This is a genomic window from Pseudomonas sp. S3_B11 (genome assembly GCF_054667715.1).
Genome location: NZ_CP162749.1, coordinates 5,903,243 through 5,960,359, shown reverse-complemented (window position 1 = coordinate 5,960,359; position 57,117 = coordinate 5,903,243). Strand labels below are relative to the sequence as shown.

Below are 57,117 nucleotides of genomic sequence, written 5' to 3'. Positions count from 1 at the left end.
GTCGAGGCCATGCAGGGCGGCACGATGGTGGGCGAAACGTCCGCCGTACAGCCCATTCAGGGCGGCGCCGCGCAGTAGCTCGACGCGGTAGCCCTGCTCACGAGCGCGGCCCGCGCAGAAGGCTTCGAGCAAGGCTTCTTCGGCTTCGCTGCGTGCAAACAGCAGTGAGCCCTGTTGCTTGAGCTGCAGGCCTGCGGCCTGGCCCAGTTCGGCCCACAGGCCGCGGGACTGGCGGGCCAGGTCGAGCATCACGCCGGGTGCCTGGCCAGTGACCAGGGCCTGGCCGAAGTTGCGGATGGAGGCGCCGAGCGGCGTGTGGCTGCGCTCGAACACACGTACCTTGAGGCCGCGCTTGGCGCCGGCCCAGGCATGGGCGAGGCCGAGCATGCCGGCACCGACGATTAACAGATCGCAGTCGTGCTGACTCATGGGGAAACTCCTGGAACGAAAAAGGCGGCCGCCAACGCAGCCGGATGAATCAACGTGCAGCACCGATTGGCAGAACCCCTCTGGGAAGGCTGGCGGGCGAGCCGTACAGCAGACCCGCGTCACACCGCCAACAGGATTCTGCCGGCCACGTCACTGGGCGACAGGTTCGGACTTGCCGTCGTAGCGCTTGCGCCATTCGGCGAGGATCTTGTCGCGGTTTTCCGAGGCCCAGGCGAAGTCGTTCTTGATCAGGCGCTGCTCGTAGTCGGCGGGCAGTTCCTGGAAGCGCTCGGCGATGCCCGGCTGGGCCAGCACGGCGAAATTCGCCTTGTACAGGTCCATGGCCTCGCGGCTGGCGGAGAAGTCGGCGAGCTTCTTCGCCGCTTCCAGTTGCTCGGTGCCCTTGATGATGCCGGTGGCCTCGATCTCCCAACCCAGGCCTTCCTTCGGCAGGACGATGTCCAGCGGCGCACCCTTGCGCTTGAGTTGCACAGCCGGGTACTCGAAAGAAATGCCGATGGGAAACTCACCGGCGGCGGCCAGCTTGCACGGCTTGGAGCCGGAGTGGGTGTACTGGCCGATGTTCTGGTGCAGCTTGTCCATGTAGGCCCAGCCCTGGGGCTCGCCGAAGGTCTGCAACCAGGCGCTGACGTCGAGGTAGCCGGTGCCGGACGAAGCCGGGTTGGGCATGACGATCTTGCCCTTGTACACCGGGTTGGTCAGGTCTTCCCATTTGGTCGGCTTGGGCAGGCCCTGCTTCTCGGCCTCGATGGTGTTGAAGCAGATGGTCGCAGCCCACACGTCCATGCCGACCCAGGCCGGTGGGTTGGCGGTGTCGCGGTAGTTGGCGCCGATCTTGTCCAGGTTGGCCGGGGCGTAGGCTTCGAGCATGCCTTGTTGCTTGAGCACAGCCAGGCTCGAGCCAGCCAGGCCCCAGACAACGTCTGCCTGCGGACGATCCTTCTCGGCCAGCAGCTTGGCGGTGACAATACCGGTGGAGTCGCGTACCCACTTGATCTCGATATCCGGGTGCAGCTTTTCGAAGGCGCTCTTGTAGGCGGCCAGCTGTTCCACTTCGAGGGCGGTGTACACGGTCAGCTCGGTGTTGGCCTGGGCCTGCATGGCGCAAGCGGCGAGCAGGCCGGCGGCCAGAGCGGTGCGTTTGAACATGAAGAGCTCCTTGGTTGGCATTGCGTGGCGTTGGTTATTCGAATTCAGCTGGCTTGCGGACTCTCGCCCCGGGCCAGGCGAGCGTTGATCGCGTCGATCACCGGCGGCAGTTCGGCGAGGGTGTCGATCAGGTAATGCGGCCGGCTCGGCGCGAACAGCGCGTCGATGCGCGTGCGCTCGGCTTCGCGCTGCGCGGGCGTCAGGGCCTGGTACTGCGCCCAGTCAAGGCCCAGAAAGTTGCCGGAGAAGCGCAGCGCCACGGTCCACATGCCGGCGCTGCGGCCTTCGAGGATGCCCGGCTCGGTGTCGTCGACCTTGACGCAGGCAGCCACGTCGTCGAGGCCGAGGGCGATGACGTTGGCCAGCGCCTGGGCCGGGCTCGGCCGACCCTTGGGCACCTCGTCGGTGGCGACCACATGGTCCGGGCTATAGCCATTGGCGGCGGCCAGCTCGACCACCTTGTCCATCACCTGTTTGGGATAGCCGGAGCAGCTGCCGAGCTTGAGGCCGCGCTCGCGCAGCGCGGCGATACACGCCAGCGCGCCGGGGATCAGCGCCGAGTGCTCGCCGACCTTGGCGATCTGCAAGGGCATGAAGCGCTCATAAATTGCCGTCACATCTTCATCGCTCGGCAGACGGCCGAAGCGACGCTGGTAGCGCTCGGCAATCGCCGGCAGGTTGCACAGGGCGCGGATATGGTCCCATTTGCCCATGCCCATCGGCCCGCGCGCCTCCTCCAGGCTGATCTCGACGTCGAAACTGGCGAAGGCCTCGACGAAGATGCGGGTTGGCGCGAAGGAGCCGAAATCGACCACGGTACCGGCCCAGTCGAGAATGGCGGCGTGCAGGCGGTCGGGGTGTTGGTAGTGCATGGCAGTCTCCAGGGTAATCAATGGCCGGCGGCCGTGCGCCAGGCTTGGGCCCGACGCAGCACACCGCGTGAGGCCCCCGCCAGCAGCAGCGAAACCGCGGCCGAGGTGAGCAGAATCAGGGTGGACATGGCGGCGGCGCCGCCGACGTTGCCGGCGTCGTCCATGTTCAGCACGGCGATGGCGGCGAGCAGGCTGTCCGGGCTGTAGAGGAAGATCACCGCCGACACCGTGGTCATCGCCGAGACGAACAGGTAGCGCAGGATGTCGAGCAACGCCGGCAGGCAAATTGGCAGGGTGACGCGCAAAAAGTGGCGCAGCAGCGGCACCTTCAGCGACAGCGCCGCGGCCTCGAACTCGCCATCGAGCTGGCGCAGCGCGGCGCTGGCAGTCAACTGCGCGGTGGTCAAGAAGTGCGCGATGGTGCACGCCACCAGCAGGGTCAGGCTGCCGTACAGACCGTGCAGCGGATTGCCCGGCAAGTTGAAGAAAAACACGTAGCCCAGGCCCAGCACCAACCCCGGCACCGCCATCGGCACGAAGCTGAGCAGACGCAGGGCCTGGGTCAGCGGGCTCTGCCGGGTCTTCTCCAGCAGGTAGGCGCCGGTGAAGGTCAGCAGGCTGCCGAACACGGCTGTGCAGCCGGCCAGCAGCAGGCTGTTGCGGTACACCTGCCAGCCGCCGGGGAGTTCGGAAAAGGTGTAGTGGTGCAGCGACAGCGACAGGTCGTAGGGCCAGAACTTGACCAACGACGAGTACATCGCCATGCCGAACACACCGAGCAGCGCCGCGCAGATCAGCAGCACCACGGCAAGGAAGGCCAGGTCGCGGCGGCGCGACGGTTGCGGCTGGTAAACCTGGGCGCGACCGCTCATTGCCTCGCGCTGACGCCGGCGTAGCCACAGGTCGACGGCGAAGCTCAACAGCGCCGGCAGCAGCAGGACCATGCCGATCAGCGCCCCGCGGCCGAACTGCTGCTGCCCGACCACTGCTTTGTAGGCCTCCAGCGCCAGCACCTGATAATCGCCGCCGACCACCACCGGCACGCCGAAATCGGTGATGCACAGGGTGAACACCAGGCAGAAGGCGGCGAATACGCCCTGTCGGCTGCCCGGCCAGGTGATGCTGCGAAATGCCCGCCACGGTGAAGCGCCCATGCTCGAGGCGGCGTCGAACAGGCGCGCATCGGCCAGGGCCAGGGCTGAAAGCAGCACCATCAGCGCATGGGGGAAGGTGTAGATGGCTTCGCCGATAACGATGCCCCAGAAGCCATAGATATTGTCCGTGAGCAGGTGCCGGAGCGCGCCCTGGTTGCCAAACAGGTAGATCAGCGCGATGCCCGGCAATATCGACGGTGCCAGCAGCGGCAGCAGGGAAATGCCGCGCCACAGGCCCTTGGCCGGCACGCAGGTACGCTGCAGCGCATAGGCGAAGGCGTAGGCTAGCGGCACGACGATGGCGGCCACGGTCAGCGAGACCGCCAGACTGTTGCCTAGCAGCCAGCGGAAGTTGGCACTGGTGAACAGTTCGGCCGCCGCCGTCAGCCCACCGCCCTGCCCGGGCTCGCTGGCAAAGCCGCGCCAAAGCATGGCCAGTAGCGGCAGCAGCACGGCGAGAACCAGCAGCACCAGCAGCAACCACTGGCCACCGTGGACGAATATCCGGTCGGCCAGGTCGGCAGGCAGGCGCCGCGCGCCGGCTTGGGGCTTGCTCAGCAATACCTGTTCCATCAGACGAACACTTGCAGGCTGCGCGGCGGCAGGGCCACCCAGATATGCGGGGCGCCCAGGCGCGGCATGGCGTCCGGCGCCAGCTCGGCAAGCAGGGCATGACCCGGCAGGGCGTCCAGCTCGAAACTCAGGCGGCAGCGATTGCCGAGGAAGGTGATCTCGCGCATCTGTGCGCTGAACAGGTTGTCTTCGTGCACCGGCGGGTTGACCACCACCGCCTCGGGCCGGCAGAACAGGCGACCGCGTTCGGCCGGCCGGACGCCGTGCAGACGCAGGCTAAGCTCGCCAACCCGGGCGTGCTCGCCGTCGCGCTCGTAGGGCAGCCAGTTGCCCTGGCCGACGAACTCGGCGACGAAGGGCGTGGCGGGCGCGCGATAGATCTCCTGGGGCGTGGCGTATTGCTCGACCCGACCGTGGTTGATCACTGCGATACGGTCGGCCATGAGCATGGCCTCGTCCTGGTTGTGGGTGACCATCACGGTGGTGATGCCCAGGCTCTTCTGCAACTGACGCAACTCGCCGCACAGGTGTTCGCGCACGCGAGCGTCGAGGGCCGACATCGGTTCGTCCAGCAGCAGCAGCTTGGGTGCCGGCGCGAGGGCGCGGGCCAGGGCCACACGCTGTTGCTGACCGCCGGAGAGCTGGCCGGGGTATTTCTGCTCGCTGCCCTTGAGGCCGACCAGCTCAAGCATCTCGGCGACCCGTGCACGGAGGCTCTCGCGGCTGTTGCCGGCCAGGCCGTAACCGATATTTTGCGCCACCGTGAGATTGGGAAACAGCGCATAGGATTGGAACAGGATGCCGTAGTCGCGCGCCTGCGGTGGCAGCGTGGAGACATCACGATTGCCGAAGACAATATTGCCGCCGTCCTGGCGCTCCAGCCCGGCGATGCAGCGCAGCAGGGTGGTCTTGCCGCAGCCCGAGGGGCCGAGCAGGCACACCAGCTCGCCGGCAGAGACGTCCAGCGACACCCCGTCCAGCGCCTGAAAGGCGCCGAAGGCCTTGTGGATATCGCGCAGTTGCAAGCTGACCGTAGCCATGGCGGAACCTCGTCGGTGGAATACGAGGTCCATCCTGGACACAGGGTGCTAAGGCTTTATGGCAGTTGGGCAAAAACTGCCGATAGTGGCATCGGTGGATTTGTGTAGGGATGTGTTTGCGCCCCGGCGGGAGGGCAGCGAGGCGCCTTACGAGGTGCTCACGGCTTCCCGCGCCAGCGCAAGAAAGGCCGCCGGCAGGCGCGCACTGCGGCGCTCCTTGAGACAGTAGAGGTACTCGGCAATCAGCGGCGCGCCTTCCAGTTCGATCACCCGCAGCTCGGCGCTGGCCGGCACTTCGTGGCGAGCGGTGATGCTGATGCCGATATTGCGCAGCACCGCTTCGTGGATCGACTCGCGGCTGCCAATCTCCAACAACGAGCCCAGCGCCACGCCAGCGTCGCGCAGCAACTGTTCGGTGAGCACGCGAGTGGTCGAACCTTTCTCGCGCATCAGCAGGCAGTGCCCGGCCAGGGCTGCGAGCGGCACGCGTTCCCGCGCGGCCAGCGGGTGACTACGGTGTACGGCCAACACCAGTGGATCGTGGCCCAACAGCAGGCGGGTCAGTCGCGGGTCTTCGACCAACAGCGAGGAGGCGGCAAGGTCGACGCGGTAGTCTTCCAGCGCTTCGATCACCTGCTGCGAGTTGCCGATCTCCAGGGTCACCTCGCATTGCGGCAGTTGCTCGCGAAAGCGCCGAACCAGGTCGAGCATGTAGTAAGGCGCAGTGGCGCCGATGCGCAGGGCACCTTGTACCTGGCCGCAGTTGCGCAAGAAGAACTCAATGTCGGCCTCCTGTTGCAGCAACTGCTGCACCATGGGCAGCAGGCGTACGCCTTCATCGCTCAGGGTCAGACGCCGACCACCCCGGTAGAACAGCTCGACGCCGTACTGCCCTTCGAGGCTGCGGATTTGCGTGGTGACCGTGGGCTGGCTGAGGCCGAGCTTTTTCGCCGCCTGGGTGATGCTGCCCAGGCGGGCGACCATGTGGAAGGATTTCAGCTCAGCGAAGGACATTATGTATACGGCTCTCAGTACGGATCACCCTTGAAGGCGCGTGAGCATACGTTACAGCTTGGAAGTGACAGAACGTCAGTAAAGCATGACGGGCAGATCGACTTGCAGCGTTTTGTGATGCGTTACGACAACGTCAGGTTCCATAGCTAAAACCTGCCCTCTGGCTCCGAATTTCAAGGCAAAACGAAGCTTTGTTTATTCCGCAACAGGCACCCTTCCATCAAGCTACGAATCCTTGCGCCATTGCCTACAACTACGCCAGAATCCGCCCGCTTGTGCGCCTTGCCCATGGGTTCTATTGTTTTCCTGCCACTGCCCATCAGTGGTCGGGTTTAGTAGCCCGAGGTTTTCCGCAAGATGCATGAGCTCTCCACTCAGGCAGGTGTTCCAATTCCTGTCCTTGATGGTGGCTGTGCGCAGGGCGCTTCGGCGCGCCGGCAATGCTGGAATCCCCGGTCTACTAACCTGCGTACAGCCGCCACCCTTCTTTTAGTAGGGAAGAGGTCGCGGCCTAACTCGAGGATTCCAGCTTATGTTCAAAATAACTCCAAACCCTCCGGAAACGGACAACACTTCCGCGCAATCCAAAGCCAAAAAGCACGACGAAACCACCAAACGCGTCTTGGATCACTACCTGCTACCCAAACCGGAAAAGTCCGAAGATGCGTCCCAACCGGGCCAACTCTTCACCGTCGCAAAAAACGCCGACAACGAATCCCTCCTCGCCAACCTCAGCGAAACCCTGGCGGCAGCTGATGCGATGGTCAGCAACCTGGCTTTCGACCTGGAAGGTCCGCGCCGTCACATCCTCCTCGGCATTCAACAGTTGATTGAATTGAGTTCATTGCTGGCGAATCGGGTGTTGGATAACGTTGATCCGCGATAGCGTAACCCCCAACAACAAATCCGATGCCTCGCGTCGGATTTGTTTTATTCATTTATCTGTTGCCTCTGTGGCAAGTGGGCTTCGTAGCATCACCTGCGGCACGATGTTGGCTGGCTTGAGCGTCGTGAATTTTTCTTCTAAAGGCTCTGTCGGTGTCGCAGATGTCTTTCCTAAGGGCCGGGAATGCTCCATCCGTCGATTGGCGAGTCGTGAGCATGGGCGAGGGCCTGAAAATACTGGACAAAATGCCAGCCTTGTCGATACTCTAAGTACGCTTACGGTTGTTAATTTTTTAAATGAAAGTTTGATAACTTATTAAGTTTGGAATGGAGTTCCATAATATGTTAGCTCTGAATAATTTATCCTGTTAGTTCTTTCTGCTTAGGGCAAGGATCGGTTTCACGAGTTAGCAACTCTGAAACAAATAGCTAAATGCAGGGCAAAAAAATGGCTAACGGAAAAATACTAAGGCAACTCTTCAAAGCGGGGACTCTCGGCGATCCGGCCGCGTTCCGTCGTGCTTCTGAAGCTATCATTGAAGAAGAGCGCCAAAAACAGCATCACTTGTTGGCTAACGATTTAGAGCAAATTCTTTACGGCGGCGACATGCATACTCAGTCGTCAGGTCGAAAACCTCAGTTTGAATTTGAGATTCCGGTCGATAAGGAACGTGGGCTTCCGTTGCTCGATATCAGACCACCCAAGCGCTCCTTGGAGGAAATTATCCTGCCGGAAACTAGTTCCGACATGATTGAGGAAATGTTGGAAGAGCACCGCAGGGCTGATGTACTCCGCAGTTATGGAATGAAGCCCTCAGGCAAGATCATTTTCTTCGGCCCACCAGGTTGCGGTAAGACACTTGCTGCTGAGGTAATTGCTTTCGAACTGGATCGTCCTTTGGCAATTGTTCGTCTCGATGCTTTGGTCTCTTCCTTCCTAGGCGAGACTGCGGCGAACCTACGAAAAGTCTTCGATTTCATTGCACGGCACGATCTAGTAGTGCTCTTCGATGAGTTTGATGCCATTGGTAAGGAGCGCGGAGACAGCGGTGAACACGGCGAGCTTCGTCGTGTGGTTAACGCGGTGCTTCAGATGATGGACGCCTACGACGGCAGAAGCCTCATTTTGGCAGCAACCAACCATGAAAACATTCTCGACTCTGCCATTTGGCGTCGTTTCGATGATGCAATTGAATTCCCGCTCCCAAATCAGAAGCAGTTGATCTCGTTGCTGCAACTCAAGCTACGTGGCACTCGCCGCCAGTTTGAACTTGATGACAGGAATCTGCTGAGCGAATTTGAAGGCAAGAGCGGTGCTGATGTTGAGCGCGTTGTTCGCCGCGCAGTCAAACGCATGATCTTGAGAGGCCAAGAGTTTCTTACGATCAAGGAACTACGCAGCGCTCTTGTTCGAGAAGGCCTACGAAAACACTAACGATCTTCAATCAAGGATGATGAATTGGCAACGTACAAACACCTAACCATTGATCGTGAAAACCTCAATAACCGCCGGCGAACAAAGAACCCACCAAGGTTCCAAAAACGAGGTGATCTTCGAGGTCATGGTCAGAAGCTCAATGCGTATTTTGCCACTGCTGCAGCGGAAGCGCGAAAGCAGCTGAAGTCTTCTGAGAACTCTCCGTTCGTGCTCAAGATTAGATACGAAGGCGCGATGACTTTTGAAAATCTTCAAAAGCATGGTCTTGAGTTCATAAGTCAGGAAGATAAGCAGCTTTGTGTGGTATTCGCGACTGAGGCTGGCTTGGCCATGTTTCAGGAACACCTGAACAAACTCGGTGTGGCGGGACAAACAATTACATATCGTCAGATTCTTGAGGCTATCGAAGGCATTGACAGCTGGTCAGCCGAAGATCGTAAGAGTTGGGCCTTGCACCATATCGGACTTCCTGACACTGATACCTTCAAGCTGGATGTCGAGCTCTGGCCGCACCATGTTGCCAACCACCCCGTTCGTGTTCGCCTGTGTGCTGCTTTCGAAGCGTGGCTTACGGAGGTTGGGGTTGCAACTATCCACCGGCTAAATTTTGATAGCTTGGTTATGTACCGCGTCGAGGTCAATATGATCCAGGCCGAGCTGCTGTTGAACCATGGCGACGTTCGCCTAATAGACCTAATTCCTCAGACCGGTATCTCCTATCCCCAGTTGAACCGCGATATTGCTGAACTTCCGCGAAATATTCCAAGTCCGGCGCAGGATGCTGCCCGCGTTTGCATACTCGACAGCGGAATCAATACAAACCACCCTCTGCTTAGAATGGCGATAGGGGAAAGCCAATCATTCGTGCGGGACCAAGACGAGTTCGACGAAGCCGGCCACGGGACTGCCGTAGCGGGTATTGCCTTGTATGGGGACGTTGAGGCATGCGAGCGAAGCAATTTCTGGCGCCCAGAATTTTGGCTTTATAACGGCAAGGTCATGCGCAAATGTCTGCAAACCAACAACGCCGTCTACGATGAACACACAGTAGAAGCCACATTGACCGAAGCGGTGGAGCACTTCGTTGAGCTGGGCTGCAGGATATTCAACCTATCATTGGGCAATTCCAACGCACCTTATGATGGTACTCACATCAGAGGCTTGGCATATATACTCGATGTCCTCGCGCGTAAGCATAATGTTCTATTTGTGGTTTCAACTGGCAACTTCAGAGGATCCGAAGACCCGCTTATTCCCATAAACAGCTGGCGTGAGGAATACCCAGAATATCTTCTGCACGAGCAGAGTGTCATCATTGATCCGGCCCCTGCGTTGAACGTTCTGACGATAGGAAGCGTTGCCCGTCATAATGCAACGTACGACAGTCAACGATACCCTGAGATTCATCAGCTCTCGCCGGCTTCTGAAGGCCAGCCATCTCCGTTTACTCGCCATGGACCGTCTGTCAAAGGCGCTCTGAAACCTGAACTGGTCGCCGCTGGTGGAAACTTGGCTTGCCCAATGCATCAAGCGGGTGATCAATGGAAGGTGGATATGCGTGGATTGGGCGTCCTTACGCTTAATCATCAATTTCAAGGCAATACGATCTTCAAGGAGATCAGTGGTACAAGTTTCTCGGCCCCTTATGTCACCCACCTGGCCGGTCGGTTGCTCAACGAATACCCGGAGGCGTCCGCGAGTCTTTTGAGGGCGATGTTGGTCAATCATGCTTCTTTGCCTGACGAAATTGAAACGACGTTTTCGGAAGATTTGAAAGACGCTTACAAGGAAAACAAAGCCACCCGACAGCGAGATATGTCGCGTGACGTTGGGGGGTATGGCCAAGTTAACGAGAGTGACCTTTTCAGATCCTCTGATAACTGTGTGGTTTTGATGTGCGAGGAAGCGATCGAGAAAGACTCGTGTCAGTTTTATGAACTGCCGCTACCTGCTTCCTATTTACGCAAGGCTAAGGGCATAAGAGAACTCAGCGTGACCCTTGCCTACTCACCAGCAGTTCGAACCACTCGGCTAGACTATTTGGCGACTCAAATTAGTTACCGTCTGGTCAAAGGCGAATCCCTTGAGGCTGTCCAGAAATCTTTCAACCACGAAAAACAGGACCAAGAGAAAACTCGTAATGATGATGCTATCCCGAACCGGGATATTTCGGCGCAGCTCAGAAGTCGAGGAACTGTCCAGTCGTCCAGATGGATCTTCAAGCAGCGTAATCCTGCTGAAAAATGGTTTGTTGTGGTTATACGTCAGGATAGAGAATGGAACCATCCCGATGTTTTGGATAAGGAGCCTTACGCATTGGTAGTGACCGTAGCTGATCGTGATAACGAACGTGCTCAGCTCTACACGGAGATCCAGGCCACTATCGCTCAACAAGTCCAAGCTCGCGAACAAGTGCGTCAGGAGGCTCGGCAACAGGTAAAAGTCTGAGTGATTTTTAGCACAATGTTTGTGATTCGGAACGAGAGTTTCCTTAATGACCGGAGCGGGCGTTGACGACTCGGAGCAAGCTCCCTCGCCACGTCATTGATATTTCGAACATAAAAACGGGGCCACACTCACGTGCAGCTCCGTTTGTAGTTGAGCGTCAGCTCAAAACGCCGGCAACACCGCGCCTTTGTACTTCTCAAGAATAAAAGCCTTCACTTCCGGCGTATGCAGCGCCGCAACCAGCTTCTTCATCGCCTCACTGTCCTTATCATCCTCACGAGCCACCAGGATGTTCACATAAGGCGAGTCGTTACCTTCGATAACCAACGCATCTTTGGAAGGATCAAGCTTGGCTTCCAGCGCATAGTTGGTATTGATCAACGCCAGGTCCACCTGGGTCAGCACTCGCGGAATAGTCGCCGCTTCCAGCTCGCGGAATTTCAGATCCTTCGGGTTCTCAACAATGTCCTTGGTGGTGGACAGGATGTTGCCCGAATCCTTCAACTTGATCACCCCAGCCTTCGCCAGCAGCAACAGCGCACGACCGCCGTTGGTGGCGTCGTTCGGGATCACCACGTTGCCACCACCTGGCAATTCGGCGAGTGTCTTGTACTTACTGGAATACGCGCCCAGTGGTTCCAGGTGCACACCGGCCACGCTCACCAGGTGCGTGCCCTTGGCCTTATTGAACTCATCCAGGTAAGGCTGGTGTTGGAAGAAGTTGGCGTCCAGGCGTTTTTCGGCGACTTGTACGTTCGGCTGGATGTAGTCGGTGAAGACTTTGACCTTGAGGTCCACGCCTTCTTTGGCCAGGGCCGGTTTGACGAATTCGAGGATTTCCGCGTGCGGGACCGGGGTGGCCGCGACGGTCAGGGTGTCGGCGGCGTGGGCGGAAAACGCTGCGGCGGCAGCGAAGGCAACCAGTAGTTTTTTCATTCAGCTAACTCCTTGTGGGGCGCCTGCTCTTGGCGCCTGCCAGCGAATGGCCGGCTCATGGTTTATTGGCCGCGAGGCCTTATTTTCTAGAGAAATGCACAACCAGTTTGTCGCCCACGGTCTGCAGGACCTGCACCAGCACCAGCAGCAATACCACCGTGACTACCATCACATCGGTCTGGAAACGTTGGTAACCGAACCGGATTGCCAGGTCGCCCAAACCACCGGCGCCGACCACACCGGCCATGGCCGTGTAGGACACAAGCGTAATCGCTGTCACCGTAATCGCTGCAAAAATGCCTGGGCGGGCTTCCGGCAGCAAGGCGTTGACGATGATCTGTCGGGTGGTCGCGCCCATGGCCTGGGTCGCTTCGATGATGCCGCGGTCGACTTCGCGCAGGGCGGTTTCCACCAGGCGGGCGAAGAATGGTGTGGCGCCGACCACCAGCGGTGGGATCGCGCCGGCCACGCCCAGGGAGGTGCCGGTGATCAATACCGTGAACGGGATCATCACGATCAACAGGATGATGAACGGCAGCGAACGCAGGATGTTCACGATCAGCGACAGCAGCGCATAAACGCCACGGGCTTCGAGCAGCTGGCGCGGGCTGCACAGGAACAACAGCACCCCCAGCGGCAGGCCGAGCAGGACGGTGAACAGCAGCGAACCGAACAGCATCAGGAAGGTGTCGCCCGTCGCCAGCCAGATTTCCAGCCAGTCGATGTTGGAGAAGAACGAACTCAACAGTTCCATTAGCGCAGCACCTCCATGTGGACATCGGCCGCGGTGAAGCGGGCAAACGCCGCCTCCATGTCACCGCCGGTGATGGCGAGGGTCAGTTGCCCGTAGGGGGTGTCTTTGATGCGGTCGATACGACCGGCCAGGATGCTGTAGTCCACGCCGGTTTCCCGGGCAATGGTGCCGAGCAATGGCGCGTAGGTCGCTTCGCCCTGGAACGTCAGACGCACGATGCGCCCTGGGACGTGAGCGAAATCGTCGCGCTGTTCGCTTTCGTCGATCTGCTCGTCTTCCTGGACGAAACGCTTGGTTGTCGGGTGCTTGGGGTGCAGGAACACCTGGGCCACCGGGCCTTGCTCGACGATCACGCCGGCGTCCATCACGGCCACTTGATCGCAAACGCGGCGGATCACGTCCATTTCATGGGTGATCAGCACGATGGTCAGCTTCAGCTCGCGGTTGATTTCCGCCAGCAGTTGCAGCACCGAGGCAGTGGTCTGTGGGTCGAGGGCGCTGGTGGCCTCGTCGCACAGCAAAATCTTGGGTTTGGTCGCCAGGGCGCGGGCGATGCCAACGCGCTGCTTCTGGCCGCCGGACAGTTGCGCCGGGTATTTGCGAGCGTGGTCGGACAGGCCCACCCGCGCCAGCAACTCGGCAACGCGCTGGTCGATTGCGCTGCGGGACAATTCGCCCGCCAGCGTCAGTGGCAGCGCCACGTTGTCGGCCACGGTCTTGGACGCCAGCAAGTTGAAGTGCTGGAAGATCATCCCGACTTGCTGGCGGAAGCGGCGCAGGCCGCTGGCGTCCAGGGCGGTGACTTCTTCGCCGTCGACGATGATCTTGCCGCCCGTGGAATCTTCCAGGCGATTGATCAGGCGCAGCAAGGTGCTTTTTCCCGCACCGGAATGGCCAATCAGGCCGAAGACCTGACCGTTCTCAATCGTCAGACTGGTCGGATGCAGGGCGGGGATATCCCTACCGGCGACTCGGTAGGTTTTATGGACGTCTTGAAACTCGATCACGTAGCGAACCTTGTGGGGCGCGTTGGAAAAGGGTCAGCGGTTAGCCGGGCGCGCATTTTAGCCTGTCCGTATAGAGGTTCTTAGCATTTATTTGCGATCAGACCTGTCATTTGGCAATAACGCGATCAAAGGCCATAAAAAAGGAACACGGCCAAACGGCGTCGGTCACTCATTAAGCCACTCGAAATGCCGGGGTCATGCACCTGCGGTATCGAACTCAGATTCCTGGCCACGGCGAGGAACGCAAAGAGGAGTCATGCCTGATGAGTACCAAGAAGCCCACGGTCAACAAGAGCCAACTGGCCGGGACCGACACGCTGGATCGCGGTAACACCAACGCCAAGCTCGAGAGCCTGGAACAGTTTCGCTCCGACGCCACCGAACAGGCGTTGCGCACCAACCAGGGCGTGAAGATCGCCGATAACCAGAACACCCTGCGCGCCGGCCCCCGCGGCCCTTCGTTGCTGGAAGACTTCATCATGCGTGAAAAAATCACGCACTTTGACCATGAGCGTATCCCGGAGCGCATCGTCCACGCTCGCGGGACCGGCGCCCATGGGTATTTTCAGAGCTACGATGCGCATTCGGCATTGACCAAGGCCGGTTTCCTACAAGATCCGAGCAAGAAAACCCCGGTGTTCGTGCGTTTTTCCACTGTGCAAGGCCCACGCGGCTCCGGCGACACCGTGCGCGACGTGCGTGGTTTTGCGGTGAAGTTCTTCACCGACGAAGGCAACTTCGATCTGGTGGGCAACAACATGCCGGTGTTTTTCATTCAGGATGCGGTGAAATTTCCGGACTTCGTCCACGCGGTAAAACCCGAGCCCCATAACGAAATTCCTACAGGTGGCTCGGCCCACGACACGTTCTGGGATTTTGTCTCGCTGGTGCCGGAATCGGCTCACATGGTGATCTGGGCGATGTCTGACCGGGCCATTCCAAAAAGCTTACGTGCAATGCAGGGTTTTGGTGTGCACACCTTCCGCATGATCAACGCTGAAGGCAAAAGCAGCTTCGTCAAATTCCACTGGCGCCCTACCGTCGGCACCTGCTCGTTGGTATGGGACGAAGCCCAGAAGCTGGCGGGTAAAGATACGGACTACCACCGTCGCGATCTCTGGGAGTCGATCGAGATGGGCGACTACCCGGAATGGGAGTTCGGCGTGCAGATTGTCGCCGAGGAAGACGAGCACAAGTTTGACTTCGACCTGCTCGACCCGACCAAGATCATCCCTGAAGAACTCGTGCCCATCACCCCCCTGGGCAAGATGGTGCTGAACCGCAACCCGGACAATTTCTTCGCCGAAGTCGAGCAAGTTGCGTTCTGCCCAGGGCACATCGTGCCGGGCATCGACTTTTCCAATGACCCGTTGCTGCAAGGGCGGCTGTTTTCCTACACCGATACGCAGATCAGCCGACTCGGTGGGCCGAATTTTCATGAGCTGCCGATCAACCGGGCGATCACCCCGGTACACAACGGTCAGCGTGATGCGATGCACCGCACCACCATCGACAAGGGCCGTGCGTCCTACGAGCCGAACTCCATCGACGGCGGCTGGCCGAAGGAAACCCCGCCTGGACCGGAAGACGGCGGCTTCGAAAGTTATCCAGAGCGCATCGACGCCTACAAGATCCGCCAACGCAGCGATTCGTTCGGTGATCATTTCTCCCAGGCTCGGTTGTTCTACAAGAGCATGAGCCCTCATGAGCAGGAGCACATCATCGCTGCCTACAGCTTCGAGCTGGGCAAGGTGGAGCGTGAGTTCATCCGGGCGCGGCAGGTCAATGAGATCCTCGCCAATATCGACCTGGAACTGGCCGGGCGAGTGGCGAAAAACCTCGGGTTGCCGGCGCCCACCGCTGGCACCGTCGATGTACCAACGCCATCGCTGGAGCAGTCTCCGGCCTTGAGCCAGGCGAACCTGCTGTCCGGCGACATCAAAACGCGAAAAGTGGCGGTGTTGGTGGCTAACGGTGTCGACGGGGCGATCATCGATGCGCTCAAGAAGGCCCTGAAGGCCGAGGGCGCCCACGCCAAAGTGTTGGGGCCGACCTCCGCGCCGGTAACCACGGCCGATGGGAAAACGCTGGCGGTGGATGCGTCCATGGAAGGCTTGCCGTCGATTGCCTTTGACGCGGTGTTCGTGCCCGGTGGCGCGGAGTCGATCAAGGCCTTGAGTCGCGACGGCGTGGCTTTGCATTACGTGCTGGAGGCCTACAAGCATCTGAAGGCCATTGGGCTTCATAGTGAGGCCCGGCAGTTGTTGGTGGAGTTGAAGCTGGAGGTGGATGCGGGGTTGATCGAAGATGCGGATGCGAGCGGTTTTTCGCGGTTTTTCGCGGCGATTGCTCAGCATCGGGTTTGGGCGCGGGAGCCGAAGGCCAAGGCGGTTCCAGCCTAAAGAGATTTGTTGTCTGGTAGGGCGCTATCGCGAGCAAGCTCGCTCCCACATGGGGTGTTGTAATCGACACAAAACCCCTGTGGGAGCGAGCTTGCTCGCGATGCTTTTAGGGCTTACGCGGTGTCAGCACCATCTGCGCCGGCACACTGCGCAAAATCTGCTTCTGCAGCTTCAAATCAAACCCCGGGTCCAGTTTCTTGACCCGTTTGGTCAGCAACGTCGCCAGCCACGGATAATCATCGGTGCGCGGCGCCTGGATGCTGACGTCACACTGATAATTCACCACGTCGGCGGCGATGGCGTCCAGTTGTCGACGCATTTGCTGGATATCGGCGAGGTTGAGCGCAACCGTGGTGCTGGGTGCGCTCGGGTCGATCACTTTGGCGACCGGTTTGGCTTCGGCGGCCTTGAGGTCGGCCTCGGCTTTATCCAGGTCGGCCTTGCGGGCTTCGGCAATGGCGCTGTTGACCTCGCCGGTGAGCGCCGGGGCCTTGGGCATCAAGGCTCGGGCACGGCTCAGGGCGGTGGCAGCGGCGTTGACGTCGCCTTTTTGCAGATCGATCTGGCTGCGGCGCAAATACGCCTCGGCCAGTTGCCGCTGGTAGGGTTCCAGCGAGCGGTCTTCGGGCGATTGGGCTTGCAAGGCGGCCAACTGGTCTTCGGCGGTGGCCAGCTCATTGCTGGCAAGGCTTTGCTCGAGCTGCGCGATGGCCGGGCCCCGCGTATCGGGGGCCTGGGTGACCGGCGGTGTACTCTGGCAGGCGCCCAGCAGCAGGGAAAATGCGACAAGGAGCAGATAACGGGAGGCGAACGGCTTCATTCCTGCGACTCTCTATTTGCGCAAAAAGCGAGCAAGTCTACACCCCTCGACGAGGCAGGACAAAACTCAGCAGAAACAGCGCGGCGGCGCTGACCACGATCGATGGGCCGGCCGGGGTGTCCTTGAACCAGGAAAGTGCCAGGCCGCCACACACCGCGAGCATGCCCAGCAGGCTCGCGCCCAGGGCCATCTGCTCGGGTGAGCGAGCGTGACGCTGTGCCGCAGCCGCCGGAATGATCAGCAATGAAGTGATCAGCAACACCCCGACGATTTTCATCGCCACCGCGATGACCACTGCAATCAGCAGCATCAGCGCCAGGCGCAAGCCCAGCACGGGCAGGCCTTCGACCCGGGCCAGTTCCTCGTGCACGGTGACGGCCAGCAAGGGCCGCCAGAGCGCCACCAGCAACAGCAGCACCGCCGCGCTACCGCCGAGGATCCACGACAGGTCCGTCGGACTGATCGCCAACAGGTCGCCGAACAGATAGGCCATCAGGTCAATCCGCACGTCATGCATGAAGCTTAGTACCACCAGCCCGAGGGATAGGGTGCTCGGCGCCAAAATACCCAGCAGTGTGTCGGACGCCAGCGGCTGGCGGTGTTGCAAGGTCACCAGCACCACTGCCAGCAACAGGCAGCCAACGGTCACCGCCACCGCCGGGCTGACGTCCAGCAGAAATCCCAAGGCCACGCCGAGCAACGCTGCGTGGGACAAGGTGTCGCCGAAATAGGCCATGCGCCGCCAGACCACGAACGAACCCAGGGGGCCGGCTACCAGGGCGAGTGCCAAGCCTGCGAGCAGGGCGTACAACAGAAAATCAGCCATGCTTGCAGCCATCTCCATGAACATGATTGGAAGCAGAAGGGGCGCTGACCACCGAACCATGCAGGTCATGGGCATGGTCATGGTGATGGTGATAAATCGCCAGGCTTTGTGCGTTTTTTCCGAACAATTCGACGAAGGCCGGATCGCCACTGACCTGCTCGGGATGCCCGGAACAGCAGACATGGCGATTGAGGCAGACCACCTGATCGGTGGTGCTCATCACCAGGTGCAAATCGTGGGAGACCATCAGCACGCCGCAACCGTGGCGGTCGCGCAGGCGCGTGATCAGGCTGTACAGCTCGGCCTGCCCCGCCACATCGACCCCTTGCACCGGCTCGTCGAGCACCAGCAGCTCAGGCTCGCGCAGCAGGGCGCGAGCCAGCAATACGCGCTGCATCTCGCCACCGGAGACACTTTGCACCGGGCTGTCGATCACCTGTTCGGCGCCGACTTCTTTGAGCGCGGCCAAGGCGCGGGTGCGGTCCACGCCAGGCACCAGGCGCAGGAAGCGCAGCACCGACAGTGGCAGCGTCGGGTCTACGTGGAGTTTTTGCGGCATGTAGCCGACCCGCAGCTTCGGCTTGCGCCAGACGCTGCCGCTGTCGGGCTTGAGCAAACCCAGCACGGCGCGCACCAGGGTGGTCTTGCCGGCGCCGTTGGGTCCGATCAAGGTCACGATCTGCCCCGGCTCGACGCTCAGCTGGATGTTGTCCAGCACGCTCTGCCCGGCGAACGTCACGGCCACCTGTTCGAGGCGGATCAACGCATTGCTCATCAGGCCCCCCTGGCAGCCGGAGCAGAGACCGACCACTTCGACGGTCTGGGTGTCGACCACGAAACCGACCTCTTTGGCGCTGGCGATGATGGCATCGCTGATGGACTTCTGTTCCAGCTCGATGGCGGCGTGGCATTCGCGGCAGATCAGGAACTGGCCTTGGTGGGCGTGCTCCGGATGGTTGCAACCGACGAAGGCGTTCAGTGACGAAATGCGATGCACCAGGCCGTTTTCCAAGAGGAAATCCAGTGCCCGGTAGACCGTTGGCGGCGCGGCGCGGCGGCCGTCCTGCTCGCTGAGCACCGCGAGGATGTCGTAGGCACCCAGTGGTTTGTGGCTTTGCCAGACCAATTCCAGCACACGCCGACGCAGGGCGGTCAGGCGCACCCCTTGGCGCGCGCAGATGGCGTCGGCCTCGGACAGCGCGCTGTGCACGCAGTGGGAGTGATCGTGAGGGCGACTGGCAAGGGGTGTAATAGGCATGGGCAGCGACGAGTTTAGTGAGAGACGTTATTATGTTACCCGTTCTCGCCTCTACGAGTGGTCATCGTGTCCCGATTTTTTTCGCTCTTTGTCGTTTTTGTCGCAAGTTTTCTACTGATTGGCCCGGCCCAGGCCGACGTCAAGGTGCTCACCAGCGTCAAGCCGCTGCAACTGATTGCCGCCGCCGTGCAGGACGGCGTGGCCGTTCCAGAGGTGTTGCTGCCGCCAGGGGCTTCGCCGCATCACTATGCGTTGCGGCCATCGGATGTTCGCAAGGTGCAGTCGGTGGACCTGCTGTATTGGATCGGCCCCGATATGGAGGGCTTTCTGCCGCGCGTGTTGAACGGTCGCACGCAGCCCTCCGTCGCCATCCAGGATTTGCCGGGGCTCAAGTTGCGTCATTTCGCCCAGGACAGCGCGTCCCACGAAGATGATGACCATGACGCCGATGAACACGATCACGACCATCGCCCCGGCACGGTGGATGCCCACCTGTGGCTCTCGCCGTTCAATGCGCGGGTGATTGCTGCCAAGATGGCGGCTGACCTGAGCGCGGCGGATCCGGCCAACGCGGCCCGCTATCAGAGCAACCTCAAGGGCTTCAACCAGCGCCTCGATGCCTTGGACACACGCCTCAAGGCGCGTCTGGCCGGGGTCGCGGGCAAGCCGTATTTCGTCTTCCACGAGGCGTTCGACTATTTCGAAGACAACTACGGCCTCAAGCACGCCGGGGTGTTCGCCGTGGCCGCCGAAGTCCAGCCCGGTGCCCAGCATGTGGCGGCAATGCGCACGCGCTTGCAGGCCGTGGGCAAGACCTGCGTCTTCAGCGAACCGCCCCTGCGCCCGCGCCTGGCCGAAACCCTGGTGGCCGGGTTGCCGGTGAAGCTGGCGGAGCTCGATGCACTGGGCGGCTATACCCCGGCGACGGCGCAGGGGTATGAGCAGTTGTTGGAGAAATTGGGGAATGATCTGGCGGGGTGTCTGGAGTCGTTGTAACCCTGTGGGAGCAAAGCTTGCTCGCGACATAGGCGACTCGATTTCTGAAAGATTTCATCGCCTTCATCGCGGGCAAGCCTTGCTCCCACAGGAACAGTCGCTTACTGCTGTGGGAGCAAGACTTGTTCGCGATGCTGTTTAAAGGGCGAAAGGCAACACCGTGTGAACCGTCTGCCGCTGCGCCAAGCGCTGCTGGAACTCCATCGGATCGTGAATCAACACATCCTGCCCGGCAAAGGATTCAGCGGCGATCAACCGCGACAGCCAGAACCGCACGCACGCCACGCGCAGCATGGTCGGCCACAGTTGCGCCTCAGCGGCGGTAAACGGTCGCAGCGCCGCATAGGCGCCCAGCAGCGCTCGCGCCCTGGGGCCATCGAGCATGCCGTCGTCGTCCGAGCACCAGTCATTCAAGGCAATGGCCACGTCATACAGCATCGGCCCGGAGCAGGCGTTGTAGAAGTCGATCAGCCCGGTCAGGTGCGTGCCTTCGAACATCGCATTGTCGCGGAACAGATCGGCATGGATGTTGGCGCGCGGCAGCGCCAGGATGCCGACCTTCTGCAGGGCGATTTCATCCAGCGCCGCCTCGAGCAGCCGACGCGGCTCGGCGTCGAGGTGCGAGAGCAGCTTGGCGCCCTCCTCCTGCATCCAGTCCAGGCCGCGATCGGTCTTGCGCTTGATCATGTTGTCGCGAGTCGCCAGGTGCAGATGCGCCAGCAACTCGCCGACCTGGGCGCAGTGCTGGGCGTTGGCCTGCTTGATGTGCTTGCCGGCCAGGCGCGGTTGCAGCAGTGCCGGCTTGCCCGCCAGTTCTCGCAGCGCGACGCCGTCGGTGGTGCGCAAGGCGTAGGGCACCGGCAGGTCGGCGTCATGCAACACGTCCAGCAGTTCGATGAAGAACGGCATTTCCTGCACCGGACCGCGCTCGACCAGGGTCAGGACGAATTCGCCCTGCTCCAGGCTGATAAAGAAATTGGTGTTTTCGCTGCCGGCGGCGATCCCCTGGAAATCAAGCAGGCGGCCAAGCCCATAAGGGGCGAGAAAGGTTTCCAGCTCGGGCCGAGCCAGGGGCGTGAACACAGACATGGTTAAAACTGCCAGTACGGGCGCCCTTCAGCGGGCGCCGGTTGAAGTGCAGAGCGGTACTACCACTCAAAGATTTTCCACGAAGGGATCAGCATATCCGGCTGGTCCGAGCGGATGAAGTTTGCATCAGTGCCATCGGCGCGTACCAGGAAATAAGGCTTGCCGTGCTTGGGCGTGACCTTGATCGCGTACAAAAATCCGTTTTGCCGATACTCCTGAATGGTTTTATCTCCTTCGGTCCGGATGGTGACGTCCGGGTCCGCCGAGGGGGCGTCATCCGCCGCCATGACGGCCAACGGGGTGATTGCAAACAAGCCAGCCAGTAACAGGCGATTTAGTGTACGCATGATAACCTTGTCCCTTTGTCGTCAACGGTCCCGCTATTCTAGCCCCGGACCCGCCGAAAAGGTTGATCCTGCTCATGAGCCAAGCCCCCCTCGTCCTGGTGGACGGTTCTTCTTATCTGTACCGCGCCTTTCACGCGCTGCCACCGCTGACCACGTCCAAAGGCCTGCCGACCGGTGCGGTCAAGGGCGTACTGAACATGCTCAAGAGCCTGCGCAAGCAGTATCCAGACAGTCCGTTCGCCGTGGTCTTCGACGCCAAGGGTGGGACTTTTCGCGATGCGCTGTACGCCGAATACAAGGCCAACCGCCCGAGCATGCCCGACGACATGCGCGTGCAGATCGAGCCGTTGCATGCCAGCGTCAAGGCCCTGGGCTTCCCGCTGCTATGCGTGGACAACGTCGAAGCCGATGACGTGATCGGCACCCTGGCCCGCAGCAGCGCGGCGGCCGACCGTCCGGTGGTGATCTCCACTGGCGACAAGGACATGGCGCAGTTGGTCGACGGGCACATTACCTTGGTCAATACCATGACCGGTAGCGCCCTGGACGTGGCTGGCGTGAAGGAGAAGTTTGGCGTCGCTCCCGAGCAGATCATCGATTACCTGGCGTTGATGGGCGATTCTTCCGACAACATCCCGGGCGTTCCGGGTATCGGACCGAAGACCGCTTCCGGCCTGCTGGTGGGCGTCAATGGCGGCCTGACCGAGCTGTATGCGCAACTGGACATCGTCGCCACCTTGCCGATCCGTGGCGCCAAGACCCTGGCCGCCAAGCTCGAAGAGCACAAGGAAATGGCGTTGCTTTCCTACGAGCTGGCGACCATCAAGACCGACGTACCGCTGGATGTCGGCCTCGACGACCTGCAAATGGGCACGCCCGATCACGAGAAACTCGCCGAGCTGTACACGCTGCTGGAATTCAAGAGCTGGTTCGAAGAGAACCAGCGGGACGCCAAGCGTGCCGGCCAGGAGATCGTCGAAGTTGCCGAAGAACAGCCCGGCGCTGCCGAGGCCAAGTACGAGGTCATCCTCGATCAGGCGCGCTTCGACGCGTGGCTGGCCAAACTGGACAAAGCGCCGCTGTTTGCCTTCGTCACCGAAACCAACGGCGGCGATGCCCAGCATTCGCAACTCGTCGGTTTGTCGTTCGCCGTGGCCCCTTTCGAGGCGGCTTACATCCCGCTGACCCACTCCTACATGGGCGTGCCGGAGCAACTGGACCGCGACACGGTGCTCAAGGCGCTCAAGCCGCTGCTGGAAAACCCGAACAAGCTCAAGGTCGGCCAGCACGCCAAGTTCGAAACCAACATCCTGGCCAACTGCGCCATCGGTGGCGACCAGAACAACGGCATCCTGGTCCAGGGCATCGCCTTCGACACGATGCTTGAATCCTACGTGCTGGACTCCACCGCGACCCGCCACGACATGGACAGCCTGGCGCTCAAGTACCTGGGCCAAAGCAAGACCGATTTCCAGGACATTGCGGGCAAAGGGGTCAAGCAACTGACTTTCGACCAGATCTCCCTGGAACTGGCCGGCCCTTACGCCGCCGAAGACGCCGACGTGACCTTCCGCCTGCATCAGGCTTTGCAGGAAAAGCTGGCCGTCACGCCAAGCCTGGGCACGGTGCTCAACGACATCGAAATGCCGCTGATGCCGGTCCTGGCGCGCATCGAGCGCCAGGGGGCTTTGGTCGATGCCAACCTGCTGGGTGTGCAGAGTGTCGAGTTGGGCGAGAAACTGGTGGCGCTGGAGCGTGAGGCGTTTGCCATCGCCGGCGAGGAATTCAACCTGGGCTCGCCGAAGCAATTGGGTGTGATCCTGTATGAAAAGCTCGGCTTGCCGGTGCTCAGCAAAACCGCCAAGGGCCAGGCGTCCACCGCCGAAGCGGTGCTCGCCGAGCTGGCAGAGCAGGATTACCCGCTGCCCAAGGTGCTGATGCAGTACCGCTCGCTGAGCAAGCTCAAGAGCACCTACACCGATCGCCTGCCGGAGCAGATCAACAGCCGCACGGGCCGCGTCCATACCAATTATCAACAGGCCGTCGCCGCGACCGGGCGCCTGTCGTCCATCGACCCGAACCTGCAGAACATTCCGATCCGCACGTCCGAAGGCCGACGTATCCGCCAGGCGTTCGTTGCGCCGAAAGGCTACAAGCTGCTGGCGGCGGACTACTCGCAGATCGAACTGCGGATCATGGCGCACCTGGCCAAGGACGAAGGCCTGCTTTATGCGTTTCGCCATAACCTGGATGTGCACCGGGCCACCGCTGCCGAGGTGTTCGGCGTTGAGCTGGAAGCCGTCACCCTGGACCAGCGCCGCAGCGCCAAGGCGATCAACTTCGGCTTGATCTACGGCATGAGCGCGTTCGGCCTGGCCAAGCAGATCGGCGTCGATCGCAAGCAGTCCCAGGCTTACATCGACCGCTACTTCGCCCGCTACCCGGGTGTGCTGGCGTACATGGAACGCACCCGCGCCCAGGCGGCCGAGCAAGGTTTTGTCGAAACCATTTTCGGTCGCCGGTTGTACCTGCCGGACATCAACGCGAAAAATCCGGCCCTGCGCAAAGGCGCCGAGCGCACGGCCATCAATGCGCCGATGCAGGGCACGGCGGCTGACATCATCAAGAAAGCCATGGTGGCTGTGGACCGCTGGCTGACAACGTCCGGGCTGGATGCGAAGGTCATCCTGCAGGTACACGACGAACTGGTGCTGGAAGTGCGTGAAGACCTGGTCGACCAGGTACGCGACGAAATCCGCCAGCACATGAGCGCCGCCGCCACGCTGGACGTGCCGCTGCTGGTGGAAGTGGGCGTGGGCAATAACTGGGACGAGGCGCACTGATTCCCTAGCACAGGGAATTGGTGTCGGCTGATAGGGCTGCGGGGAATGGACGATTGTCATCGCGAGCGAGCTCGCTCCCACGCGGGTTTTGTGTCGAGCCGGATATCGAGCTCAACACCCTGTGGGGGCGAGCTTGCTCGCGATGGCGTCAGCCCAGCCAACCCATGCCACACCGAGTCACCGAAAATCCAGGCACGGCTTCATTAGCTCTGAAGATTCCTACAGTTATTTCCAAAAATAATCTGAACTAAACCCGTGAATTGCCACTCAGAGATTTTGAAAGGCTGGTGAAGCCCTTCAATGCTCCTATGTTGTGTTAAGTGTTGGCAGATATCTGGACCCCGCCCTAGCGGTCCGGAACTTGGACCCCGAACTTCCCCCTCCCCATAAGAAGTCCGGGGTTTTTTTTGCCTGCGATTTGGCTTATTCGGCCTCTTCGCTGCCCTTGTCCGCCAATTCCATCCAGTCGGCCAGCACCGTGTAGGCTTCTTCCAGGCCCATGCGCTTGGGCGCCGAGAACAGCTGGATGGTGATCGCGTCGCCCCAGCCCTTGCGAATTTCCGACTGCACCTTGAGCAAGGTATTTTTGGCCGCGCCGTAGGTGAGCTTGTCGGCCTTGGTCAACAGGATGTGCATCGGCATGCCGCTGGCGACCGCCCAATCGAGCATCAACAGGTCGAAGTCGGTCATCGGATGGCGAATGTCCATCATCAGGATCAGGCCTTTCAAACTTTCGCGGCTGCCCAGGTAGGCTTCCAGGTGACGCTGCCAGTGTTGCTTGAGCGGGATCGGTACTTTGGCGTAGCCGTAGCCGGGCAGGTCGACCAAACGCCGTTCATCGTCTAGCTTGAAGAAGTTCAAGAGCTGCGTGCGACCGGGGGTTTTCGAGGTGCGTGCCAGGCTTGCGTGGGTCAAGGTGTTCAGCGCGCTGGATTTGCCGGCATTGGAACGCCCGGCAAAAGCCACTTCGAAGCCTTCGTCGTCTGGGCATTGATCGACTTTGGCGGCGCTGAGCATGAAGGTGGACTGTTGGCACAGGCCGAGGATGGGGTTCTTCAGTTGCATGGGATTTCCGATGTGGGCGGCGTCGGGAATGGACGCGGCAAGCTGTGTCGTTTCCGTTTCAGTGACGCCAGTATATAATGCCGCAGATTTTGTGTGCGCTTTGTCCCAGCGTAGGATGAAGTTCACGGGAGCGACCGACCGAAATTGCGCGTTAGAACGCAGCTCGTTCCCAACCCTGAAAAGGTCGTTTTATGACGAAATGGCTGCTAGCTGCCGGTGTCTTGATGCCGCTTTACAGCGCTCAGGCTACACAGGATCCGGAAGCTGTGTACAACCGTGTTTGTGGTGCCTGTCATTCCGGCCAACTCCCCATGGCGCCCCGCAAGGGCGATCAGGAAGCTTGGACGCCGAGGTTGGCGAAAGGTATGGAGACGCTGGTGCAACACGTGACCCAGGGTTTCAAGGCGATGCCGCCGCGTGGTTTGTGCATGGACTGCAGTGCCGAGGATTACCGAGCCATCATCCAGTGGATGAGCGAGTGAACCCGGTCCATAACTCTTTAACCCTTAGCCGTAGTTGGATTAGCTGATGAACAAACTGATCGTGAGTCTGCTGTTGACCTTGGGGATATCCGGCGTAGCCCACGCCGCTGGCGATGCCGCTGCCGGTCAGGCGAAGGCGGCCGTATGCGGAGCCTGCCACGGCCCGGATGGCAATAGCATGGCGCCCAACTTTCCGAAACTGGCGGGCCAGGGCGAACGTTACCTGAACAAGCAACTGCACGACATCAAGTCCGGCAAGCGCACGGTGCTGGAAATGACCGGCCTGCTGACCAACCTGAGCGATGAGGACCTGGCTGATATCTCCGCCTACTTCGCCAGCCAGAAAGGCAGCGTTGGCGCCGCCGATCCCAAGCTCGTGGCCCGTGGTGAAGCGCTCTTTCGCGGTGGCAACCTGGACAAAGGGCTTCCAGCCTGCACCGGCTGCCACTCGCCTGACGGCAAAGGCAACGCTGCAGCCGGCTTCCCGCACTTGGGCGGCCAGCATGCCCAGTACGTAGGCAAGCAGCTGACCGACTTCCGCAAAGAAGACGGTGGCCGGACCAACGACGGCGATACCAAGCCGATGCAGAGCATTGCGAAAAAGCTGAGCGACGAAGATATCGCCGCGGTATCCAGCTACATCCAGGGCCTGCACTGAGGCCTTTGGCTGGCGTTGCGAGGGGCGTACATCCCTTGCAACGTTAACGCTCGATTAATCTGTCGATGCGAGCATCAAAAGGGTGGCTTTGGCCGCCCTTTTTTGTGGCCGCTGCCGTTACACTAGAGAACTTGAACCCGCCACGGTCTGTCTTAGAAACAGGTCCTGCGAGGCCCCCTCATTGTCCAGGAGTAAAGCATGCGTAATCTGATCATCAGCGCCGCGCTCGTCGCCGCCAGCCTGTTCGGCGTAACTGCCCAAGCCGCTGAAAAGCCCGCCGCACCCTATGTCGAATTGACCAACCCCGTTCCGGTGGCGGCACCTGGCAAGATCGAAGTCGTGGAGCTGTTCTGGTACGGCTGCCCGCATTGCTACGCTTTCGAGCCGGTCATCAACCCATGGGTCGAGAAGCTGCCGTCAGACGTTAACTTCGTACGCATTCCTGCCATGTTCGGCGGCCCATGGGACGCCCACGGCCAGATGTTCCTGACCCTCGAATCCATGGGCGTCGAGCACAAGGTTCACGCGGCGGTATTCAACTCGATCCAGAAAGAAGGCAAGAAGCTGGTCAAGAAAGAAGAGATGGCGGATTTCCTCGCCACCCAGGGTGTCGACAAGGACAAGTTCCTGGCGACCTTCGACTCCTTCGCCATCAAGGGCCAGATCAACAAGGCCAAGGAACTGGCGAAGAAATACGAAATCACTGGCGTACCGACCATGATCGTCAACGGCAAGTACCGCTTTGACATCGGCTCCGCCGGTGGCGCAAATGAAGCGCTGCAGCTGGCCGACCAGCTGATCGCCAAAGAGCGAGCGGCCACCAAGGCTGCTGCCAACTAAGCGCGGCCCACGCCCATGGCCCGCTGGAGCACCGAACGCATCGTTGGCCTGCATGAGCCGCGGGTCAACGAGCATCATGTCATGTCCACGGGCTTGCCTGGCGACAGCCGCTTGCGGCTGCTCAGTTTCAATATCCAGGTGGGTATCAGCACCGAGCGCTACCGGCATTACCTGACTCGCGGCTGGCAACATTTGCTGCCGCACACCGGGCGTGCCGGTAACCTGCAGAAAATCGGCGACCTGCTCAAGGACTTCGACCTGGTGGCCCTGCAAGAGGCCGACGGCGGAAGCTTGCGCTCAGGCTACGTCAACCAGGTGGAACACCTGGCCCAATTGGGCGCCTTTCCCTACTGGTACCAGCAACTCAATCGCAACCTCGGACGTCTCGGCCAACACAGCAATGGTGTGTTGAGCCGCTTGCGCCCGTGGGCGATCGAAGACCATCCGCTGCCGGGCCCCAAGGGCCGCGGGGCGATCCTCGCGCGTTTCGGCGAAGGTCCCGAGGCGCTGGTCGTGGTCATGATGCACCTGGCGCTCGGAGCGCGTACCCGGACGATGCAACTGGCGTACATTCGCGAGCTGATCGGCGGCTACAAGCACCAGGTGCTGATGGGCGACATGAACACCCATGCCACCGATTTGCTGCAGACTTCGCCCCTGCGCGATCTCGGCCTGCTCGCCCCACAACTGGAAGCGACATTCCCCAGCTGGCGCCCCCAGCGCTGCCTGGACCATATCCTGTTGAGCCCGACCCTGACCCTCGAACGCGTCGAGGTGCTGGCCCAACCCATTTCCGATCACCTGCCGGTCGCGGTAGAAATTCGTTTGCCAGGTTCGCTCACGGCCGATGCATTCCCCGCGCTGAGTCCTGCCCCTCGCGGATCCGATGAATGAGCGACGACGCTGAACGCTGGAGAGAGAAGTACCTCAAGAGTATCGAACAGCAGGAAAAGCTTGAGCGCCGTTGGGAGGCTCGGCTCGACTTGCTGCGTCGTGGCCTGGTGCGCAGCACCCTGGCCGCCGAGGGCACTGACCGGGCTGTCGATCAATGCATGAAAGAGATGCGCGAGGTGGTGCGCACCGATGACATGGATGCCGGCCTCGCTGCCCTGCTGCCGCGCCTGGAGAAAGCCGTACTCGATTCCGAGCAGCGCCGCGAAACCCGGGTCGAACAGACGAGCACCGCGTTGATCGCCCTGGTTGCCCAGTTGCAGAGCCTGCCGCTGCCCAAAGAAGTCAGCCGGTCGCTGAAGAAGTTTGCCAAGCAACTGGAGGATCGGGCCGGCCAGGTCCGGGAGATACCGCTGCTGCTCAGCGAATTGAGCGGTTTGCAAGGCAAGGCACTCAGTGCCCTGGATGCCCCTGTCGAACCGAGTCGCCCCGGCCTGCTGCAACGGCTGTTTGGTGGCCAAGGCCATGAGGACGCGACGCCCCGGCCCCACGAGCCTGCCCAGGCCAGCGTGGCACCTGCGTCGGAAACTGCCCTGCCCGTAGCCGTGGCGCCGGCCATGGCCGCAGAATCCGTCGCACCAGCACCAGCACCAGCACCAGCACCAGCACCGCAGCCATCGGTGGCAGAGCAAGCGCCAGCGTTGGAGACGACGCCTGAACCGGTTGCCCTGACTGCGCCGCAGCTTGAGATCGCTCCAACACCCGCTCCAACACCTGCAGACGAAGTGGTTCAGCCGGCCACTGAACCGGACGACCAGGCGACCGAGCCCGCGCCGCTGTCGACGCCGGTCGCCGAAGAACGCCCGGTTGTGGCGCCCGCACTCGAGAATCCCGACGAGCTGATGCCCGAGGAGCCTACCCAGGCTCTGCCCGCCCCCTCGTTGCCGCCTGCGGAGCTCGACGAGCCCCTGGAAGGCGTCGATGTGGCTGACGCCCAATACGCCCTGCCCGACTCGCCGGAGCCGTCCTACAGCTCGGTCGCCAAGCATATCGAAGACACGCTGTTGGGCCTCTTGGGCGACCTGACCTTGCCCGAGCGTCATCGACCACAAGCCGAAGCCATGTGTGAGCGTCTGCGCAATGGCTTGAACTGGTACGAATTGCTGCCGATCCTCGATGATCTGGCCGTGCTGATGCTGGCCATCACGGACACCGGCCAGCATGAATTCGAAGCGTACCTGCAGCGCCTCAACGATCGGCTCGAGTCATTCCAGAGCAGCCTGCAGGCCGCCAGTGAAGACCACGCCGAAAACCTGTCGGCCTCCAGGGAAATGGACACCCAGATTCGTGAACAGGTGGACGGCCTGCAAAGCAGCGTGAAGGAAGCCGATGACCTGGAAAGCCTCAAGCAGGTGCTCGAGAATCACCTCGAAGGCTTGCTCGGTACGATGGACCACCACCGCCAGCAACGTGATCAACGCGAGCAGGAGGTTTCGACTCGCCTGAAAAGCCTGGCCGATCGCGTTGCGCTGATGGAGCAGGATGCCCAGGTCGTGCGGGAGAATCTCGAGGAGCAGCGGCAAAAAGCCCTGATCGACCCGCTCACCGGGCTGCCCAACCGCGCCGCCTGGTCCGAGCGCCTGGAGCATGAAGTCGCCCAGTGGCAGCAACACGGCAACAGCTTGCTGCTGGCCATGCTCGATCTCGATCATTTCAAGCGCATCAATGACAACTATGGCCATCTGGCCGGTGACCGGGTGTTGAAACTCATCGCCTCGGTCCTGCGTAAACGCCTGCGTGGCGGCGATTTCATTGCGCGTTTTGGTGGCGAGGAGTTTGTTCTGCTGGTGCCCAACACTCCCCTGGTGGCCGGCGCCAAGCTGGCCGAGGCGCTGCGCCTGGCCATCGAAGCCTGTCCGTTTCATTTCAAGGGCGAGCCGGTGACGGTGACGGTATCCATTGGCCTGACCGCCTTCAAACCTGGCGAACATAGCGATTTGGTGCTTAAAAGAGCCGATCAGGCGCTTTATCGGGCAAAAAATTCCGGGCGCAACCATGTGGAATTGGGCTAAGGGCTAATTGTTCCAATTTGTTTAATATCGCCGCGCGCACCGGATCATCGCGAGGCAATACGTTACACTGTTGCATTACTCCCAGTGCGTATTGCCTTCCGCCATGAAATTTTTCTCGCTCATTGTGTCTTTATTTATCCTGGCCGGCTGCACCAGCGGCCCGCGGCTCGACACCAGTCACCCCTCCGTCAACCATGACAACCGCATCCAATTCGTGGTGGTGCATTACACCTCGGCTTCCCTGGAGCGCTCACTGGCCCTGCTGACCCATGGCGAAGTCAGTGCCCATTACCTGATCGGCGACGATAAAGGCGCGACCATCTACAAACTGGTGGATGAAGGCAGACGCGCCTGGCACGCCGGGGAAAGTGAGTGGGAAGGCCGGACCTGGCTCAATTCCAGCTCCATCGGCATCGAAATCGTCAATCCGGGTTTTGTCGACACACCCACCGGGCGCCTCTGGTATCCCTACAGCGAAGCCCAGGTCCAGGCCTTGATCGTATTACTCAAGGACATCATCCAGCGCAACGGCATCAACCCGCGCAGCATCATCGGCCACAGCGACATCGCGCCTCTACGCAAGCTCGATCCGGGCCCGCTGTTCCCTTGGAAGCGCCTGGCGCAAGCTGGTTTAGGAGTCTGGCCAGACGAACAGGCCGTCGCCCGCCAGCAGGCCGTCTTCGCGCCACAGCTGCCGCCTGCCAGTTGGTTCCAGGCCGAGCTGGCCCGCCTGGGTTACCCAACGCCCCAGACCGGCGAGTGGGACGTGGCCACCCACCATGTGCTGGCCGCCTTCCAGATGCACTACCGACCGACCCGCTTCGATGGCATGCCGGATGCGCAAAGCGCGGCGATCCTGCAGGTGCTCAACCAGACAAAATAATGACGCCCGTCTGACGAATCGGGCCAAATCCAAATCAGAAGCTATAACTCATTGGTAACTTTCGGATTACCCATGATGACGGCTGCCCGCGAAACCCTCCACAGCTGGCTCCATCGCCCCGTTTTCCTGGCGATGGTGGCTACTGCCCTAAGTACCGTCCTGCTGCTGGCGGGGAGTCTGCTCGTGGTCGTGCAGCAGATCCAGCAGCGCGAAAGCGACCAGATGAATGCTCAGGGCGAGCGCTTTCTGCAGCGTATGGAACAGCTTTTCGGGCAACTGCGTGAAAGCCTCGACGACCTGCAAAACCAGCCGTTGCGCGGATGCAACGACGACATGATCGCCACATTGCAACAGGTCAGCTTCAACTACCGTTTTGTCTACGAGGCGGTGTATATCGATGGCAGCGGCGTCTGCTCCAATCGTCCACGCCAGAGCGGCTTGTCAGTGACCCGCCCGCCCGACGTCCGCGGGCCGACCTACAATTACTGGCTCAACACCACCACAGAGCCCGACGAAGACCGCGCCGCATTGATGCTGGGCCGCGGCAACTTTCGGGTGGCCACGTCCCGCGGGCATTTGACCGATGTGGTCGATTTACCACCGGGCAGCAGCCTGCTGGTCGTCCTGGATAACGGTAAACGGGCCATTCCCGTGCTCGGGACGGACCAACACTGGCCGCCGGTCGAGCCTTGGCCACCGAAAAGCCACAATGCCTTGCAAGTGACGCAGAACCGGCTGATCTATCGGATGCCGACCGACAGCCCGGTCTATCAACTGGTGCTGATCGCCCCGCGCAAGGGTTTTCAGGTTCCGGCCAATGCCTGGTGGATGCTGCCCATCAGCCTGATGCTGGGCTTGGGGATTGGTTTCCAGGTGTTTCTGCTGGCGCGCCAGCGCCAGTCCATGGACGCTGAACTGCACGGGGCCATCCGGCGTGGTGAATTGCAGGTGCTTTACCAGCCGATTTTCGACCTGAGCAGCCGCAACTGTGTCGGGGCGGAGGCCTTGCTGCGCTGGCGACGACCGGACGGCACCCTGACCAGCCCGGACTTGTTTATCCCGATGGCCGAGAACACCGGGCAGATCCGCCAGATCACCGACTTCGTGCTGCAGCGGCTGTTCGATCAATTGGGCCAGGTGCTGCGGGCCAATCCGCAGCTGTATATCTCGGTGAATCTGGCGGCCTGCGATGTGATGGTGCCGCGTATTGGCGAAGTGATCGCCCGCCTGCTGGCGCTGCATCGCGTGTCGGCGCACCAGATTGCCTTCGAAGTGACCGAGCGTGGGCTGGTCGATGTGTTGGTCGCCCGGGATAACCTGCAATCGCTGCGCGACGTCGGGCACCAGGTGTTGATCGACGATTTCGGCACCGGTTATTGCAGCCTGGCCTACCTGCAAACCCTGCCGGTGGACTGCCTGAAAATCGACAAGGCCTTCATCGACGCCTTGGGCCACGATGCCGCCAGCAGCGGTGTGGCCCCGCACATCATTCGCATGGCCCATGCGCTGCAACTCAAGGTGATAGCCGAAGGCATCGAGCATGAAGCCCAGGCTTCCTATTTGAGCAGCGAAGGGGTGAGGTTCGGCCAGGGCTGGCTGTTCGCCCATGCCCTCAGCGCGGTTCAGCTCATTGAACTGATTACCCGTGGCCGGCGCCTGCGTGGCCGCCGTCTTGATGATGAAGCCTGAGTCTGCTCAGGCCATGAGCTCAGACTGCCAGCGCCATGTAGAACTGTGTGCCCTGCCCCGGCCTTGAATAAACGCCCATGCGCCCGCCGTGGAGCTGGACGATCTCCTTGCACAGCGCCAGGCCGAGGCCAGCACCACCCTTCTTGCGTCCGACCTGGACGAAAGGCTCGAAGATCCGTCCCTGCTGGCCGTAGGCAATGCCTTCACCGTTGTCTTCGACGCTGATGATCACCCGCTCGCCATGGCGCCGGGCCTGCAAGCGGATCTGGCCGTTTTCGGCGGTGTGGCGCATGGCGTTATCGATCAGGTTATCGAGCACGCGATCCAGTTGCGCTGCGTCGGCATGCAGGCGCGGGAGCGGGCCCTGGATCGCCACGAGCAGCTCGATACCCTTGGTTTGGGCCTGCTCGGCAAACCGCAGCCGGGCCGCTTCCAGTAGATCGTCGATGGAACAAGGCGCCAGGGTCAGCTTCTGCAGGCCGTTCTGGTAGCGAGAGAAGTTCAGCAGGTCATTGATGAGCTGCATCAGCCGCTGCATTTCTTCGGTGACGGTGTTGAGCAGGTCGGCCTCGCGCGACTCCTCTGAAAAATGCAGGCGCTCCTGTAACAGGCCGAAGGCCATGTGCATGCCCGTCACGGGCGTGCGCAGCTCATGGGAAGCACGCAAGACGAACTCGCTGCGCACCCGTTCGAAGGCGCGTTGTTCGGTGACGTCATGCAGCACCATGACCGCGCCGAGAATGTGGCCCTGGGTATGGCTGACGGGGGTGAGGCTGTAGGTGAGCACCCGCGACTCGCCATCCACTTCGATGCTCAGATCTTCCGGCGCGCGCTCCAGGCTTCCACCGCGCAGGACCAGGTGCAATTCTTCATCCAGTTCAAGGCGTCCCAGCGCCTCGCCCAGCCCTTGGCCCAGGCGTTCCTCATCCCAGCCCAATTGACGCTGGGCTACCGGGTTGAGGTGCTCCAGCTGGCCTTGGCGGTCGATCATCAGCAAGCCGTCGTCGATGCTGTCGAGCACCGCTTGCAAACGTTGCTGGCCGGCGAGCAGCTCATCGACGTTGGTGGCCTGATGCTCACGCAAGGCCTCGGCCATGACCCCGAAGCGACGAGTCAGGAGATTCAACTCAGCGGCCGAGGAAACGGGTAGCGTGACTTCGAAATTGCCTTGGCCGATGTCGTCCGCCGCTGCGGCCAGTGCCTCGATCGGCGCGCCGAAACGCCGGGCAATGCCATGGGCTGTGATAAACCCGATGATCAGCACCGCAAACCCCACCAACCCCAGCAGTCCGGAAATCCACATCGCGCGTTCACGGGCGCGATCCTGGGTTTCACTGATATTGGTCAGGGCCTGGCGATAGCCCTCGATCAGTCCATTGCGCAGCACGTTGAATTTTTCGGTGAGGTCCTTGATGCCCGTGAGCTGGCTCGGCTGCTGGCGAGACGCGGTGAAGGCCTCAAGAAACTCCATGTAGTCGCCCTTGGCCCTGCTGAAGCTGACTGCCGCATCGTCCAACCCTCGTTCGTGGGCAATGCCCTCATCGATAAGCGCCAGGTATTGCTGTTTGGAGGCCTCCAGCGCAGCCAGATCGGGCTTGTCGTCGAGCATGATGATCAACTGATCGCCGAGGGTCTGGCGCAGCTTGAGACCCAGGTCCAGCAGGATGAAGTTGTCGCGTACCGATTGTTCCTGGGTGTTGGCCATCTGCATCACGCTGACCAGGCCAAGCACCAATCCCAGCAAGGCCACGGTGATCAGGGCCGAGATGCTGAGGAACAGTCGTGTGCGCAGCTTCATCGCCAGTTTCATAAGGTGTCGCTCACAGGTTGTACTGCTTGCGTTTGCGATACAGCGTGGAAGCATCGATACCCAGGGTCTTGGCCGCCTGGTCGAGGGTGTCGGCCGTGGCCAGCACCGCGCCGATGTGGGCTTTTTCCAATTCGTCGAGGCTCAGTGCGGCGCCGATGCGCGGCGCATTGTTGACCGGTTGCTCGGCCATGCCCAAATGACTGATTTCGACTTTTTCCTGCGGGCAGATGATGCTGGCGCGCTCGACCACGTTGCGCAGTTCCCGGATGTTGCCCGGCCAGCGATAGCCTAGCAGCGCTTCGCGCGCTTCGTCGCTGAAGCCCCGGGCCGGGCGCGCGTATTCCTTGACGAAGCGGGCCAGGAAGCGGTCGGCCAGGGTCAGGATGTCTTCGGCGCGCTCTCGCAATGGCGGCAGGTGCAGGGTGATGACGTTCAGGCGATACAGCAGGTCTTCGCGAAAACGTCCGTCGCGCACCATGTCTTCGAGGTTGAGGTTGGTCGCTGCGAGAATCCGCACGTCGGCACGACGGGTGACTGGGTCCCCTACCCGCTCATATTCCTTGTCCTGGATAAAACGCAATAACTTGGGTTGTAACGTCAGGGGAAAATCGCCGATCTCGTCGAGAAACAGCGTACCGCCGTCGGCCTGGTTGACCCGACCCAACGTACTCTCGCTGGCGCCGGTGAAAGCCCCACGGCTATGGCCGAACAATTCGCTTTCCATCAGTTCAGCGGTCAGTGACGGGCAATTGATGGTGACGCAGGACTTTTTCGCCCGCTTGCTCCAGGCATGGATCGCCCGGGCCAACTCGCCTTTACCGGTGCCGGACTCGCCGAGGATCAGGATGTTGGCATCGGTGCTGGCGACCTGGCGCGCGGTTTCCAGGACGACTTTCATCGCCGGGCTGTGGGAGTCGAGGCCGTCCTTGGGTTTGCGCACTTCCCCTTCAAGGGCTTCAAGCCTTGCCGACAGCTGGCGTACTTCCAATTGCTTGGCGGTCGCCAGGCGCAATTGATCGGGGCTGCAAGGCTTGACCAGGTAGTCGGCCGCCCCGGCCTGGATGGCATCGACCGCGGTATCGACTGCCGAGTGGGCGGTGACGATGACCACCCGCATCCAGGGTGCCTGGATACGCATTTGTGCCAGGACATCCAGGCCGTTGTCCTCCCCCAGGCGCAGATCGAGGAAACACAGGTCGAACACCTGGCGTTGCAGCAGTGCGTCGGCCTGGGCGGCGCTGTTGGCGGTGGCGACGCTATAGCCTTCGTCTTCCAGGCAGTATCGGAACGTACGCAGGATGGCGGACTCATCGTCTACCAGCAGAATGCGGCCTTGGTGCTCAGTGGCGGATTCCATTTTTCCTACGCTCCTTTAATGAATGATGTTGGTTAGTGTCAGAAAAATCGGGCAAGTTGCATGGTCGATTCTGAGGGGATATTACTCACCGAGAATGGCCCTGTGGACGTCTGACTCCTAAAAGACTGATTTGAGTTCCTTTTTTTATGATTCGTCCGGTTCGGACGGTTCGCATCGCTGATTCCGACGGCTGTGTCTGACAGGAAATTCCAAAACCACCTTACGCCTTTTCTCCGGTATTCGTGCAATACGCACGACTGCCGCTTGCGCCATCGTGCAGGATGCGCTCCCGGTACGTTGCATGTATTAATTAACTTATTGATTTTAAAGGATTTTGCTTAACAAAAAATCCTGGCACGGCGACTGCAATGCTCTGGTCAACGTGGCGTTAATGCGCCTCAACCAGATCACCGCACTCGGGTGGGGAGGAATTCCAGGATGAATCGTCAAAGTGTCGCTCAGTTTGGCTCCGCCCACTTTATAAATGCCGCCCAATTGCGCCTCTCGTCCCTGCACGTCCAGCAGGGCGTATGGGCTGCCCTGGCGCTGCTGGTCACCCTCGTAACAGGCCAGCAATGGTTGCTCTGGCATGAAAGCCAACAGCCCGAAGCACCGCAGGTGTCGATTCACCGTGCCCCACAAACCCATTTCAGCGCCGTCAGCAGCCTTGAAGAAGCGTCCGCTTCAATGCGCATGATGGATGTCGACCAATCTCAGCCATTGAACGCCATGCCGCGTGAAGAGCGCTGGGTGTTTTAACCCCGATGAACCGGTCGTCCATTGCGCCGGAACCATCACCGCAAGACCTTCACTAAATAGAAAAGCGTAAGGAGAATCACCATGTTGAGCTGGGCAATTACTTTCCTGATCATTGCCATCATCGCCGCCGTACTGGGCTTCGGTGGTATCGCAGGCACCGCCACGGGCATCGCCAAGATTCTCTTTGTTGTGTTCCTGGTGATGTTCATCGCTTCCTTCTTCTTTGGCCGTCGTGGCCGAGGCTGACCATGAGCGTTTCATTTAAAGGACTGGCCGCCGCCCTGTTGCTGGGCGGCAGTGCCATGGCAATGGCTGCCAATGACGGACAGATGCGCGTCAACCAGTTGCTGGAGGCCGGCCCGCAATACCGCGAGACCTGGCAGCACGTCGTGAAAAAAGAAGAACGGCTGCCCGAATGGGTGATGAACCTGTCGGGCGATTCGGACCAGATGAATGCTGTCGAGGAAGATGGCGACAAGTATCTGGTGGGGCCACTGTGTGAAACCCAGGCAACGTGTCGCAGCAAGCGCCTGATCGTTGCCTTCAGTTTCGACAAGGACGAGGCCTATGCCATGTTGGTGGAAGTCCCAGCCGGGCTGCCGGCCGACAAGTCTCCGACGCGCCATGCCGACTACCGTTTCCTCGGCAAGCCCGATGAAGGTATGCAGAAACTGCTAATGGAACAACTCAAGAAAGATCCGAACTGGTACTGATTCTGAAAATGGGAAAAGCAGCCCTGCTTTTCTCTGCTGCACAGCCCGAGGAGGGCCGGTGCATGACCAGGGGGCTGGGACGTTCTGACTGATGAAAGTCGGAGTGACCTACGGGCACAAGGGGTGCCTGCGAAAGGGCCGGGTCAGGTAAAAGCTGCGACGCAAGTTCGCAAAGTCATCACGGCTTGGCGAACTTGCGTAGAGCTTCGTGACGCAAAGACGCGGGTCAGAGCGGTTGGTCGATTGGCCGCTGCAATTCGCTCCGCGATGCGGCATTTTGTCTCCTCCCGCCGATTTATCCCCCATTTGTTGACCGTATATCGGAGAATGCCGAGGCAATTTCTCCCATGGGCCGCGTCTCGATTCGCTGCCGTTTCATCGGTTCCCCACACTTGCGAGAGAAAGCCCAGCTACGCTGAAATGGCCGGTTCACGGCACTTATGCCTGCATAAATGTCGTATTCGAACCGCGTGAAAGACGGGTTTCGTTTGAAAAATCTCATGCCGATTCGGCATAGGGTAGGCGTTTACGGCATTAGACGAGCCCCCCTTGCATCGCAATAGTTGCGCCTTTTTTCGCCTGCCAGTAAGCCGCTAACGCGCTCGGGGTGACCTTATACGGGGGCAGGGGCATGAATGTTTTTCGTCATCGACGATCCGTTCGCGCCACTGTCCGAGTCCAACTGAAGTAAGGGTAACAATATGAAGAAGGCACGACTAAGCCTCGCCTGGCAGATCCTCATCGGTCTGGTGCTCGGGATTGCATTGGGCGCGCTGCTCAACCATTTCAGTGCCGAGAAGGCCTGGTGGATCAGCAATGTGCTGCAACCGGCGGGCGATATCTTTATCCGTCTGATCAAGATGATCGTGATCCCGATCGTGATTTCCTCGCTGATCGTCGGCATTGCCGGGGTCGGTGATGCCAAGAAGCTCGGGCGCATCGGTCTCAAGACCATCCTTTACTTCGAAGTCGTCACCACCATCGCCATCGTCGTCGGCCTGCTGCTGGCCAACTTCTTCCAGCCGGGCAGCGGTATCGACATGAGCACCCTGGGCACTGTGGATATTTCCAAGTACCAGGCCACGGCCGCGGAAGTCCAGCATGAGCATGCGTTCATCCAGACCATCCTCAACCTGATCCCGTCGAACATCTTCGCCGCCGTTGCGCGTGGCGAGATGCTGCCGATCATTTTCTTCTCCGTATTGTTCGGCCTGGGCCTGTCCAGCCTGCAATCGGACCTGCGCGATCCGCTGGTGAAAATGTTCCAGGGCGTGTCGGAAAGCATGTTCAAGGTCACCCACATGATCATGCAATACGCCCCGATCGGCGTGTTCGCCCTGATCGCGGTGACAGTCGCCAACTTCGGCTTCGCGTCGCTGCTGCCTCTGGCGAAACTGGTGATCCTGGTTTACGTCGCCATCGCCTTCTTCGCCTTCGTGGTGCTGGGCCTGATCGCCCGCCTGTTCGGCTTCTCGGTGCTCAAGCTGATGCGCATCTTCAAGGATGAGCTGGTGCTGGCCTATTCCACCGCCAGTTCCGAAACCGTGCTGCCGCGCGTGATCGAGAAGATGGAAGCCTACGGCGCGCCGAAAGCCATCTGCAGCTTCGTGGTGCCCACCGGTTATTCGTTCAACCTCGACGGTTCGACCCTGTACCAGAGCATCGCGGCGATTTTCATCGCCCAGTTGTACGGCATCGATCTGTCCATCAGCCAGCAATTGCTGTTGGTGTTGACCTTGATGGTCACCTCCAAAGGCATCGCCGGCGTGCCGGGCGTGTCGTTCGTGGTGCTGCTGGCGACCTTGGGCAGCGTGGGCATTCCGCTGGAAGGGCTGGCCTTCATCGCCGGTGTCGACCGCATCATGGACATGGCCCGTACCGCCCTGAACGTCATTGGCAATGCCCTGGCCGTGCTGGTCATCTCCCGCTGGGAAGGCATGTACGACGATGCCAAGGGCCAGCGCTACTGGAACTCCCTGCCGCACTGGCGCAGCAAAGAGCCGCTGCCGGCGGGGGAAACTTCCAGCCGTTGAGATCCATTGTGGGAGTTCGGGCCAGCAGCAAAGAGCCTGAACAACCCCGGCCATTGTGGGAGCCGAGCTTGCTCGCGATTGCGGTGTGTCTGCCAACATCAATGCTGACTGATCCGACGTCATCGCGAGCAAGCTCGGCTCCCACAGGAATTTTTGTCAGGTGCAAAGATTCTGAACAACCCCGGCTCCCACAGGGTCTTCCACAGGGTGTTCGTTGATCATCTGCGCAGTGCCAAGCAAACCCCGGAGAAATCCGGGGTTTGTCGTTTCTGCCAGCCCCGCTATCATTCGCGGCATCTTCCGGGGGATTTGACCGATGCTCAATGGCCTGTGGCTTGGCTTCTTTATCGTGGCTGCCGTGTCGGCGCTGGCGCAGTGGTTGATCGGCGGCAATGCCGGGATCTTCGCGGCCATGGTGGAAAGCATTTTCGCCATGGCCAAGCTGTCGGTGGAGGTGATGGTCCTGCTGTTCGGCACCCTGACCCTGTGGCTGGGCTTCCTGCGCATCGCTGAAAAAGCCGGCATCGTCGACTGGCTGGCCAAGGCCCTAGGGCCGTTGTTCCTGCGCTTGATGCCGGAAGTGCCTGCCGGCCACCCGGCGATCGGCCTGATCACCCTCAACTTCGCCGCCAACGGCCTGGGACTGGACAACGCGGCCACCCCCATCGGCCTCAAGGCCATGCGCGCCCTGCAAGACCTCAACCCCAGCCCGACCATCGCCAGCAATGCGCAGATTCTGTTCCTGGTGCTCAACGCCTCGTCGCTGACGCTGCTGCCGGTGACCATCTTCATGTACCGCGCGCAGCAAGGCGCGCCCGACCCGACCCTGGTGTTCCTGCCGATCCTGCTCGCCACCAGCGCCTCGACCCTGATGGGGCTGCTGTCGGTGGCGTTCATGCAGCGCCTGCGGTTGTGGGATCCGGTGGTGCTGGCTTATCTGATCCCGGGCGCGCTGGCGCTGGGCGGTTTCATGGCGCTGCTGGCGACGCTCTCGGCCACGGCGCTGGCGGGGTTGTCATCGATCCTGGGCAACCTGACGTTGTTCGGCTTGATCATTGTGTTCCTGGTGGTGGGTGCCCTGCGCAAGGTCAAGGTGTATGAAGCCTTCATCGAGGGCGCCAAGGAGGGCTTCGACGTCGCCAAGACGTTGCTGCCATACCTGGTAGCCATGCTTTGCGCCGTGGGTGTGCTGCGGGCTTCGGGAGCGCTTGATTTCGGCCTGGACGGCGTCCGGCACCTGGTGCAGTGGGCCGGCTGGGACACGCGCTTCGTCGATGCCTTGCCGACCGCCATGGTCAAGCCGTTCTCCGGCAGCGCCGCCCGGGCGATGCTGATCGAGACCATGAAGACCTCTGGCGTGGACAGCTTCCCGGCCCTGGTGGCGGCGACCATCCAGGGCAGCACCGAGACCACGTTCTACGTGCTGGCGGTGTATTTCGGCGCCGTGGGCATCCAGCGGGCGCGCCATGCAGTGGGGTGTGCGCTGCTGGCCGAATTCTCCGGGGTCGTGGCGGCGATTGGGGTTTGCTACTGGTTCTTCGGCTGAACCCCAATCGAGTCTTCAGTAAGGTGTCGGCGTTGCGAAACGCTGGCCTTGCTCCACTGCCCAGGCCACCACTTCGGCCGTCAGCCGGTCGCCGGCCCGACCAAAGCCGTCCACCACCGCCGGCACTTTCGCATCGCTCAATGGCTGGCGCACTTCAAAACGGCGACTGGCCAGGATGCGCTGGTCGAAGCCGCGCACCAGCAGCGCGTCCAGGCGAATCACCACGCTGGCCGCAGTGCCCTGGTATTCGGTCTGGAACGCCTGCAATTGTCCGCCCAGCTCCAGGTCCGCTTGCAGGTTGCTGTCGGCGACGCTCAACAGCCTGACGCGTCCATCCTGGGCGAAGCCATCGAGCAGGCGGTTGCGCAACAACACCGGGGCCGGGTCGCTCCAGCGCGAGGCGGCGTAGCTGCTGAACAGATTGCCCTGGGGGATCACCGCGATTTTCGGGCTGTTGAGCACCTCGCTGGCCTGGGGACTGGCCAGACGCAGCGACCAGCTCACCGCCGCGCCCGCAGATGCGGGGGCCTGGGTGGCGGGCAGGCGATACACATCCGAAGGTTCGGCCTTGGGCAAAATCGAGCAACCGCCCGCCAGGACAAATCCTGCCAGCAAGAGAAGAGGGCGGATAAACCGGTTGGACGGCTTCATGGCGTGAACTCCTTGTCCTTGTCATTGCCCAGCAAATAGCCGCTGGGGTTGGCATCCAGGCGCCGGGAGATCCCCCGCAGGGCGCTCAGGGTTTCGCGCAGTTCACGCACGGCTGGCGCCAGGGCATTGAGGCCCTGCATGCCGTTATTCAACGAGTCGCGGTTGTCGTTCAGCAGTTTGTCGAGGGTCGCGGTGCTGCGCGCCAGGGATTGCATGGCCTGGCCGGCGTTGCCGAACGCCTGTTTGCCCTGGTCGTTGAGCAAACCATTGGCGTTGCGCATCAACGCCGTGGTCTGTTCCAGCGTGGCGCTGGCCTGTTTGCCGATGGACGCCAGTTGCTGCATGGCCTGGCGAATATCGCCGCGCTGCTCGGCAATGACCCCCGTGGTTTGTTCCAAGTGTTCCAGCGTCTTGCCCAGGCTTTGGACGTTGTCCGAGGAAAACACCTCATTGGCGTTGTGCAGCAGCAGGTTGATGCTGGTCATCAAGTCATCGCTGTTGTTGAGCAGGCGGGCGATAGGCGAGGGCGCGGCGATGATCACCGGCGGTTCCCCATCGTGCCCCGTCAGCACCGGGCTCTGGGGCGTGCCGCCGCTGAGCTGGATAATCGAGGTGCCGGTGATGCCGGTCAGTGCCAGCTTGGCCTGGGTGTCTTGCTTGACCGGTGTTTCCCCACTCAAGCGCACCCGCGCCAACACTCGACGCGGGTCGTTCGGGTCCAGGCGCAGGTTGACGACGTCGCCGACCTTGATCCCGCTGTACTCCACCGAGCTGCCCCGGGACAACCCGCTGACCGCCTCGTTGAACACCACTTCGTAATACTTGAATTCGCTGTCCACGTTGGACTTGGCCAGCCACAGACCAAACAACAGGGCGCCAGCCACCACAATGACGGTGAACAGGCCGATCAGCACATGATGGGCTCGGGTTTCCATGTCAAACCTCGTTGGATTGTGTAGCGGCCGATAACGCCGCGCGGCCGCGAGGGCCATGGAAGTATTCGTGAATCCAGGCGTCGTCGGTTTCCGACACCTTGTCGATGACATCGGCCACCAGTACTTTTTTCTGCGCCAGCACCGCCACCCGGTCGGTGATGGTGTAGAGGGTGTCCAGGTCGTGAGTGACCAGGAACACGCTCAGGCCCAGGGCATCGCGCAGTGTCAGGATCAACTGGTCGAACGCCGCCGCACCGATGGGATCAAGGCCGGCGGTGGGTTCGTCGAGAAACAGGATGTCCGGGTCCAGGGCCAGCGCACGGGCCAGGGCGGCGCGCTTGATCATGCCGCCGGACAGCGAGGCGGGGTATTTGTCGGCGGCCGATAACGGCAGGCCGGCCAAGGCCAGCTTCACCGCCGCCAAGTGCTCGGCGTCGGCCCGGCTGAGCCCGGCGTGTTCAATCAGCGGCAGCGCGACGTTTTCTGTCACGGTCAATGACGAGAACAGCGCGCCTTTCTGGAACAACACGCCAAAGCGCCGTTCCACCCGCGAACGTTGTTCCGGGGGCAGGCTCGGCAAGTCTTCGCCGAACACCCGCACAGAACCCTCGCTGGGCCGGTTCAGGCCGATGATGCTGCGCAGCAGCACCGATTTGCCGCTGCCGGAGCCGCCGACCACGGCAAGGATCTCGCCCTTGTACACGTCCAGGTCGAGGTTTTCATGCACGCTCTGGCGGCCAAAGCGATTGCACAGGCCGCGCACTTGAATCACTGCCTCGGAGGGCGGTCGCAAGGGTTGGCTCACCAGTTCATCTCCATGAAAAACAGCGCGGCCACGGCATCGAGAACAATCACTACGAAAATCGACTGCACCACGCTGGACGTGGTGTGAGCCCCGACCGATTCGGCACTGCCACTGACCTTGAAACCTTCCAGGCAGCCCACGGCAGCGATCAGGAAGGCAAAGATCGGCGCCTTGACCATCCCCACCAGGAAATGCTGCACGCCAATGTCCGACTGCAACAGCGTCAGGAACATGGCCGGGGAAATGCCCAGCGACAAAGCGCAGACCACGCCGCCCCCGATAATGCCCGAGAGCATGGCCAGGAAGGTCAGCATCGGCAGCGCCACCAACAGCGCCAGCACCCGTGGAATCACCAGCAACTCGACCGGATCGAGGCCCAGGGTGCGGATCGCGTCGATTTCTTCGTTGGCCTTCATCGAGCCGATCTGCGCGGTGAACGCGCTGGCGGTGCGGCCCGCCATGAGAATCGCCGTCAGCAATACGCCGAATTCGCGCAGGAACGAGAACGCCACCAGGTCCACGGTAAAGATGCTGGCGCCGAAATCGGCCAATACCGTCGCGCCGAGAAACGCCACCACTGCGCCCACCAAAAACGTCAGCAGGGCGACGATGGGGGCGGCGTCCAGGCCGGTCTGTTCGATGTGAACGACCATCGGTGTCATGCGCCAGCGCCTGGGGCGAAGCAGGTTGCGGGCCAGGGTTTCCAGGATCAGGCCGACAAAACCCAGCAGTTGCAGAGTGTCTTGCCAGATTTTTTCCACCGCGCGGCCGATACGCGTCAGCAGCTGTGTCAGCACGCCGACCTGCGGCTCCTTCACCGGCACACAGAAGTCCGTCAGCGAGCAATAGACCGTCTGCAACAGCGCCCGCTCGGCGGCCGGCAAGCTGCAATCGGGGTGCTCGGTGGTCTTGCCCAGCCGTTCGGAGCCCAGCAGCTCCACCAGCAACGAAGCCCCGGCGGTGTCGAGGGCGCCGAGGCCGTTGAGGTCGATCAGGGTGTTCTCGTCGTATTGGCCGCGCAAGGACTCGCTCAAGCGCTTGAGCTGTGCGTAATGGGCCAGCGTCCAGTCGCCGCCGACCCAGAGCTGCGCCGGAGAGCGAGACGTGTCCAGCCGGGCAGTGCCAGTGTGGGATCCGGGGGTCATAAGCTCCATGCTCGTTCGACTTGAACAGCGCTACCTAATAGCACGACCGCCGTTATTTTGCCTCGGGTGCGTCAGCGCTCACGTTGAAACGCAGCACGCCGATCATCTGGCCATTTTCCGTCAGCACCCGCACTTGCCATTTACCCGTCGGGTCTTGCGGGAAGTTCTGCTTGTGGGTCCAGGCGCGATAGCCTTCCTTGCGCCCGCCGTGGATGTCCAGGGCGATGCGATCGACTTCTTTACCGTTGAACTGCCAGACGTGATAAATCCGCTCATCAAGCCCTCGCGGCGCGTTGATGGCCGTGTAGGCGTACAGGCCGTTGCCACGGATCTGGGCCGCACTGACTTCCTTGAGGCTGGCGCCCGGCGTGCGGTCTTCCAGTTGGGTGCTGATCGCCACTTCGGTCATCCACAGCGTGGCCGGTGGCACCCAGGAGCGCAGCACCCAGCCGGCGGCACCAATCCCCAGGGTGATGCACAGGATCGCCAGGGCGTTGCGCACGGTGCGGATCGGGAAGATCGAGGCCAGGCTGGGAAACGACAGCAGCATGGCAATGCCCAGCGCCAGCTTGAAGCTCTGGTCGGTGGTCAGGTGCAGGATCACCGGCAGCGCGGTGAGCAGGGCGGCGAACAGCGTCAGCGTGTGCAACGCCAGGAACGCCCAGCGCCGGGGCGCCAGCCATTTGTAGTACAGCGGGTCGGTGATCGAAATCAGCGCCGCGATCGTCAGCAGGCCGGTGAAAATCAGCTGGCTGCTGTTCCAGGTGGTGGTGATGAAGAAAAACGGCAGGACGAAAAACAGGCTTTCCTGGTGAATCATCTGCGTGGCGTAGCGCAACAGCGGCTGGGGGATTTCCCGTTTGAAAATCCGCGCGAACAGCCGGGTCATGCTGTTCTCGACCATCAGCCAGAGCCAGCTCACCAGCATCATGATGGCGATCCAGGTCGCCAGGCCCTGCTGGCGGTCGACCAGCATGAAACTGCCGACCCCGGAGATGAAACCACCGAGCGCGATGACCCCTGGATAGCGCTTCATCAGTTCAAGGATGCGCTGGATGTAGAGAGTCAGGTTTTGCATTCGGTGGTTTCACAGTAAGTCGTAGGAAATATCCCTGACAGAGTATCGTCAGGACATCGATGTGACGAGTGCTCTTGTGGCAAGTGGGATTTGCTGTGGGAGCAAAGCTTTCTCGCGAAACAGGCGCCTCGGTTTCTGAAAGACCGCGTCGCGTCCATCGCGGGCAAGCCTTGCTCCCACACAGCAGACAGATGCCTTCGCCACAAATGTGTGCCGCCACGAAATCACTCTTCGTTCGGCCGGGCCCGCCGGCGCACCTGCCACACCACCAACCCAAGCAACAGCAACCCCAGCAGACCGCCCAGCCCCCAGACGAGCTCATCGTCACTGAGCAACGGCTTCTCGATGCGCAGGTAACCCGGGTCCTTGAGCAGTTCGCGCAGGGCCACGTTGGCCTGCTCCAGGCTCACTTCCTGCAGGCGCAGGGCCGGGTTGGCGAAGCGGCCGTCTTCATAATCGCCCAGGGCACCCCAGTAGTAATCGGCCAGTGCGCTGTTGCCTTGAACCGCCCAGGACTGATGGGCAATGGCCGCGCGCTTGATGCGCACGAAATCGGCGGGGTCCAGGCCATCCTTGAGCAATCTCTTGCGCAGTTCTTCCAGCGCCTGTTCGGCTTCGGGCAAGTCTTCGCGGGACAGGTCTGCGTTCAGGCTGAAGAAGCCAACGCCGCCGAACACCTCGCGCTCGGTCCACGGTCCGTAGGACAAGCCACTGGCCAGGCGCAATTGGCGATAGAGCGCCCAGTCCAGGTAATCCTTGAGCAGGTCGAAGGTTTCGTCATGCTGCTCATCCAGCACCGGCTCCGGGAACAGCCAATGAAGCTTGGCGCTGTTGCCGACCAGGCCATGGATCAGGTTGCGCTTGGTGACTGCCTTGTAGCGGATCTGTGGCAGCGCCTCGTGTGGGCTGGGCTCCACCGGCTCGAGTTCGCCAAAGGCGCGTTCCAGGTAGGCCGGCAACAGTCGGTCGAGGTCGCCAACCACGATCAGGGTCATGTTGTTCGGTGCATACCAGTCCTTGCGCACTTGTTCGAGGCGGGCGAGGGTATGGCGTTCTACCTCGGCCCGTTCCGCGCAGCGCAGGCCCAACTCAACCGCCAGCTGGTTGCTGGCCTTGTGGCCCAGGTCCTGATGATCGAGCCAGCGTTGCAGGTGGGTGTAGTGGCCACCATCCTCGCGTTCCACCACCCGCTTGGCCGCCTCCAGGGCTTTTTCATCGATACGGGTGCGGGTCAACAGCGCCAGCAACAGGTCCAGGACCTTGCGTTGATTGCGCGCCGGCGCCTCGATGACGAACGTGGTGTCGGCGTTGCTCGTGAAGGCATTCCACTCGCCACCCAAGGCCTGCATGCGCTCTTCCAGGCCACCTTCACCGCCCTCATCGACGCCACTGAACAGCAGGTGTTCGAGCAGATGCGGCAGTTCCTTGTCGGCGCAACTGAAGTCGTCCAGGCCCACGCCGACCACCAAGCGGATCGCCACATGCCCGCGCTCGCTGCCCGGCTTGAGTATCAACTGCATGCCGTTGGGCAACATATAGCCTTCGACCTGGAACCGGTCCAGGGCGACCGCGGGCAGTGAACCGAGCAAAAGAAAGGCGAGCAACAGACAACGCATAAGGGCTTCCTGGCGGCTGAGTGGAGGTCCATGGTGCCGGGCAGGCCGTCATCGGCGGATCGTCGCCCGGAGTCGGCTCGCTCCCCCTATCGAATCTATGCGGTGTTCATGACAACGGGAGCAGGCGGGCCAGCGAACGGTTTCAGGCCCGAGCCTTTGTACTGGCAGACATTGTTACTGACTGACCAACGCGCCAGTCGTTCACGGCGAATGGGTAATGTCGGAAATTTCATCTGCCGCCAGCGCACCGATCTCGGCGGTCTCCAGGACCACATAGGCACTGCCGCAAAACAGCGAATTGAGGCGCCTCATGTCGGCGATCAGCTCCAGGTGCAGGGAACTGGTCTCCAGGCTTTGCACGACCTTGCGCTGCAGGCGGCTGACGTGGGCATGGGCCATGCGCCGTTCCTGCGCCCGAAAGCGACGTTTCTCACGCAGCAACTGCCGGGCGCTTTCCCGGTCGGCACTGAGGAATACCGACAGCCCCAGTCGCAGGTTGGCGATCAAGTGGCTGTGCAGGCCCGCCAACTCCTCCAGGCCTACCTCGGAAAACGACCGACGTTGCGAGGTCTTCTGCTGCTGGACCTTGCGCAACATGCGCTCGATCAGGTCGCTGGCCAGCTTGAGGTTGATCGCCAGCTCGATGATTTCCGCCCAGCGGCGGCTGTCCTGCTCACTGAGGTCCTCGCGGGGCATTTGTGCCATGTACAACTTGATTGCGCTGCACAACGCTTCGACGTCGTCATTCATGCGACGCACTTCCTGGGTCACCGCCGTCTGCGTACCCCGCAGCACGTCCAGCATGGCTTCGAGCATGCTTTCGATCAGATCGCCGATGCGCAAGGTTTCCCGGGCCGCGTTCGCCAGCGCCAGGCTCGGGGTGACGAGGGCGGTAGGGTCCAGATGTCGCGGCTTGGCCGTGCCGTTGGTGTCCGGACGTTCCGGTAGCAACCAGGCACAGAGCCGAGCCATGGGGCCGACGCTGGGCAGCAGCACCAGGCAACGCACGGTGTTGTAGAGCAGATGGAACCCAATCACCGTTTCCTGCGGGCTGAAATCCAGGCTGTCCAGCCAGCCCACCAGCGGGTCGAGCACTGGAATGATCAACAACAGCCCGATCAGCTTGTACAGCAGGCTGCCCAGCGCCACCTGGCGCCCGGCGGTGTTCTGCATGCTGGTGCTGAGGAACGCCAGTACGCCGCTGCCAATGTTGGCGCCGATCACCAGGCCGATGGCCACCGGCAGGCTGATCACCGCCGCGCCGGCCAGTGTCGCGGTCAACAGCACGGCGGCCAGGCTGGAATAGGAGATCATCGCGAACAGCGCGCCGACCAAGGCATCGAGCAGGATGTCGCCAGTCAGCGAGGCGAAGATCACTTTCACGCCCTGGGCATGGGTGATGGGCGCCGCGGCTTCGACGATCAATTGCAAGGCCAGGATGATCAGCCCCAGGCCGATGCCGACCCGACCCATTTGCCCGGCGCGGGTCTGTTTGCGCGACAGGAAAAAAATCACCCCGAGGAAAATCAGCAGCGGCGACAGCCACGACAGATCGAGGGTCAGCACCCGTGCCATCAGCGCGGTGCCGACATCGGCGCCGAGCATGGTCGCCAGGGCCGGGGTCAGCGCCATCAGGCCCTGGCCGACGAACGAGGTGACGAGCATGGCCGTGGCGTTGCTGCTCTGGACCATGGCCGTGACCATGATGCCGGCGACAAACGCCAGCCAGCGTCGGGACATGTTCTGGCCGATGACATGGCGCAGGTTCGAGCCATAGACCCGCAAGATGCCGGTACGCACGATGTGCGTGCCCCAGATCAGCAGGGCGACGGCGGAGAGCAAATTCAGCAGGGTCAGCATGAGGAGCCCCCTGTTAGCGTCCCAAAAGGACAAATTGACGATGCCACATTCTTCTTTCTTGTACTTAAGCTGTAGTTGGCGAACGGTTCGGGCGCCAGCATTGCACAGCTAAAGAATCGTTTGAAACAAATCCGTCATAAAAATACATCCCTCGAAAACCACCAAACCCCCTGTGGGAGCGAGCTTGCTCGCGATAGCGGCCTGACAGTCAAAGATAATGTTGGATGTCATGGCCCCATCGCGAGCAAGCTCGCTCCCACAGGTTTTGCATCCGGCCACTTTTTCGCGGGCATGAAAAAGGGGCTCCAAGAGCCCCTTCATTCATTGCCCTGTACCGTTACTGACCCGGCATATCCTTGCGCAGTTTCACCGGGTCCTGCTGCTTGCGCTTGCGTGCAATCGCAGTGCGCATCTTGATGTTGATGGCTTCCACCGCCAGGGAGAACGCCATGGCGAAGTAGACGTAGCCTTTTGGCACGTGCACGTCGAACGACTCGGCGATCAGTACGGTACCGACCACCAGCAGGAACGACAGCGCCAGCATCTTCAGCGACGGGTGCTTGTCGATGAACTCGCTGATGGTGGCCGAAGCCAGCATCATCACCAGCACGGCGACGATGATTGCCGCGACCATGACCGGTACATGGGAGACCATGCCGACGGCGGTAATGACCGAGTCCAGGGAGAACACGATGTCGATGATCGCGATCTGGATGATGGTGTAGATGAAGTTGCCGCCCTTGCCCGAAGGTTCGTCGCTGCTTTCATCTTCGCCTTCCAGTGCGTGGTACATCTCCTGGGAGCTTTTCCACAGCAGGAACAGGCCACCGAAGAACAGGATCAGGTCACGACCGGAGATGCCCTGGCCGAACACTTCGAACAAATCGGCGGTCAGGCGCATCACCCAGGTGATGGACAGCAGCAACAGGATCCGCGTGACCATGGCCAGCGCCAGGCCGAAGATCCGGGTGCGCGCCTGCATGTGCTTGGGCATGCGGCTGACCAGGATCGAAATCATGATGATGTTATCGATGCCCAGGACAATTTCCAGGGCGGTCAGGGTAAAGAAGGCAACCCAGATTTCCGGGTTGGTCAGCCATTCCATGTGAGTTCCTTTGAGCGAGTGTTAGGCCGCGCCGCTGATGGCGGCGCAGCGGGCATTGCTTTTATAGAGTGCTGAACAGCGGAAAAATCCCCATCAGCAAGGCGGCGAACATTATGCACAGGCAAACCAGTACTGCCCACTTCAGGGTGAAGCGCTGGTGGTCGCCAAACTCGATTCCGGCCAAGGCTACCAGCAGGTAGGTCGACGGAACCAGCGGGCTTAACAGGTGGACGGGCTGGCCGACGATGGAGGCACGGGCCATTTCAACGGCGGTGATGCCGTAATGGCTGGCTGCCTCGGCGAGAACCGGTAACACCCCGTAATAAAATGCATCGTTCGACATGAAGAACGTGAACGGCATGCTCACCAGCGCGGTAATCACTGCCAGGTACGGGCCGAGGAAGTCCGGGATCACTGCCAGCAAGCTCTTGGACATGGCGTCGACCATGCCGGTGCCGGACAGGATACCGGTAAAGATACCGGCCGCGAAAATCAGCCCGACCACCGCCAACACGCTGCCAGCGTGGGCCGCAACGCGGTCTTTTTGCTGTTGCAGGCAAGGGTAGTTGACGATCATCGCGATACTGAAGGCCACCATGAACAGCACCGGCAGTGGCAACAGGCCGGCGATCAGGGTGCCCATCAGGCCCAGGGTCAACGCGCCGTTGAACCAGATCAGCTTCGGACGACGGGCGTCCGGGAACTGGGAAACGCTGATTTCGCTGTGGTCGATTTCATCGCCGACCAGATGCAATTCACCCAGGCGTGCGCGCTCGCGCTTGCCGTACATGTAGGCAATCAGCAGGATCGCCACCACACCGGCGGCCATTGCCGGAATCATCGGCACGAAGATGTCGGACGGGTCCACGTGCAGGGCACTGGCGGCACGGGCCGTCGGGCCGCCCCACGGGGTCATGTTCATCACGCCGCCGGCGAGGATGATCAGGCCAGCCATGATGCGTGGGCTCATGCCGATGCGGCTGTAGAGCGGCAGCATCGCGGCCACGCAGATCATGTAAGTGGTCGCGCCGTCACCATCAAGGGAAACGACGAGCGCCAGAACGGCGGTACCGACCGAAACTTTCAACGGGTCGCCCTTGACCAGCTTGAGGATCTTGCGCACGGCCGGGTCGAACAGGCCGGAGTCGATCATCAGGGCAAAATACAGAATCGCGAACATCAGCATCACCCCGGTCGGGGCGAGCTTGGTGATGCCTTCGAGCATCATCGGGCCGATTTTCGGCGCAAAGCCACCGAACAGGGCGAACAGGATCGGGATGATGATCAGGGCGATCAGCGCGGACAGGCGCTTGGTCATGATCAGGAACATGAACGTGATGACCATGGCGAAGCCAAGGAAAGTCAGCATAGGAAATACTCCAGGCGTGGCGCGGCGGGCAAAGGCGAACCGGACAGGTCAGCGCAGGATGCAAGGCTCGGGACGGACGGATGGAGTGGGTGCAGCGGGACGGGTAGCAGCGGACATCAGAATCACCATTGTTGTTGTTAAAAGGGCCGAACGAGTCATGAAAACTCGCTTTGGCCGACCGGTCTTTTGCCGGTAGTGGGGGTGATCCTAATCGCGCTAGCTTTCAGCAAGCTTTCGTTGCAGACAATGGAGTTTTTTCTGTGGGGCAAAGCTTATCTGTGGGAGCAAAATTTATCTGTGGGGCAAAGCTCACCTGTGGGAGCGAGCTTTGCTCCCACAGAAAATCGGTGCCCCACCGGTCAATCAAAACGCCGAAAGATTCAACGGCCGCACCGCGCCCATCCAGATCGCATGCTCGGTATGGTCGATCAGGTCATCGCCGGTCTCCGGGTGCAGGAAAATCACCAGGCCTTTGCGATTGAGCGCCAGCCATGGCAAGACCACGCCGATGTACTGCGGGTCGAACGCCAGCTGACAGCTCCAGTCCGGATGCGGGCCGACCGGGCGTTGATGGACGCGGCCCATTTTCAGTGGAAACAATTGCGCCGCTTCCTCGCACAGGGCCCGCGCCTGGTCGAGGGTTTGGGCGTCGAAATACACGTGGGCGTGGTAGCCCTTGATCCGCTGCATCTGTCACTCCTTGAAAAGAGGCCGAACCCTCGCCGTTTGCCGCGGGTCAGAGCCTTTACACGCGGGATAAAGAGGAACGCAGCCATGAAAAACGCCGAAACCCCGGTCATCAAAGTGGTGCTCTATGGTGCCATGAGCAGCCTCGGCAGTGCGTTGATGGCTGAAATGCTGCGGCGCCAGCACGAAGTCATCGCCATTCTCGACGATCTTACTGCCCTGGCTCCACGCCCGGGCCTGCGGACCAAGACCGGTGATCTGTTCGATCCCGAGCGGGTCAAGCAAAGTGTTGCCGGTGCCAGCGCCGTGGTGTGTCTGCTGAACGCGCCGGGGCTGCCGATGAACAGCGAACAAGTGGAGCGAACATTGATTCCCGGCCCGGTGGAGCAAGTATTGGCCGTGGATGCACTGATCGCCGGCATGCAGGCGGTGAATATTCCCCGGCTGTTCCTGGTGGGCGACTTTGCGATGCTCGACGAGGAGCCGACGGACGACGATTTGCAGCGCCATGCCGCCGAAGAAGTGCTCGATGCCCTGAAGAACAGCACCTTGCAGTGGACCTTGATCAACGCACCCTATGCCGCACCTGGCTTGGGCATCGAACATTTCAGCCAGGTCAGCACCAGCCTCGAACCCGGCATGGCCGAATCCCTGGAGCGACTCAACCGGGTCGCGGTCGGCATCGCCGATGAGCTGCGCCTGAACCTGCACGTGGGCGAGCACGTCAGCTTCGTGGCCGCCATGTAGGAGCTGCCGAAGGCTCGGGCCGCGTTCGCACGATCTTTTCAAACAGCAATGGAAGGCAACGGTAGCCCCGTGAGCGATTCGGCACTGTTGACCTGTTCTTCCATCAGCCAATCGACGAATTGCCTGATCAACACACCGCGGCGTTTACGCTGGGGCAAGACCACGTAATACCCCAGCCGCGAGAGCACCGTTTCAGCGATCGGACGACACAGCAGCCCCTGGGCCAATAAGTTATCCACAAGGTGCCGCCAGCCGATGGCGACGCCCTGGCCGCCAATCGCGGCCTGGATGAGTAGCGTGTAGTTGTCGAAGCGCAACTGCCCTGGGGCCGGTGGTGACGTGATGCCCAGCTCGCGGAATACGCCGCTCCATTCGAACCAGCTGTTGCTGTTGCCCGCACGCAGGTGCAGCAAGGGAAACTCTGCCAAGGCCTGGGCGGACAAGGGCAGGGGACGATCCTTGAGCAGCAGCGGGCTGCACACCGGAAAAACTTCTTCGCTGAACAGCCAGCGACTTTCGCCTTGTTTGAAGCGACCGTCGCCGAACAATACGGCAACGTCGATATCGGTGCGCAGCATGTTGTGGTTGCGTTCGCTGGTCACCAGGCTGACGTCCACCTGCGGGTTGGCGGCGTGAAAGCGATGCAGGCGCGGCATCAGCCAGTAGGCGGCAAAGGCGAAGTCCGTGGCCACCTGCAACACCTCATGCTGGTGTTGGGCGGTGATCGCGCTCAGCCCTGCATCGATGCTTTGCAAGCCGGCCTGTACTTGTTCGAACAGGATCGTCCCGGCCTCGGTCAGTTCGATGCCGCGGTAGATGCGGTCGAACAACCGCGTACCCAGTTGCTCTTCCAGGCGCTTGATCTGCTGGCTGATGGCCGGTTGCGTGGTGCCCAGCTCAATCGCCGCCGCGGTAAAGCTTTGTTGGCGCGCCGCGGCTTCAAAGGCGCGGAACAGTTCCAGGGACAGGTTACCCAGGGCGTCATACATAAGCTGTGCTTATCCTAGTCATTATCCTGCATGGGCTTTACCCCAAAACCCGCGGGCTACATGCTCAATCGCAGCAATGTCGCATAACTGCCTACTATGGAATGCCGCGAATACATGAAGCGCAAGAACATTCTTTTCATCATGGCCGATCAAATGGCCGCGCCAATGTTGCCGATCTACGGTCCTTCGCCGATCAAGTTGCCGAACCTGTCGCGCCTGGCCGCCGAGGGCGTGGTGTTCGATGCCGCCTATTGCAACAGCCCGCTGTGCGCACCGTCGCGTTTTACCCTGGTGAGCGGCCAGTTGCCGAGCAAGATCGGCGCCTACGACAACGCGGCGGATTTCCCTGCGGACGTGCCGACTTACGCCCACTACTTGCGCCGCCTCGGCTACCGCACGGCGCTGTCCGGCAAGATGCATTTTTGTGGGCCGGACCAACTGCACGGCTACGAAGAACGCCTGACCAGCGACATTTACCCGGCCGACTACGGCTGGTCGGTGAACTGGGACGAGCCGGACGTGCGGCCGAGCTGGTACCACAACATGTCCTCGGTGTTGCAGGCCGGGCCGTGCGTGCGCACCAACCAGCTGGATTTCGATGAAGAAGTGGTGTTCAAGGCACAGCAGTACCTGTTCGACCATATCCGCGAGGACGGCGACCAGCCGTTTTGCCTCACCGTATCGATGACGCACCCACACGACCCGTACACGATTCCCAAGGCGTTCTGGGATTTGTATGACGACAACGATATTCCTTTGCCGCAGACCCCGGCACAAACGGCGCTCGACCCACATTCCCAGCGGCTGCTGAAGGTCTATGACCTGTGGGACAAGCCACTGCCTGTGGATAAGATTCGGGATGCCCGCCGCGCCTATTTCGGCGCGTGCAGCTACATTGACAGCAATGTCGGCAAGCTGCTGCAGACCTTGGAAGACACCGGTCTACTGGACGACACGATCATCGTGTTCTCCGGCGATCACGGGGACATGCTCGGCGAAAAGGGCCTCTGGTACAAAATGCACTGGTTCGAAATGGCTGCCCGCGTACCGTTGCTCATCAGCGCACCGGGGCAGTTCGCCAGCGGCCGGGTGAGCGCGGCGGTGTCCACCGCCGACTTGCTGCCAACCCTGGTCGAGCTGGCCGGCGGCACGCTGGAACCGGGCTTGCCGCTGGATGGCCGTTCGCTGGTGCCGCATCTGCAAGGGCAGGGCGGGCATGACGAAGTCTTCGGTGAATATATGGCCGAAGGCACCATCAGCCCGTTGATGATGATTCGTCGCGGCCCGTGGAAATTCATCTATAGCGAAGATGACCCGTGCCTGCTGTTCGACGTGCGCAACGATCCCAAGGAACTGGAAAATCTCAGCCAATCCCCTGAGCATCAAACCCTGTTCGCCGATTTTCTCGCCGAAGCGCGTGCCAAGTGGGACCTCCCGGCTATTCATCAACAGGTGCTCGCCAGCCAGCGGCGCCGCCGTTTCGTCGCCCAGGCGCTGACCCTGGGCAAACTCAAGAGCTGGGATCACCAGCCGCTGGTGGACGCCAGCCAGCAGTACATGCGTAACCACATCGACCTCGACGATCTGGAGCGCAAGGCCCGTTATCCACAACCCTGCCAAAACCAATAACGTAAGGGGCAAGCCATGCAAAAGTTATCCACAGTACTGACCGCTGGACTGTTGGCGTTGAGCAGTGTTTCGGCCTGGGCCGAGCAAAGCTGCGAAACGGTGAAGATGGCCGACCCGGGCTGGAGCGATATCGCCGCCACCAATGCCATCACCGGCTTCCTGCTGGACGGGATGGGCTACAAGGCCAAGGTCGACACCCTCGCGGTGCCGATCACCTTCGGTGGCCTCAAGGATGGCCAGGTGGATGTGTTTTTGGGTAACTGGATGCCGGCACAGCAGGGCTTTTATGACAAGTTCGTGGCCAACGGCGACGTCACGCAACTGGCCAAGAACCTGGACGGCACCGAATTCACCCTGGCGGTCCCGGACTACGTCTGGGACGCCGGTGTGCATAACTTTGCCGACCTGAACAAATTCGCCGACAAGTTCGACAAGAAGATCTACGGCATCGGCTCCGGCGCCCCGGCCAACCTCTCCCTGAAAGAAATCATCAAGACCAATGACTTCGGCATGGGCGAGTGGAAACTGGTGGAGTCCAGCGAGCAGGCGATGCTGGCGGAAGTCTCCCGGGCGGTGAAGAAACAGAAATTCGTGACCTTCCTCGGCTGGACCCCGCACCCGATGAACATGCAACTGAAAATGCACTACCTCAAGGGCGGCGAGAAATACTTTGGCGACACGGGCAGTGTCTACACCCTGACCCGCAAAGGTTATGCACAGGCCTGCCCGAACGTGGGCAAGCTGCTGACCAACCTGAGCTTCACCCAGGATATGGAAAACAGCATCATGGCCGAGGTGGTGAACAACAAGGTCAGCAACGCCGATGCGGCCAAGGCCTGGATCAAGGCCAACCCGGCGGTCCTGGATAAATGGCTGGACGGTGTGAAGACGATGGATGGCAAGGATGCGCTGGCGGCGGTGAAGGCCAAGCTCTGACGGCGGAGCACTGTCGCAAGGGGATTATTGTGGGAGCAAGGCTTGCCCGCGATGAAGACAACTCGGTCTTTCAGAGACCGAGGTGCCTATTTCGCGAGCAAGCTTTGCTCCCACATAAATCCCCTCGCCACAGGGAGAACAGTGCCTTGTCCTGATACCCTTGCTTGCAAACCCCATCCTTGAGGCCCCATGGCAATCCCCACGCGCCGTTCACTCTTTCCCTTCCTGAGCTGGCTGCCCCGGCAGACCCGCGCCAGTGTCGGCCGTGACCTGATCGTCGGCCTGAGCGGCGCGATTCTCGCGTTGCCGCAGTCCATTGCCTACGCCCTGATTGCCGGTTTGCCACCGGAGTACGGCTTGTATGCGGCGATCGTGCCGGTGCTCATCGCCTGCCTGTGGGGTTCGTCGTGGCACCTGATCTGCGGCCCCACGGCGGCGATTTCCATCGTCTTGTACGCCACCGTCA

50 protein-coding genes and 1 pseudogene (2 of these 51 only partly in view) are annotated in these 57,117 nt (G+C 61.0%); 22 read left to right on the top strand and 29 right to left on the bottom strand.

Annotated features, from left to right (window positions below):
* The 6 genes from AB4O22_RS26660 to AB4O22_RS26635 all read right to left on the bottom strand — a co-directional run.
* Positions 1-429, bottom strand: partial view of a TIGR03364 family FAD-dependent oxidoreductase gene (locus AB4O22_RS26660; RefSeq protein WP_460097506.1) — the 5' end (the start) only. It extends 729 nt beyond the left edge of the window; 429 of the gene's 1,158 nt are visible here — the first part of the coding sequence; it begins with the start codon at positions 427-429; its stop codon lies beyond the left edge, outside the window.
* 150 nt (positions 430-579) lie between these two features.
* Entirely contained in the window at positions 580-1,599 is a 1,020-nt protein-coding gene (locus tag AB4O22_RS26655) for a putative 2-aminoethylphosphonate ABC transporter substrate-binding protein (protein WP_003196191.1), read from the bottom strand.
* A 44-nt stretch (positions 1,600-1,643) separates the two neighbouring features.
* Positions 1,644-2,471 carry a phosphonoacetaldehyde hydrolase gene (phnX, locus tag AB4O22_RS26650; RefSeq protein ID WP_003196193.1) on the bottom strand — a complete coding sequence of 276 codons (828 nt, stop codon included), beginning with the start codon at positions 2,469-2,471 and terminating at the stop codon, positions 1,644-1,646.
* Between the two features lie 17 nt (positions 2,472-2,488).
* A complete protein-coding gene (locus AB4O22_RS26645; protein ID WP_426386010.1) occupies positions 2,489-4,198 on the bottom strand; it encodes a putative 2-aminoethylphosphonate ABC transporter permease subunit in 1,710 nt (569 codons plus the stop codon).
* The gene (locus AB4O22_RS26640; protein ID WP_460097503.1) at positions 4,198-5,238 is read right to left on the bottom strand and encodes a putative 2-aminoethylphosphonate ABC transporter ATP-binding protein; all 1,041 of its coding nucleotides are present in this window, start codon (positions 5,236-5,238) and stop codon (positions 4,198-4,200) included. The genes AB4O22_RS26645 and AB4O22_RS26640 overlap by 1 nt, the downstream gene beginning before the upstream one ends.
* A gap of 147 nt (positions 5,239-5,385) precedes the next feature.
* Positions 5,386-6,252, bottom strand: coding sequence for a LysR family transcriptional regulator (locus AB4O22_RS26635; protein ID WP_003196199.1), 867 nt, complete (start codon positions 6,250-6,252; stop codon positions 5,386-5,388).
* A 532-nt stretch (positions 6,253-6,784) separates the two neighbouring features.
* On the opposite strand from AB4O22_RS26635, the gene AB4O22_RS26630 reads away from it, so the two are divergent.
* The 3 genes from AB4O22_RS26630 to AB4O22_RS26620 all read left to right on the top strand — a co-directional run bounded on the left by AB4O22_RS26630 (position 6,785) and on the right by AB4O22_RS26620 (position 11,023).
* On the top strand, positions 6,785-7,138 hold the full coding sequence (locus tag AB4O22_RS26630; protein ID WP_204127193.1) for a DUF6124 family protein: 354 nt from the start codon (positions 6,785-6,787) through the stop codon (positions 7,136-7,138).
* A 447-nt stretch (positions 7,139-7,585) separates the two neighbouring features.
* Complete coding sequence (locus tag AB4O22_RS26625; protein ID WP_460097501.1) at positions 7,586-8,572, top strand: AAA family ATPase; 987 nt, start codon at positions 7,586-7,588, stop codon at positions 8,570-8,572.
* Positions 8,573-8,596: 24 nt separating this feature from the next.
* Positions 8,597-11,023 carry a S8 family peptidase gene (locus AB4O22_RS26620; RefSeq protein WP_460097500.1) on the top strand — a complete coding sequence of 809 codons (2,427 nt, stop codon included), beginning with the start codon at positions 8,597-8,599 and terminating at the stop codon, positions 11,021-11,023.
* A 162-nt stretch (positions 11,024-11,185) separates the two neighbouring features.
* Here the strand turns inward: AB4O22_RS26620 and AB4O22_RS26615 are convergent, their stop codons facing one another.
* From AB4O22_RS26615 to AB4O22_RS26605, 3 genes are all read right to left on the bottom strand, one after another.
* Complete coding sequence (locus AB4O22_RS26615; protein WP_460097498.1) at positions 11,186-11,959, bottom strand: MetQ/NlpA family ABC transporter substrate-binding protein; 774 nt, start codon at positions 11,957-11,959, stop codon at positions 11,186-11,188.
* Between the two features lie 79 nt (positions 11,960-12,038).
* Complete coding sequence (locus tag AB4O22_RS26610; protein ID WP_003196204.1) at positions 12,039-12,713, bottom strand: methionine ABC transporter permease; 675 nt, start codon at positions 12,711-12,713, stop codon at positions 12,039-12,041.
* Positions 12,713-13,720: a methionine ABC transporter ATP-binding protein gene (locus AB4O22_RS26605; protein WP_003196206.1), complete on the bottom strand. Its 1,008-nt coding sequence runs from the start codon at positions 13,718-13,720 to the stop codon at positions 12,713-12,715. The genes AB4O22_RS26610 and AB4O22_RS26605 overlap by 1 nt, the downstream gene beginning before the upstream one ends.
* Before the next feature lie 197 nt (positions 13,721-13,917).
* Here AB4O22_RS26605 and katE point away from each other — a divergent pair, with 197 nt between their 5' ends.
* Positions 13,918-16,122 carry a catalase HPII gene (katE, locus tag AB4O22_RS26600; protein WP_223524051.1) on the top strand — a complete coding sequence of 735 codons (2,205 nt, stop codon included), beginning with the start codon at positions 13,918-13,920 and terminating at the stop codon, positions 16,120-16,122.
* Between the two features lie 106 nt (positions 16,123-16,228).
* Here katE and AB4O22_RS26595 read toward each other — a convergent pair whose 3' ends face one another.
* The 4 genes and pseudogenes from AB4O22_RS26595 to AB4O22_RS26580 all read right to left on the bottom strand — a co-directional run.
* Positions 16,229-16,942 (bottom strand): PA5502 family lipoprotein, encoded by a 714-nt coding sequence (locus AB4O22_RS26595; protein ID WP_003196211.1) that lies wholly within the window; start codon positions 16,940-16,942, stop codon positions 16,229-16,231.
* Positions 16,943-16,979: 37 nt separating this feature from the next.
* Positions 16,980-17,768, bottom strand: a complete 789-nt coding sequence (gene znuB, locus AB4O22_RS26590; protein ID WP_003196213.1) for a zinc ABC transporter permease subunit ZnuB — start codon at positions 17,766-17,768, stop codon at positions 16,980-16,982.
* Complete coding sequence (gene znuC / locus AB4O22_RS26585) at positions 17,761-18,543, bottom strand: zinc ABC transporter ATP-binding protein ZnuC (protein ID WP_003196215.1); 783 nt, start codon at positions 18,541-18,543, stop codon at positions 17,761-17,763. The genes znuB and znuC overlap by 8 nt, the downstream gene beginning before the upstream one ends.
* Positions 18,544-18,552: 9 nt before the next feature.
* A pseudogene (locus AB4O22_RS26580) lies at positions 18,553-19,026 on the bottom strand (Fur family transcriptional regulator); the annotation flags it as partial.
* 66 nt (positions 19,027-19,092) lie between these two features.
* Between AB4O22_RS26580 and znuA the strand changes: the two are divergent.
* Complete coding sequence (gene znuA, locus AB4O22_RS26575; protein ID WP_027912884.1) at positions 19,093-20,022, top strand: zinc ABC transporter substrate-binding protein ZnuA; 930 nt, start codon at positions 19,093-19,095, stop codon at positions 20,020-20,022.
* Between the two features lie 138 nt (positions 20,023-20,160).
* On the opposite strand, the gene AB4O22_RS26570 is transcribed toward znuA, so the two are convergent.
* Positions 20,161-21,111, bottom strand: coding sequence for a homoserine kinase (locus AB4O22_RS26570; RefSeq protein ID WP_003196221.1), 951 nt, complete (start codon positions 21,109-21,111; stop codon positions 20,161-20,163).
* 59 nt (positions 21,112-21,170) lie between these two features.
* Positions 21,171-21,458, bottom strand: a complete 288-nt coding sequence (locus AB4O22_RS26565; protein ID WP_013691951.1) for a DUF2782 domain-containing protein — start codon at positions 21,456-21,458, stop codon at positions 21,171-21,173.
* A gap of 74 nt (positions 21,459-21,532) precedes the next feature.
* Here AB4O22_RS26565 and polA point away from each other — a divergent pair, with 74 nt between their 5' ends.
* Positions 21,533-24,301 (top strand): DNA polymerase I, encoded by a 2,769-nt coding sequence (polA, locus tag AB4O22_RS26560; protein ID WP_003196225.1) that lies wholly within the window; start codon positions 21,533-21,535, stop codon positions 24,299-24,301.
* A gap of 423 nt (positions 24,302-24,724) precedes the next feature.
* Here polA and yihA read toward each other — a convergent pair whose 3' ends face one another.
* The gene (gene yihA, locus AB4O22_RS26555) at positions 24,725-25,366 is read right to left on the bottom strand and encodes a ribosome biogenesis GTP-binding protein YihA/YsxC (protein WP_003196227.1); all 642 of its coding nucleotides are present in this window, start codon (positions 25,364-25,366) and stop codon (positions 24,725-24,727) included.
* A 191-nt stretch (positions 25,367-25,557) separates the two neighbouring features.
* On the opposite strand from yihA, the gene AB4O22_RS26550 reads away from it, so the two are divergent.
* From AB4O22_RS26550 to AB4O22_RS26520, 7 genes are all read left to right on the top strand, one after another.
* Positions 25,558-25,848, top strand: a complete 291-nt coding sequence (locus tag AB4O22_RS26550; RefSeq protein ID WP_003196231.1) for a c-type cytochrome — start codon at positions 25,558-25,560, stop codon at positions 25,846-25,848.
* Between the two features lie 46 nt (positions 25,849-25,894).
* Positions 25,895-26,506, top strand: coding sequence for a c-type cytochrome (locus AB4O22_RS26545; protein WP_003196233.1), 612 nt, complete (start codon positions 25,895-25,897; stop codon positions 26,504-26,506).
* Between the two features lie 198 nt (positions 26,507-26,704).
* On the top strand, positions 26,705-27,346 hold the full coding sequence (locus AB4O22_RS26540) for a thiol:disulfide interchange protein DsbA/DsbL (RefSeq protein ID WP_460097496.1): 642 nt from the start codon (positions 26,705-26,707) through the stop codon (positions 27,344-27,346).
* A gap of 15 nt (positions 27,347-27,361) precedes the next feature.
* Positions 27,362-28,240, top strand: coding sequence for an endonuclease/exonuclease/phosphatase family protein (locus tag AB4O22_RS26535; RefSeq protein ID WP_003196237.1), 879 nt, complete (start codon positions 27,362-27,364; stop codon positions 28,238-28,240).
* The gene (locus AB4O22_RS26530) at positions 28,237-30,309 is read left to right on the top strand and encodes a GGDEF domain-containing protein (protein ID WP_460105860.1); all 2,073 of its coding nucleotides are present in this window, start codon (positions 28,237-28,239) and stop codon (positions 30,307-30,309) included. Before AB4O22_RS26535 ends, AB4O22_RS26530 begins: the two co-directional genes overlap by 4 nt.
* A gap of 103 nt (positions 30,310-30,412) precedes the next feature.
* On the top strand, positions 30,413-31,192 hold the full coding sequence (locus AB4O22_RS26525) for an N-acetylmuramoyl-L-alanine amidase (protein ID WP_003196241.1): 780 nt from the start codon (positions 30,413-30,415) through the stop codon (positions 31,190-31,192).
* A 75-nt stretch (positions 31,193-31,267) separates the two neighbouring features.
* Positions 31,268-32,881: an EAL domain-containing protein gene (locus tag AB4O22_RS26520; RefSeq protein ID WP_223472498.1), complete on the top strand. Its 1,614-nt coding sequence runs from the start codon at positions 31,268-31,270 to the stop codon at positions 32,879-32,881.
* Between the two features lie 19 nt (positions 32,882-32,900).
* Here AB4O22_RS26520 and AB4O22_RS26515 read toward each other — a convergent pair whose 3' ends face one another.
* Positions 32,901-34,691 (bottom strand): ATP-binding protein, encoded by a 1,791-nt coding sequence (locus AB4O22_RS26515; protein WP_460097493.1) that lies wholly within the window; start codon positions 34,689-34,691, stop codon positions 32,901-32,903.
* A gap of 10 nt (positions 34,692-34,701) precedes the next feature.
* A complete protein-coding gene (algB, locus tag AB4O22_RS26510) occupies positions 34,702-36,048 on the bottom strand; it encodes a sigma-54-dependent response regulator transcription factor AlgB (RefSeq protein WP_018602742.1) in 1,347 nt (448 codons plus the stop codon).
* Positions 36,049-36,486: 438 nt separating this feature from the next.
* Here algB and AB4O22_RS26505 point away from each other — a divergent pair, with 438 nt between their 5' ends.
* The 5 genes from AB4O22_RS26505 to AB4O22_RS26485 all read left to right on the top strand — a co-directional run bounded on the left by AB4O22_RS26505 (position 36,487) and on the right by AB4O22_RS26485 (position 41,099).
* Complete coding sequence (locus AB4O22_RS26505; RefSeq protein WP_460097491.1) at positions 36,487-36,807, top strand: hypothetical protein; 321 nt, start codon at positions 36,487-36,489, stop codon at positions 36,805-36,807.
* Positions 36,808-36,888: 81 nt separating this feature from the next.
* Complete coding sequence (locus AB4O22_RS26500; protein WP_003177151.1) at positions 36,889-37,053, top strand: DUF1328 domain-containing protein; 165 nt, start codon at positions 36,889-36,891, stop codon at positions 37,051-37,053.
* Between the two features lie 2 nt (positions 37,054-37,055).
* Positions 37,056-37,520 carry an inhibitor of vertebrate lysozyme family protein gene (locus tag AB4O22_RS26495; protein ID WP_460097490.1) on the top strand — a complete coding sequence of 155 codons (465 nt, stop codon included), beginning with the start codon at positions 37,056-37,058 and terminating at the stop codon, positions 37,518-37,520.
* 701 nt (positions 37,521-38,221) lie between these two features.
* Positions 38,222-39,553: a glutamate/aspartate:proton symporter GltP gene (gltP, locus tag AB4O22_RS26490; protein ID WP_003196253.1), complete on the top strand. Its 1,332-nt coding sequence runs from the start codon at positions 38,222-38,224 to the stop codon at positions 39,551-39,553.
* A gap of 316 nt (positions 39,554-39,869) precedes the next feature.
* The gene (locus AB4O22_RS26485; RefSeq protein ID WP_460097488.1) at positions 39,870-41,099 is read left to right on the top strand and encodes a nucleoside recognition domain-containing protein; all 1,230 of its coding nucleotides are present in this window, start codon (positions 39,870-39,872) and stop codon (positions 41,097-41,099) included.
* 15 nt (positions 41,100-41,114) lie between these two features.
* On the opposite strand, the gene AB4O22_RS26480 is transcribed toward AB4O22_RS26485, so the two are convergent.
* The 10 genes from AB4O22_RS26480 to AB4O22_RS26435 all read right to left on the bottom strand — a co-directional run bounded on the left by AB4O22_RS26480 (position 41,115) and on the right by AB4O22_RS26435 (position 52,353).
* Entirely contained in the window at positions 41,115-41,750 is a 636-nt protein-coding gene (locus AB4O22_RS26480) for an ABC-type transport auxiliary lipoprotein family protein (RefSeq protein WP_460097487.1), read from the bottom strand.
* On the bottom strand, positions 41,747-42,685 hold the full coding sequence (locus tag AB4O22_RS26475; protein WP_003196260.1) for an MlaD family protein: 939 nt from the start codon (positions 42,683-42,685) through the stop codon (positions 41,747-41,749). Before AB4O22_RS26475 ends, AB4O22_RS26480 begins: the two co-directional genes overlap by 4 nt.
* 1 nt (position 42,686) lies before the next feature.
* Positions 42,687-43,490, bottom strand: coding sequence for an ABC transporter ATP-binding protein (locus AB4O22_RS26470; RefSeq protein WP_436263208.1), 804 nt, complete (start codon positions 43,488-43,490; stop codon positions 42,687-42,689).
* Positions 43,487-44,635 (bottom strand): ABC transporter permease, encoded by a 1,149-nt coding sequence (locus tag AB4O22_RS26465; RefSeq protein WP_027912886.1) that lies wholly within the window; start codon positions 44,633-44,635, stop codon positions 43,487-43,489. Before AB4O22_RS26465 ends, AB4O22_RS26470 begins: the two co-directional genes overlap by 4 nt.
* A 52-nt stretch (positions 44,636-44,687) precedes the next feature.
* Complete coding sequence (locus tag AB4O22_RS26460; protein WP_003196268.1) at positions 44,688-45,713, bottom strand: DUF5924 family protein; 1,026 nt, start codon at positions 45,711-45,713, stop codon at positions 44,688-44,690.
* A 224-nt stretch (positions 45,714-45,937) separates the two neighbouring features.
* Positions 45,938-47,329 carry a M16 family metallopeptidase gene (locus AB4O22_RS26455; RefSeq protein WP_013691957.1) on the bottom strand — a complete coding sequence of 464 codons (1,392 nt, stop codon included), beginning with the start codon at positions 47,327-47,329 and terminating at the stop codon, positions 45,938-45,940.
* A gap of 201 nt (positions 47,330-47,530) precedes the next feature.
* Complete coding sequence (locus AB4O22_RS26450; protein ID WP_003196273.1) at positions 47,531-49,189, bottom strand: Na/Pi cotransporter family protein; 1,659 nt, start codon at positions 49,187-49,189, stop codon at positions 47,531-47,533.
* 337 nt (positions 49,190-49,526) lie between these two features.
* Positions 49,527-50,294 carry a TerC family protein gene (locus tag AB4O22_RS26445; RefSeq protein WP_003196274.1) on the bottom strand — a complete coding sequence of 256 codons (768 nt, stop codon included), beginning with the start codon at positions 50,292-50,294 and terminating at the stop codon, positions 49,527-49,529.
* A gap of 61 nt (positions 50,295-50,355) precedes the next feature.
* On the bottom strand, positions 50,356-51,663 hold the full coding sequence (locus AB4O22_RS26440) for a CitMHS family transporter (RefSeq protein ID WP_003196275.1): 1,308 nt from the start codon (positions 51,661-51,663) through the stop codon (positions 50,356-50,358).
* Between the two features lie 363 nt (positions 51,664-52,026).
* Positions 52,027-52,353: a DOPA 4,5-dioxygenase family protein gene (locus AB4O22_RS26435; protein ID WP_053161624.1), complete on the bottom strand. Its 327-nt coding sequence runs from the start codon at positions 52,351-52,353 to the stop codon at positions 52,027-52,029.
* 84 nt (positions 52,354-52,437) lie between these two features.
* Between AB4O22_RS26435 and AB4O22_RS26430 the strand changes: the two genes are divergently transcribed.
* Positions 52,438-53,097 carry an NAD(P)-dependent oxidoreductase gene (locus AB4O22_RS26430; RefSeq protein WP_003196278.1) on the top strand — a complete coding sequence of 220 codons (660 nt, stop codon included), beginning with the start codon at positions 52,438-52,440 and terminating at the stop codon, positions 53,095-53,097.
* A 38-nt stretch (positions 53,098-53,135) separates the two neighbouring features.
* Here AB4O22_RS26430 and AB4O22_RS26425 read toward each other — a convergent pair whose 3' ends face one another.
* Entirely contained in the window at positions 53,136-54,086 is a 951-nt protein-coding gene (locus AB4O22_RS26425) for a choline sulfate utilization transcriptional regulator (RefSeq protein ID WP_003196280.1), read from the bottom strand.
* A 114-nt stretch (positions 54,087-54,200) separates the two neighbouring features.
* Here AB4O22_RS26425 and betC point away from each other — a divergent pair, with 114 nt between their 5' ends.
* The 3 genes from betC to AB4O22_RS26410 all read left to right on the top strand — a co-directional run.
* The gene (betC, locus tag AB4O22_RS26420) at positions 54,201-55,715 is read left to right on the top strand and encodes a choline-sulfatase (protein WP_460097482.1); all 1,515 of its coding nucleotides are present in this window, start codon (positions 54,201-54,203) and stop codon (positions 55,713-55,715) included.
* 15 nt (positions 55,716-55,730) lie between these two features.
* Positions 55,731-56,651, top strand: a complete 921-nt coding sequence (gene choX, locus AB4O22_RS26415) for a choline ABC transporter substrate-binding protein (protein WP_460097480.1) — start codon at positions 55,731-55,733, stop codon at positions 56,649-56,651.
* A gap of 189 nt (positions 56,652-56,840) precedes the next feature.
* Positions 56,841-57,117, top strand: partial view of a SulP family inorganic anion transporter gene (locus tag AB4O22_RS26410; RefSeq protein WP_003196286.1) — the start only. Its footprint extends 1,292 nt past the window's final position; 277 of the gene's 1,569 nt are visible here — the first part of the coding sequence; it begins with the start codon at positions 56,841-56,843; its stop codon lies beyond the right edge, outside the window.

Excerpts from the sequence above, each read along its gene's own strand:
- znuB (WP_003196213.1), bottom strand. The coding sequence starts at position 17,768 with ATGGCTGATTTTCTGTTGTACGCCCTGCTCGCAGGCTTGGCACTCGCC.
- AB4O22_RS26645 (WP_426386010.1), bottom strand. The coding sequence starts at position 4,198 with ATGGAACAGGTATTGCTGAGCAAGCCCCAAGCCGGCGCGCGGCGCCTG.
- AB4O22_RS26525 (WP_003196241.1), top strand. The coding sequence starts at position 30,413 with ATGAAATTTTTCTCGCTCATTGTGTCTTTATTTATCCTGGCCGGCTGC.
- AB4O22_RS26430 (WP_003196278.1), top strand. The coding sequence starts at position 52,438 with ATGAAAAACGCCGAAACCCCGGTCATCAAAGTGGTGCTCTATGGTGCC.
- AB4O22_RS26475 (WP_003196260.1), bottom strand. The coding sequence starts at position 42,685 with ATGGAAACCCGAGCCCATCATGTGCTGATCGGCCTGTTCACCGTCATT.
- AB4O22_RS26445 (WP_003196274.1), bottom strand. The coding sequence starts at position 50,294 with ATGGAATGGCTGACCAACCCGGAAATCTGGGTTGCCTTCTTTACCCTG.
- AB4O22_RS26630 (WP_204127193.1), top strand. The coding sequence starts at position 6,785 with ATGTTCAAAATAACTCCAAACCCTCCGGAAACGGACAACACTTCCGCG.
- AB4O22_RS26595 (WP_003196211.1), bottom strand. The coding sequence starts at position 16,942 with ATGAAGCCGTTCGCCTCCCGTTATCTGCTCCTTGTCGCATTTTCCCTG.
- AB4O22_RS26505 (WP_460097491.1), top strand. The coding sequence starts at position 36,487 with ATGAATCGTCAAAGTGTCGCTCAGTTTGGCTCCGCCCACTTTATAAAT.
- AB4O22_RS26640 (WP_460097503.1), bottom strand. The coding sequence starts at position 5,238 with ATGGCTACGGTCAGCTTGCAACTGCGCGATATCCACAAGGCCTTCGGC.
- AB4O22_RS26515 (WP_460097493.1), bottom strand. The coding sequence starts at position 34,691 with ATGAAACTGGCGATGAAGCTGCGCACACGACTGTTCCTCAGCATCTCG.
- gltP (WP_003196253.1), top strand. The coding sequence starts at position 38,222 with ATGAAGAAGGCACGACTAAGCCTCGCCTGGCAGATCCTCATCGGTCTG.
- AB4O22_RS26460 (WP_003196268.1), bottom strand. The coding sequence starts at position 45,713 with ATGCAAAACCTGACTCTCTACATCCAGCGCATCCTTGAACTGATGAAG.
- AB4O22_RS26615 (WP_460097498.1), bottom strand. The coding sequence starts at position 11,959 with ATGAAAAAACTACTGGTTGCCTTCGCTGCCGCCGCAGCGTTTTCCGCC.
- algB (WP_018602742.1), bottom strand. The coding sequence starts at position 36,048 with ATGGAATCCGCCACTGAGCACCAAGGCCGCATTCTGCTGGTAGACGAT.
- betC (WP_460097482.1), top strand. The coding sequence starts at position 54,201 with ATGAAGCGCAAGAACATTCTTTTCATCATGGCCGATCAAATGGCCGCG.
- polA (WP_003196225.1), top strand. The coding sequence starts at position 21,533 with ATGAGCCAAGCCCCCCTCGTCCTGGTGGACGGTTCTTCTTATCTGTAC.
- AB4O22_RS26545 (WP_003196233.1), top strand. The coding sequence starts at position 25,895 with ATGAACAAACTGATCGTGAGTCTGCTGTTGACCTTGGGGATATCCGGC.
- AB4O22_RS26535 (WP_003196237.1), top strand. The coding sequence starts at position 27,362 with ATGGCCCGCTGGAGCACCGAACGCATCGTTGGCCTGCATGAGCCGCGG.
- AB4O22_RS26610 (WP_003196204.1), bottom strand. The coding sequence starts at position 12,713 with ATGGAACTGTTGAGTTCGTTCTTCTCCAACATCGACTGGCTGGAAATC.
- AB4O22_RS26540 (WP_460097496.1), top strand. The coding sequence starts at position 26,705 with ATGCGTAATCTGATCATCAGCGCCGCGCTCGTCGCCGCCAGCCTGTTC.
- phnX (WP_003196193.1), bottom strand. The coding sequence starts at position 2,471 with ATGCACTACCAACACCCCGACCGCCTGCACGCCGCCATTCTCGACTGG.
- AB4O22_RS26565 (WP_013691951.1), bottom strand. The coding sequence starts at position 21,458 with ATGCGTACACTAAATCGCCTGTTACTGGCTGGCTTGTTTGCAATCACC.
- AB4O22_RS26550 (WP_003196231.1), top strand. The coding sequence starts at position 25,558 with ATGACGAAATGGCTGCTAGCTGCCGGTGTCTTGATGCCGCTTTACAGC.
- znuC (WP_003196215.1), bottom strand. The coding sequence starts at position 18,543 with ATGAGCAATGCGTTGATCCGCCTCGAACAGGTGGCCGTGACGTTCGCC.
- AB4O22_RS26425 (WP_003196280.1), bottom strand. The coding sequence starts at position 54,086 with ATGTATGACGCCCTGGGTAACCTGTCCCTGGAACTGTTCCGCGCCTTT.
- AB4O22_RS26450 (WP_003196273.1), bottom strand. The coding sequence starts at position 49,189 with ATGCTGACCCTGCTGAATTTGCTCTCCGCCGTCGCCCTGCTGATCTGG.
- AB4O22_RS26635 (WP_003196199.1), bottom strand. The coding sequence starts at position 6,252 with ATGTCCTTCGCTGAGCTGAAATCCTTCCACATGGTCGCCCGCCTGGGC.
- AB4O22_RS26500 (WP_003177151.1), top strand. The coding sequence starts at position 36,889 with ATGTTGAGCTGGGCAATTACTTTCCTGATCATTGCCATCATCGCCGCC.
- AB4O22_RS26440 (WP_003196275.1), bottom strand. The coding sequence starts at position 51,663 with ATGCTGACTTTCCTTGGCTTCGCCATGGTCATCACGTTCATGTTCCTG.
- AB4O22_RS26570 (WP_003196221.1), bottom strand. The coding sequence starts at position 21,111 with ATGTCTGTGTTCACGCCCCTGGCTCGGCCCGAGCTGGAAACCTTTCTC.
- AB4O22_RS26485 (WP_460097488.1), top strand. The coding sequence starts at position 39,870 with ATGCTCAATGGCCTGTGGCTTGGCTTCTTTATCGTGGCTGCCGTGTCG.
- AB4O22_RS26480 (WP_460097487.1), bottom strand. The coding sequence starts at position 41,750 with ATGAAGCCGTCCAACCGGTTTATCCGCCCTCTTCTCTTGCTGGCAGGA.
- katE (WP_223524051.1), top strand. The coding sequence starts at position 13,918 with ATGCACCTGCGGTATCGAACTCAGATTCCTGGCCACGGCGAGGAACGC.
- choX (WP_460097480.1), top strand. The coding sequence starts at position 55,731 with ATGCAAAAGTTATCCACAGTACTGACCGCTGGACTGTTGGCGTTGAGC.
- AB4O22_RS26530 (WP_460105860.1), top strand. The coding sequence starts at position 28,237 with ATGAGCGACGACGCTGAACGCTGGAGAGAGAAGTACCTCAAGAGTATC.
- AB4O22_RS26455 (WP_013691957.1), bottom strand. The coding sequence starts at position 47,329 with ATGCGTTGTCTGTTGCTCGCCTTTCTTTTGCTCGGTTCACTGCCCGCG.
- AB4O22_RS26465 (WP_027912886.1), bottom strand. The coding sequence starts at position 44,635 with ATGACCCCCGGATCCCACACTGGCACTGCCCGGCTGGACACGTCTCGC.
- AB4O22_RS26655 (WP_003196191.1), bottom strand. The coding sequence starts at position 1,599 with ATGTTCAAACGCACCGCTCTGGCCGCCGGCCTGCTCGCCGCTTGCGCC.
- AB4O22_RS26435 (WP_053161624.1), bottom strand. The coding sequence starts at position 52,353 with ATGCAGCGGATCAAGGGCTACCACGCCCACGTGTATTTCGACGCCCAA.
- yihA (WP_003196227.1), bottom strand. The coding sequence starts at position 25,366 with ATGCAACTGAAGAACCCCATCCTCGGCCTGTGCCAACAGTCCACCTTC.
- AB4O22_RS26625 (WP_460097501.1), top strand. The coding sequence starts at position 7,586 with ATGGCTAACGGAAAAATACTAAGGCAACTCTTCAAAGCGGGGACTCTC.
- AB4O22_RS26495 (WP_460097490.1), top strand. The coding sequence starts at position 37,056 with ATGAGCGTTTCATTTAAAGGACTGGCCGCCGCCCTGTTGCTGGGCGGC.
- AB4O22_RS26520 (WP_223472498.1), top strand. The coding sequence starts at position 31,268 with ATGACGGCTGCCCGCGAAACCCTCCACAGCTGGCTCCATCGCCCCGTT.